This is a genomic window from Brevundimonas sp. (genome assembly GCF_036659295.1).
Lineage (GTDB): Bacteria > Pseudomonadota > Alphaproteobacteria > Caulobacterales > Caulobacteraceae > Brevundimonas.
On the sequence record NZ_JAVXCU010000009.1, the window covers coordinates 1 to 54951 of the forward strand.

The following is a 54951-nucleotide window of genomic DNA, read 5'->3' on the forward strand; positions in this document are numbered from 1 at the left end:
GGTCCTTTTGGCGCGTATCCGTGCCCACCTGCGCAGTCACGAACAGTCCGAGGACGCGGTCTTCCAGATCGGCCCGTATGAGTTCCGTCCGGCGTCCAAGATCATGGTCGATGCCACCGGCAAGAAGGTGCGGTTGACCGAGAAAGAAACCAACATCCTCAAATACCTCTATCGCGCGGGCTCCAAGCCGGTATCACGCGAAGAACTGTTGACCGAGGTGTGGGGCTATAATGCGGGTGTGACCACCCACACGCTGGAAACCCATATCTATCGTCTGCGCCAGAAGATCGAAGCCGAGCCGGGTCAGGCCCGCCTGTTGCTGACCGATGCAGGCGGCTATCGCCTCCAGCCCTGAGCGGCAGTCAGACTATAAAAAAGCCCGCTTCCTTATCGGAGGCGGGCTTTTTTGATACTTAGCCAATACGCGGCGTTTTCAGGCGGCGCTTATTGGCGTGGGTTTCTGGGGCAGTGCCCAGATCTTCAGGCACTTCGCCCTTGAAGTAATACCGCTGCCACGCCTCTTTGACGGCCTCGGGGTCGTGATTGGCCAGACGGTTGTTGAAGTCTGTGCGGGCACGGTTCCAGGCGTCGAACTGGTCCCGCATCACCGGATTGGATTCCAGCGTACGGATGACCGGCTGCATATTTTCCAGCTTGCGGTGCTCGATCGGCAGGATGAAGCAGAACGGCTCGCCCTTGGCGAACTTTACGCGGCCCGGACGGGTGAACATCCAGTTCATCGTGAAGGGGAAGGGCAGCCAGTCCGTCTCGACCACACCGACCAGAGGCTGGATGCCGTCCTTGATGAGGTTGGGGGCACCTTGGGCAATCAGACCCCAACCCGGCGGCGTGCGGAACAGGTATTGCGGGTGCATGGTGATGATCCCGCGCGAGAAGTGCGAGGTCACAAAATGCGCCAGATCCTGCACAGGATGGTCCGGCGTGATGGTGATGTCGGTTTGCGACGGACCACCGTTCCATTCGGCGGTAAAGCCGAACGGGCACAGGATTTCCCATCCGGTGGTGTTGGCCATGTTCAGAGGCAGGCAGCGATAGGGGTGACGGGCCGCAAAGGCATCCATCCAGTCGCGTGACTGGCGCCCGGGCACCAGATCGCACGGCCGCGCGTGCATCGGATAGCATTCCAGTTCCAAGTCTCGACTCCACAGGCTATCGGTTGGTTCTCGTATACTTTCCCTAACGTTGCAGCCCCCCGCTCGACAAGGCCCCCGACAAGGTCATGACTGACGTAACCGACGCTTTATCGCCCGACGCCGTGGCCCAGACCGTACCGGCCCATGACCGCACCAGCCTTCTGGACTATCTGGCGCAGCACGGCATCAAACAGACCACCCACGACCACCCTGCCGTTTTTCGCGTGGAAGAAGGGCTGGAACTCAAGGCCGATATGCCGGGGGTTCACACCAAGAACCTGTTCCTCAAGGACAAGAAAGGCCGCCTGTGGCTGATCTCTGCGGCACAGGACACGGTGATTGACTTAAAGCGCGCCCATAAGGTGCTGGGCTCGGACCGCCTGTCGTTCGGCAATGAGCAGCTGATGTGGCAATATCTGGGAGTGCGCCCCGGATCGGTAACGGCGCTGGGCCTGATAAACGATGCGGGCCACGACGTGACCTTTGTTCTGGACCGCGCCTTGTGGGAGGCGGACATCGTCAACTTCCACCCGCTGGTCAACACCGCCACAACGGCGCTGGAACAGTCCGATTTCCGGCGCTTTCTGGAAACGCTGGATCGGCCCGCTTTTGTGGTCGATTTTGCGCAGATGGAACGTATGGTTTGACGCACAGGGCTTGAGTCTGGCCCGCATCAGAACCATCTGATGAACTAATGTTTTTGTGTTTCGTGCTGGGAGCCGAAATTAATGAGCCTTTCCGACCCGTCCGCCACCCCGCCGTCCGATCTGATTGTTGACGGTACGGACGCCTCCTTCATGCGCGATGTGATCGAAGCCTCCAAGACCCAGCCTGTGATCGTCGACTTCTGGGCCACCTGGTGCGGCCCGTGCCGTACGCTGGGCCCACTGTTGGAAAAGAACGTCCGCGCGGCCGGTGGTGCGGTCAAGATGGTCAAGATCGACGTGGATGCGAACCCCGCCTATGCGGGCCAGCTGCGCGTACAGTCGATCCCGACCGTCTATGCTTTTGTGAACGGCCAGCCGGTTGACGGCTTCCAGGGCGCGGTTCCCGAAAGCCAGATCAAGGCCTTTATCGACCGCCTGACCGGCGGCAAGGGTGACAATCCTGATGTCGAGCAATTGCTGGCCTTGGGCGAGGAATCCCTGACGTTGGCAGATCTGGGCGGCGCCGCTCAGGCCTTTGCGCAGGCCCTGACGCTGGACCCGAAAAACGAGAAAGCCATTGCCGGTATGGCCAAGGTCTATCTGGCCGATGGTGATATCGAACAAGCGGCGCAAACCATCGACATGGCACCGGCGGATTCCAAGGAACCGTCGGTTCAGGCCGTGCGTGCCCAGTTGAGCCTCGCCTCCAAGGCGTCGGGGGCCAGTGCCGAACTTCAGGCCAGACTGTCAGCCAATCCGGCCGACCACCAGACCCGTTTCGAGCTGGCGCAGGATCTGGCGGCCAGCGGTAATTTCGCCGGTGCCGTCAACGAGCTTCTGGCCATTATCTCGGCAGATCGCGAATGGAACGATCAGGCCGCTCGCAAAGAGTTGCTGACCGTATTTGATGCGGCGGGCACCATGAGCGATGTCTCCAAGGACGGTCGCCGCCGTCTGTCTTCGCTTCTGTTCGGATAGGACGGTTCAGGATGGCTCAGGGTTATGTCAGATCGTCGGACCTGCCACAGGTCATTCCGGTCTTTCCCTTGCCCGGGGTCATCCTGCTTTCCAGAGGCCAGCTGCCGCTCAACATCTATGAGCCGCGCTATCTGAACATGGTCGATGATGCCATGGCGGGCGACCGGATCGTTGGCATGATCCAGAGCATTGGCCTGACAGGCGAGCGACCGCCGCTGATGCGGGTGGGCTGTGCGGGCCGCATCACCAGCTTTGCCGAAACATCGGACGGGCGCTATCTGATTACCCTGACGGGCATATCGCGTTTTCGCATTGCCACCGAAATCCAGGCCAAGAGCCCGTACCGTCAGATCAGGGCCGATTTTACCGAATACGAGCATGATCTGGACGGTCCGGACATGTTTGAAAACTTTGACCGCGAGCGTTTCCTCGGCGCGCTACAGCCCTATCTGGCTGTGCGCGGACTGGATATCGACTGGGATGCCGCCAAGGCCGCACCACCCGAAGCCTTGATCAATAGCCTGTCCATGGGACTGCCGTTCGAGCCTGCCGAGAAACAGGCCCTGATCGAGGCGCGTTATCTGCATGAACGCAACGAGGTGCTGACGGCGCTTTTGCGTATCGACGGGGCAGGGCTGCCCGACGAAGACCTGCCGCCCAGCGTGCAATAGGAATATCTTGGCTACGGACGATCAGAAGGCTAGAAACCGTCCATGAGCGATGATTTCAACACCCCCGTCACCGTGGACCCGCGCCTGCTGGAAGTCCTGATCTGTCCGGTTACGCGGGGGCGCCTGACCTATGACCGCGAACGCAACGAGATGATCTCTTTGGGCGCCAAACTGGCCTTCCCGATCCGCGAAGGCGTGCCGATCATGCTGGTCGAGGATGCTAGAAGTTTAGAAGACTAAACTTCTAGTTTTTTGCTTTCGCACAAAGGGCCGCCAGCTTTGCTGGCGGCCCTTTTGCGGTTGGCGCTTCGCGCCGCGCTATCGCTCACCCCGCGGGGGCTTGCTGCTTGAGCGCAAGAAACAAGAGGCAACCCCGAATGTAGTACTGACGCGCGGGCTTTCAGCCGCGCGATGCCAAGCGCACAGGCAAACTAGATGAGCACTCTAAACTTCCGCTCAAGCAGTGAGCGACCGCGTCGCGAACGTAGCGGCGAGCCGCCGTGCGGCTCGGAGGCTCTAAAGAGCCTCACCTCTAAGAAGCCGGGGGAGGTCGCCGGTGGCGCCGCCGGCTTCGTGCATGAAGGCGCGGCGCAGGGGACCGATGCGGTTGACGATGGCCATACCGGCGTCGCGAGCGAAGCGGACGGGGGCGATGTCGTTGGAGAACAGGCGCACAAAGCTGTCAAAACCGGCGGACAGCACCGCATTGTCAAAGCGGCGCCAGCGGGCATAGCGTTCCAGCACCAGTTCCGAGCCGATGTCTTCGCCCAGACGCAGGGCATCGGTCAGAACCTCGGCCAGTGCCGCCGCATCCTTCAGACCCATATTCAGTCCCTGACCGGCGACGGGGTGAACACCGTGGGCGGCGTCGCCCATAATGGCGATACGCGGTGCGGTCAGGTTTTCAGCCAGTTGCAGGCTGAGCGGATAGACAAAGCGCGGTCCAACCACCTCGACACTGTCGAGGAACTCGCCAAAGCGGCGGAACAGATGGGCCTGAAACGCCTCGTCGGAGCAAACCTTCAGGGCTTCGGCACGACGTGTGCTTTCGGTCCAGACCAGCGACACCCGCTGTTCGGTCAGCGGCAGGATGGCAAACGGACCATCCGGCAGGAAATATTCGTGGGCGACATTGCCGTGGTCCTTGCCCAGCTTGACCGTACAGACCACGCCCGACTGTTTATATGTCCAGCCTAGTGTCTGGATACCGGCCTCGCGGCGTACGGTCGAACCGCGTCCTTCGGCCCCCACGACCAGAGGCGCTTGGAGGATACGACCGTCATTCAGGGTCACGCGGGCCTGCCCGGGGCCCACATCGACTTTTTTGACCGAGGCGGGGGTAATCATCTCCACGCCCGCCTTGGGCAGGGCCTCGGCTAGAGCCTGACGGATGCGGCGGTTTTCCAGCATATAACCCAGAGGCTCGCCGCCGTTGCGGTCACCAATCTCTTCGGCATCGAAACGGATAAAGGCCGGCGAGGGCGGGCGGCTGGAGGCGCTGGGGCGCTGGCCGTCGGTGACCAGAATATGGTCCATCCGGCAGGCATGCGGCCTCAGGCTTTCGCCCAGACCCAGTGCGTCCAGCATACGGAAGGTCGAATAGGCAATGGCGGTAGAACGGCCGTCAAAACTGGCCGCCAGCTGGGTCTCGAAAGGCTGGGGGTCCACCACCACAACCTTGAGACCACCCTGTGCCGCAGCCAGAGCAAACGCGGCACCGGCAAGGCCAGCTCCCGCAATGATGATGTCGTAGTCAGAACCGCTCATGGGGTCTGTGTCGCCTCATTGCTGCGTCACGTCCAGTCCTGTGATCGACCCTATGGCGGCAAAGGTCAAACTTGGTCACGCGAGGCGCTGGTAAATAGGACATTAACCCTGATCGGTCACAAGACACTCTAGTCTTGCCGGAGGTCCGCCTTCATGTCTGCTGCTGCATTCGTCGAACAGTCTTTAAATACCGTCCGTATTGTATGGGCGGCACCCTTTGCCGTGCGTGTGCGCGGGATCATACAGGCCGTGCTGGCCTGTCTGGTTCTGGTGGCACTGGCCTCGTGGAATCCGGCGGATCCCAGCTGGAATACCGCATCGACCCAGACGGTCAGGAACTGGATGGGTGGCGGTGGTGCGGTGCTGTCGGACCTGCTGATGCAGTCTCTGGGCCTTGGCGCATGGCTGGCCGTGCTTCTGGTCGGCGCATTTGGCGTGGGCGTGGCACTGGGGGATTCCGTGCCGCACCGTCTGCATCCGACGCGGCTGAAAATCTTTGCGGCGGTTGCTGGCGTGCTGCTGGCTTCGGCAGGGTTTTCGGCCTTGGCTCAACCGGCGCACTGGCCGCTGGCGGCGGGTCTTGGCGGTATCTGGGGTGACGGCATTACCGGTCTGGCCGCCAAGGGTTTGAGCGCCATCCATGTTCCCTATGCGCGTATTATTCTGGGTGTTGTGTTTGGCCTGATCGCCTTGTGGTGTCTGGGTTATACGGTCGGTCTGCGTCTGGTGGACTTCAAGGATACGGCTGGATGGGCCGCCGAAAAAGGCGCCCATGTCCGCGTCCCTGCCAAGGCGGCCAAAACGGCCCGCGCCGACAAGAAACAGGCGGGCGCGGCCAAGGTACGCAAACCGCTGCACCGCCTTCCCGAAATGGACGACGAACCGCAAGACGGTCACGCCCCCATGGTCAGCAATGCGGCGGCCGAAGCTGCCGCGGCGGCGGGTCTGTCGCCGCGTCGGGCAGCAGTGCCCCAGCCGCAAAATGACATGGCTGACGATGCCGATGACCAGATGCCGCCGCCGTGGGAAGATCCCAAGCCGGTCGCTCCGCCTTCGGCCAAACCTTCGCGAAACGCCGAGCCCAAGGTCTCGGCGGTCAAGACCACCAAGCCCGCCATTGATGTCGACCAGCAGGCCTTCCGCTTCGAGAGCGAGAACGGGTTCGAGCTGCCGTCTCTGGGTATTCTGGCCAAGCCGGTCCAGCGCGGCGGGACGGTTGACGAGGACTCGCTGAAATCGAACGCCAAGATGCTGGAGGAAGTGCTTCAGGAGTTCGGCGTGCGTGGCAAGATCGACCAGATCCGTCCGGGTCCGGTGGTTACGCTTTATGAGCTGGTACCGGCCCCCGGCGTGAAGCACGGCCGCGTTGTGGCTCTGGCCGACGATATTGCCCGTTCCATGTCGTCGCAGGCCTGTCGTATCTCGGTGGTTCAGGGTCGCAATGCCATCGGTATCGAACTGCCCAATGCCAAGCGCCAGACCGTGTTCCTGCGCGATCTGCTGGCGTCCGGCGAATACGACAAGAAGACCCATCTTCTGCCACTGGCACTTGGGGAGACCATTGGCGGCGAGCCCTATGTGGCCGACCTTGCCCGCATGCCCCACCTGCTGATTGCCGGTACGACGGGTTCGGGTAAGTCGGTCGGCGTCAATGCGATGATCCTGTCGATCCTGTATCGCTACAGCCCCGCCGACTGCCGCTTCATCATGATCGATCCCAAGATGCTGGAACTGTCGGTCTATGACGGCATCCCGCACCTGCTGGCACCGGTGGTGACCGATCCGAAGAAGGCCGTTGTCGCGCTGAAATGGACGGTGCGCGAGATGGAGGACCGCTATCGCCGCATGTCCAAACTGGGTGTGCGTAACGTGGCGGGCTATAATGAACGCGCCCGCGAAGCCGCTGAAAAGGGCGAGCATTTCGAGCGCACCGTCCAGACCGGTTTCGACGAGCAGGGCCGTCCGGTCTATGAGAGCGAAAAAATCCGCCCCGAGAAAATGCCGTACCTCGTCGTTGTCATGGACGAGATGGCCGACCTGATGCTGGTCGCAGGCAAGGACGTCGAAGGCGCCGTACAGCGTCTGGCCCAGATGGCCCGTGCCGCCGGTATCCACCTGATCATGGCCACCCAGCGCCCGTCGGTGGATGTCATCACCGGCACCATCAAGGCCAACTTCCCGACCCGTATCTCCTTCCAGGTGACGTCCAAGATCGATAGCCGGACCATTCTGGGCGAGCAGGGCGGCGAGCAACTGCTGGGTCAGGGCGATATGCTCTATATGGCGGGTGGCGGTCGCATCACCCGTCTGCACGGCCCGTTTGTCGGCGACAACGAAGTCGAGGAAGTCTGCAAGCATCTGCGCGCGCAGGCCGAGCCGGACTACCTTGATCTTATAACCGACGAACCGGATGGCGATGGTGACAATGCCATGGGCGATGAAGGGGGCGGCGGCTCCGGTGATGATCTGTACGATCGCGCCGTGGCCGTGGTGACCCGTGATCGCAAGGCCTCGACCTCATACGTCCAGCGCCGCCTTCAGATCGGCTATAACCGCGCCGCGACCTTGATCGAGCGTATGGAGCAGGAAGGTGTCGTCACAGCCGCCAACCATGCCGGTAAACGCGAGGTTTTGGCCGGTCCGCCCCCGATCGTCTGAGGACAACAGGCTTTTCGAAAAGAACACTGTGTGCCAGAACGCTGACATGAAAACTTTGACGGTCCTCGCCGTGCTCGGCACCTGTGTTTTGGTTTCCGCTTGTACAGACAGCAAGCGCGCCAGCATGGAAACGAAGTTCAAAGACCAACCGGCGGAAATCACCTGCTGGAGCTTTGGCACCGAGATTTTCAACGGCAAGTCCACTGGCCGCGTGAACCGTGACGGGGGCGGCGCTGTGTTTGTGGATGCTGCCAATGGCAGACTGACCGCCGTCGATGGCGAATGCCGTATCGTCTATCTTCCCAAGGCAGATTGATCCGCCATCAGGTTGTGAGAGCGAGTAGCACGCGGGCATTTAAGTGGCCCGCGGTCGTCGGCCCCTTCGGGACCTCCCGACCCGACGTGGGCGTTTTAAGTGGCCCGAGGTCGCTGGCCTTCGGGACTTCCCGACCCGACGCGGGCCGCTTCTACCGGAACAGCAGTCCGGTTCGAGAGTTTTGAAGTCTTGCCTCAGGCCGCGAGCGACCGCGTCGCAAGCGACAGGGCAAAAAAACAACCCTGAACAAACCTTCATTCTGTCGCCGAAATATGGTCTGGCTTGCGTCATGAGGACGCCAAGCCGACGGGGCAGGGTGGAGGCCTCGATAATCCCGAACGGGAGACTATGACATGATGATTTCTCGACGCGTCCTGGGCTTTGGTGCCGCAGCCGTTATGGCCATGGCCGCTATGCCCGCCATCGCCCAGTCCAACCTGTCGGCAGACGACCGCGCTGTTCTGGAACAGGCCCAGACCTATCTGACCGGCCTGACGGCGGCACAGGGAACCTTCGTGGAAACCGGTCCGAACAACCAGCGCCGCGAAGGCCGTTTCTGGTTGTCGCGCCCGGGCAAGATGCGTTTTGAATATACGACGCCCGCCGGTCTTCTGGTCGTGGCCGACGGCAATAACGTCAACCGCTATGATCCGCGTCTGGACAGCTTCCGTCAGGTGCCTCTGGCCCAGACGCCGCTGTCCACCTTCCTCGCCCGCAATGTGCGTCTCGACCAAGGCGTCCAGATCGACCGCGTGACCCGTATGGATTCGGGGGCCTATGCCATCACGGCCCGCGATGCCCGCCGCCCGAACGAAGGCTCGGTCATCCTGTCCTTTGCCGGTGGCCGCCTTCAGGAATGGACCATCACCGACGCGCAAGGCGCCCGTACGCGGGTTCAACTGACGACCCTGCAACCAGCATCGGGCCTGTCGGCGAGCCTGTTCACCCTGCGTGATCCGACCCGTCGTCCGTCGCGCGACCGCTAGGGCACAAGCCAAACCTGTTCAAAGCGCCCGTTGGAGACATCGGGCGCTTTTTTTGTGTCTGTCTGCTAAGGCAGGCCCATGACCCTTCGCATCGTTACCTGGAATATCAACTCGGTCCGTCTGCGCATCGACCAAGTGGCGCGCTTTGTTGCCGAATACGCTCCCGACGTCCTGTGCCTGCAGGAAATCAAATGTCTGGAGGACCAGTTTCCCCGTCAGGCCTTTATCGATATGGGCCTGCCCTATCTGGTGATCGGTGGCCAGAAGGGCTGGCATGGCGTGGCGATTGCCAGCCGCTATCCGATTACCGAGGCCCCGATCCTCGATGTCTGCCGCGAAAAGCACGCGCGTAATGTGGCGGCCTTCGTCAAGGGCGTGGAAATCCAGAACTTCTACATTCCGGCCGGTGGCGACATTCCCGACCGTGTTCTGAATCCGAAATTCGATCACAAGATGGACTTTTACGAGCGCCTGACCGCCGAGGCCAAGCGCCGGGATCGTCAGGCCCCGCTGGTTCTGGCCGGTGATTTCAATATCGCACCGGGCGAATACGACGTCTGGAGCCATCGCCAGATGCTCAAGGTCGTCAGCCATACCCCGATCGAGATCGAGACCCTGTACCGTCTTCAGGATGCCGGTGGTTTTGCCGATGTCCTGCGCGACCAGCATCCCGAGCCGATGAAGCTGGCCAGTTGGTGGAGCTATCGCGCCAAGGATTTCCGTGTCTCGAACCGGGGCTTGCGTCTGGACCACCTGTGGACCTCGCCGGGCCTGTCCTCGGCTGTGGTCAAGGGCAGCGCCCGCGTGCTGGATACCGTGCGCGAGTGGCAGCAGCCCAGCGACCACGCGCCCGTGGTCATGGAACTGGACGTCTAAAAAGGCGACGCCCCGGCTGCTGGCAGCAACCGGGGCGCTCAGTCCTCCAGATCATGGAGGCCTTCGGGGAGAAGACTTATTTGGCCGTCGGGCGGGTTACGCGCGGCGACAGATTGGCAATGACTTCGCGAGCATTGAAGGCATTGGCATCATTGTTCGGCTTTTCGCCACGGCCCATCTTGATCTCGGCAGAGGCCTCGTAACGGTCTACCTGACGGTAATCGACCTCTTGGCCCCATGACGGACCCCACGGGCTCCAGTAGCCACGGTGGTGATAGCGCCAGCGCGGACCCCAGAAACCGCCATACGGCGAATAGAAGGGATCGGGTTGTGCGATCACGCGGCTGTCGCGATCGGTGGCACGGTCCACGGTCTGGAACCAGTCATAGCCGCTCTCGACCGTCAGTTCTGCCGCACGCAGCAGCAGTGACATTTCCACCTGCTCGCGCGAGGTGACCGAGTTACCGGCAAAGCTGACACGGAAACGGTCTTGTTCGAGACGCTGCTCGGAATAACCGCCGCGTTGACCATTCAGGCCCGCAGGCTGATAGGGCGTAGCCGTCGAAGCGCAGGCACCCAGTGCCAGCGCGCCCGCCACTGCCAGCAGGACCGGAGTTTTGCGAAGTATCTTCATAGAACTCTCTCCTTGAATTCACACCATGCACGTTTTCATCTGAACGGAGGGTGAACGATCCGGTTCCTAAAGCCTCGATGCCATCAGGATGGCGGCCGTCAGAAGCAGAACCCCTACACCGATACCGAACAGGCGCTGGAAGCGTGCCGAGGACATGTGCCGCGCGAATGCGGCTCCACCTAGGCCGTATGCGCTCATGGCGATGGTGTCCAGTCCAAGCGTGGCCACCGCGAACAGGGCCAACTGCGGAACCGCTGGCCGGTCGATGTCCAAAAAGGGCGGCAGGACAGCGGTAAAGAAGAGGATGGCCTTGGGATTGGCGATCTGGACCAGAAAACCGGACAGATAGGCATTGCGGCCCTTGTCCAGCACAGGTGTGTCGAGGGCTTCGTCCTTGGCCTTCAAGGCCTTGAGAATGGCCTGAACCCCGATCCAGACCACATAGATGATGCCGCCATACGAGATGATGCGGAACGCTTCGGGGAAGGCCTTGACCAAGGCCCCCAACCCCAGCGCAGCGGCGCAATACCAGACGAAGGTGGCCGTGTTCATCCCCGCCACCGCCATCAGGGCGGCAGCCTTGCCGCGCTGCATACCCGTCGCCACGGCAAACACATTGGCGGGACCGGGCGTAAAGGCCATGACCAGCATGGTGCCCAGATAGGCTAGATACAGGTGCGGATCGACGGGAAGAGCGTTCATGCTGCGGCGTTTGGGCCCAAGACCAGATACGGTCAAGCCCGCCTCTGTGGTCAGAAGCGGGCCTGATACAAATCGTGTTGAAAACCGCAGTTACTTCGGCGTGTTGGCGTATTCCAGTGTGGCGGTGCGGATTTGCGCGGGCAGGGTGCGCAGCATAGGCACGACCTGTTCGCGAACACCTTGGTATTCCTGTTTCTTCGCGTCGGTTTCGGCGCTGTCGATCATCGTGGCGAAATAGGTGTCCATCATATTGGCAAAGGCATCGAAGTCGCCTTTGTAGCGGGCGATGGTTTCATCGATGCTGGTGCTCAAAGCTTCGGGTTTACCGGCATTGGCCGCGACAACCGTTTCCAGTTCGGCCTTCAGGGCATCCATGCGCTCTTTGAAACGGGCGGAGGCCTCTTCCATGTCCAGTTCTTCGCTTTGCGGTGCTGCCGTTTGGGCTGCAGCAGGGGTAGCCAGTACGGCTTGCGCGGGAAGGGCAAGGCCGATCACGGCGGCGGCAGACAGGATTAAACGCAAGGACATGGCAGCTCCGGAAATTGACGCCAGCGGCGTGGTGTTCTGCATAATACAGAGCACAGTCAGCCGCATTAAACCGCTTTTTATTGCGGGTGGTTCCGGTCTGCATGCCGACATAGGATGAGCGCAAAGCGACAGGGGCAGTCAATGGTCAGGGTATCAAAGCAAGGCATGCGGGCTATGCGCGCGATCACACGCGGCGCGGCCTTGTCGGCTGTGGCACTGGTTCTGGCGGGGGCAGGTCCTTCGCGAAACTATGCGGTTGAGGGGACTTGCGGCGGTTTTCGGGCCACCTCAGTTGGTATGACCGACGGGGCCTGTATGGGGCTGGTATGGCAGGGCCAGGATCAGGGGAGTGACGGCCCGAAAATGCCGCGTGGTCTTCTGGCGTTAGAGGGCGGTGACTGGCTGGTCAGTGATCTGGGCGGCTGGGAAGCGGGCAAGGGCGGTCTTTGGCGGCTGTCTTTTGATCGTGACCGCACCCCGCAATGGCGCAAGCTGCTGTCGGGTCTGTCGATGCCCCATACCATCGCGCGCGGACCGGGCGGGCGTATCTATGTGTCAGAGATGAACCGTATCCTGACGCTGGATATCGGCGCAGCGGATCCTGCCCGTACCCTGCGCACCGTTATCGGGGATCTGCCCGACAACCGGCTGCACGATAACCGCCACCCGTTGTCCAGTTTTGTGTTCGATACCAATGGCGACCTGCTGGTCAATGTCGGCGCGCCCAGTGACCGCTGTCTGGACCGGCAGGGGCGGGGGCGCGCGGATGCGAGGGGGCGTTGTGTCGAGGAGGCGCAAACCGGCCAGGTGCGCCGCCATGCCTATCTGGGGGATGGTCGCTGGGCCGAGGACAGCACCGTCTTTGCCTCGGGTCTGCGAAACTCGATTGCACTGGTCCGCCATAGCTCCGGCACCATCCTGCAGGCCGAGAACTCGGTGGACCTGAACGATCCAGCCCATCCGTTCGAGGAGGTCAATGTTCTGCGCCAAGGCGGCCATTATGGCTGGCCCTATTGCGTGGACATGCAGACGCCCCTGCCGGGCTGGAGCGCAGCGCAAAGCCGTTGCAACCAGCGTGACAAGCCGGTGGCCCTGATGCCGCCGCATGCGGCCCCGCTGGACATGCTCTATTATTCGGGGGCGATGTTTCCTGAATGGCGCGGGCGGCTTTTGATGACGTGGCACGGCTATCGTCGCACCGGCGGGCGCATCATGGCCGTCGAGGTGGACGAGGCGGGCGTGCCGTTGAGCGACACCAACGGCTATTACGCCATCTACCCGCGCGGGGCGCTGCGCTATCCGGCCAATACGCCCAGCGTGCGCGGCAAGATTATCACCCCGCGCTGGGACAATGTCGCGGGACAGCATCCACGCGGCACGCCGGTGGTAATGGCGGTGGCGGCGGACGGCTCGATCTGGGTCACAGATGACAAAAGCCGGGCGATCCTGAGGATCGCCCGGCCCTGAAGGTCCGACACTGCGAGGCGTTGATTAGACTTCGCGGTTGTCGCGCTTGGCCAGTACGCGCAGGCGCAGAGCGTTCAGCTTGATGAAGCCTTCGGCATCCTTGTGATCATAGGCCTGGACACCTTCTTCGAAGGTCACCAGATCTTGGTCGTACAGGCTGTAGGGGCTTTCGCGACCGATGATGCTGACATTGCCCTTATAGAGTTTGACGCGGACGGTGCCCGCGACCTTCTCTTGCGACATGTCGATGGCGGCTTGCAGCATCTCGCGTTCCGGCGAGAACCAGAAACCGTTGTAAACCAGCGATGCATATTTCGGCATCAGCTCGTCCTTCAGGTGCATGGCACCACGGTCCAGCGTGATGGATTCCATGCCACGGTGGGCGGCCAGCATGATGGTGCCGCCCGGGGTCTCGTAAACGCCGCGCGACTTCATGCCGACGAAGCGGTTTTCCACGAGGTCCAGACGACCGATGCCGTTGTCGTGGCCCAGCTGGTTCAGCTTGGTCAGGATTTCGGCCGGCGACATGGCGACGCCGTCGATGGCAACCGGATCACCCTTTTCATAGGAAATGGTGATGACGGTTGCGACATCCGGTGCGTCTTCCGGTGCGATGGTGCGCTGGTGAACGAATTCAGGCGCTTCGACAGCCGGATCTTCCAGAACCTTGCCTTCCGACGAGGAGTGCAGAAGGTTGGCATCGACCGAGAACGGGCTCTCGCCGCGCTTGTCCTTGGAGATCGGGATCTGGTGCTTCTCGGCGAAGTCCAGCAGGGCTTCGCGGGACTTGAAGTCCCACTCGCGCCACGGTGCGATCACGCGGATGTCGGGCGACAGGCCATAATAGCCCAGCTCGAAACGAACCTGGTCATTACCCTTGCCGGTCGCGCCGTGGCAGACGGCATCGGCACCGACCATTTTGGCGATTTCGATCTGGCGCTTGGAGATCAGCGGGCGGGCAATCGAGGTGCCCAGCAGGTACTGGCCTTCATAGACGGTATTGGCGCGGAACATCGGGAAGACGAAGTCGCGCACGAACTCTTCGCGCAGGTCGTCGATGTAGATGTTTTCCGGCTTGATGCCCAGCTTCAGGGCTTTTTCCTTGGCCGGCGCCAGCTCTTCACCCTGACCGAGGTCAGCCGTGAAGGTGATGACTTCGGCACCGTATTCGGTCTGAAGCCATTTCAGGATGATCGAGGTGTCGAGACCGCCCGAATAGGCGAGGACGACTTTTTTCGGAGCAGGGAGGCTCATCGTCGGCAAATCCTTGAATATGGAAAGCCCCTACGGGCAGGTTTGCCGCGCTTAAAGGACCTAGCGCCCCCTGATGCAAGCGGATGTTTTCGCAAGGGGGATAAAAAAGGGGGCGCAGAGGCATAAACCTCCGCACCCCCTACGAATTTCGAAGAAATCCGACTTTAGGCGATCAGCGCTTTCAGCTTGTCGACCAGATCGGTTTTCTCCCACGAGAAGCCGCCATCGGCATCGGCATCGCGACCGAAGTGACCGTATTTGGCGGTGCGCTCGTAGATCGGCTTGTTAAGGCCCAGATGTTCGCGGATCGAACGCGGGGTCGCGCCACCGATGAGGCCCAGCAGTTCCTTTTCGAGGATAGCCGGATCGATCTTGCCGGTGCCGTGCAGGTCCACGTGGATCGACTGCGGCTTGGCCACACCGATGGCATACGATAGCTGGATGGTGCAGCGGTCGGCCAGGCCGGCAGCGACAACATTCTTGGCCAGATAGCGGGCTGCATAGGCGGCAGAGCGGTCAACCTTGGTCGGGTCCTTGCCCGAGAAGGCACCGCCGCCGTGCGGGGCCGCGCCACCATAGGTGTCGACGATGATCTTGCGGCCGGTCAGGCCGGTATCGCCGTCAGGGCCACCGATTTCGAAAATGCCGGTCGGGTTGATGTGCCAGACCGTCTCGTCGGTGATGAAACCGGCGGGCAGGACGCTTTCGACGACGGGGCGCACAACGGCGGCCACTTCGTCTTTTTTGCCCTTGGCGTGCTGGGTCGAAACGACGATCGAGGTCGCACGCACCGGCTTGGCGTTTTCATAGTGCAGGGTGACCTGCGCCTTGGCATCCGGCTCGAGGACCGAGCCGCCGGCATGGCGGATGTCCGAAAGTTTTTTGAGGATGTTGTGGCTGTAGGCGAGGGTGGCCGGCATCAGTTCCGGCGTCTCGTTCGAGGCATAGCCGAACATGATGCCCTGATCGCCCGCGCCCTCATCCTTGCTGTCGGTCGAGTCGACGCCGACAGCAATGTCGGCCGACTGGCCGTGCAGGTTGTTCTGGAGAACCAGCTTGCTCCAGTGGAAGCCGTCTTGCTCGTAGCCGATTTCCTTGACGACGCGGCGGACCGCATCCTCGATTTCCTGCTCGATATTGCCGACCCAGCCGTCGTTTTCCCAGATACCCTTGCCGCGGATTTCGCCCGCCAGCACCACCAGTTGGGTGGTGGTCAGGGTTTCACAGGCCACACGGGCCTCCGGGTCCTTGGAAAGGAACAGGTCGACGATGGCATCCGAAATCTGGTCTGCCACCTTGTCGGGGTGGCCTTCGGAAACGCTCTCGGACGTGAACTGGAAGGCAGTACGGGCCACGGGTTGGCTCCTGAGAATTAAGATGCGCCATACATATAAAGATATGCTTATATGTGCAAGGCATCACCGCCCCGTGACCCTTAAGCTATTCTGACTCCAGCCTTAGTTTTTCGTCGGCGGAGCTTCGCGGCGTCCATCTGGATAGCGGATGAAGCGGCCTTCATCGCCATGGGTGTGCGCCTGTGTGGGCCAAGGCCAGCGGCCAAAACCCTCGGACTGATAGCGCACGACGGTCTCGATCATCTGCTCGTCTGTATTGAGAACAAACGGTCCGCGCATGACAACCGGCGCTTCGATAGGTCGCGATTGCAGGATCAGGATGCGAACCTTTTCCGCACTTTCATTAGTGATGACGCTGGCGCGGGTGGCATCCAGATCAACCAGATGCTTGGCCGGTTGCGTATCGCCGTCAAAGGTCGCGACCCCTTCAAAGATATAGCCACGGCGCAGCGACTGGTCGGAGGCGACCGGCAGGGTAACAGAGCCACCCGTATCGATATCCACCAGCCAGATGGCCAACTCGTTATCTGGATTGGCCGCCCACGACGCCGAAGGCGGTGCCAAAGGTTTTGCATCTGCGAACGCACCGGCAATGACCGTCACCCTGGCCCCGTCTTTGTCGATGACGGGTATGTCCTCGGCCCAGAACATGCCGAAGTCCGGCTTGGCCGATTTGCCTTCAGGGGGCAGGTTCAACCAGATCTGGAACATCTCCATGGTGTTGGGGCCATCGGTATTGAGCAGAGGGAACATCTCGCCGTGCTCGACGCCGGCGCCGGTGGTCAGCCACTGCACATCGCCCTGACCATAGCGTGCGGCCCCGCCCAGACTGTCGGCGTGGTCTACATAGCCCTTCAGGACAATGGACACGGTTTCAAAACCGCGGTGCGGGTGGGCGGGAAAGCCCGGTACGTGCTGGCCGTGATACATATTCCAGCCCTGTCCCGCCTTGGCGCGGTCTTCGGGTTTGATGCCCAGACGGCCGTCTCCGGCAGGATAGTGGTCGACGTGGTGAACGGCGAACAGGAACGGGTCCAGCCCCTGCCAAGGAGAGGCAAGGGGTTTGCTGCGTACGACACTCTTGGTCATGGGAAACTCCTTAGGTTGCTCAATAAGTAATCATGACTGTTACCAATACAAGAGCCGCTTTAAGCCGGTCGGGCAGGCGATAGCATCTGCTTTTAAAAGCGCCCTTCGCACTTGCGAACGTGTCGGGATTGTGACAGCAGATTGCGCTCTTCCCCGATACCAGACCGATTTCGTGCGCTTTGCGAGGTTGGTTGCCTCGATAGTTGGAATAAAAATGTCTAACCCGGATATCTTGCAAGCGGCATTGACCCGCCTTGATGACGCCGCGCGCCATGTTCAGATCGACAGCGATGTACTGGAGAAACTGAAATATCCGCGTGAAACCATGAAGGTGCGCTTGCTGATCCGTATGGATGACGGGTCGCGCAAATCCTTCCTAGCCTGGCGTTGCCGCTATGACGATACGCGTGGTCCCACCAAGGGCGGTATTCGTTTCCATCCGGATTCAACGGCAGAAGAAGTCGAGACGCTGGCCTTCTGGATGACGGTCAAATGCGCGGTGACCAATCTGCCCTATGGCGGCGGCAAGGGCGCGGTTCAGGTGGATCCCAAGAGCCTGTCCAAGGCCGAGCTTGAGCGCCTGTCGCGCGCCTATGTGCAGGCCTTTGCCAGCATTATCGGCCCCGATCGCGATATTCCTGCCCCCGATGTCTATACCAATGCGATGATTATGGGCTGGATGTCCGACGAGTACTCGACCATCCGTGGCGAGCCGCATCCGGGCGTCATTACGGGCAAGCCGATTGCACTGGGTGGTTCGCTGGGGCGCGAAGATGCCACGGCACGCGGCGGGTTTTATCTGGTCAACCATCTGACCCAGCGTCTGGGCCTGCCGACCGAAGGCCTGCGGGTCGTCGTGCAGGGCTTTGGCAATGCGGGCCAGCACGCGGCGCGTCTGTTCCGCAGTACCGGAGCCAAGATTATCGGCGTGTCGGATTCACGCGGTGCCGTCTATGCGCCGGGTGGCCTCGATCTGGATGCTTTGTTGGCGGCTAAACATCAGGGCCGTTCGGTGCAGGATGTCGAGCATGGCGGGATAGCCATTTCGGCCGAAGAACTGCTCGCGCTGGAAACCGATGTGTTGGTGCCTTCGGCCATGGAAGACATGATCCATGACGGCAATGCCGACGCCATCAAGGCCAAGGTGGTTCTGGAACTGGCCAACGGCCCGATCACCCCGGCCGCCGACGAAATTCTGGCAAAAAAAGGCGTGATTGTCCTGCCGGACATTCTCGCCAATGCGGGCGGCGTCACCGTGTCCTATTTCGAATGGGTCCAGAACCGCCAAGGCTATTACTGGACGCTGGACGAGGTTCACTCGCGCCTGAAAACGATCATCGAACGCGAAGGCGATGTGGTCTGGAACATTTCCAGAGACAAGGACGTCACCCTGCGCACCGCGGCCTACATCCACGCCCTAAACCGCCTCGCCACCGCCATCGAAGCCCACGGCACCCAGCAGTTCTTCACCAGCTAACGAAAGCAGGCCCTGCCAACCAAACCGGCGGGGCCAATCGTCAACAGTACGCAAAATGTAATGAAGTGGTGCCGCTTACGTGACTCGAACACGTGACCCCCGCATTACGAATGCGGTGCTCTACCAGCTGAGCTAAAGCGGCTCTGGTTCCGTGTCGGCGAAGGCCTGACGGGCGGAGAGGCGGGTTTCTTATACGGGACTTGGCGAATTGCCAAGGGTTGTCAGCACACCTTCTTCATCTGGTGTGGGTGACGTGCGGATTTCGCCGTTGAAATGGCCTTTTAACGGGGCGCTGGCGGCCTCGGAAATCGTCACGACCAGTCCGGTGCGTATGTTGTGGGTGCATAACAGGCGCGCGGCACGTGGAGAGTGAATCAGTATGGCGGCGATATTGTCGGGGGCTTTGGTGCCGGTGTCGCAGGTTTCATAGACGGGCAGTCTTATGACCTGATGATCGGGCAACAGGGCGGGCAGATCACCGGCGGGCTCCCTCGCGCCCGGTGCAAAGACGGTTCCGTGCGCAATATCGCGGGCGATCAGGCGGGCAAGTGCATGGATGTCGCCCTTGGCCGATCGCACATCGCTCAGGCCCACAGAACGTGCGGCCTCGGCCGTCGTATCACCGACGGCAAATACGGGCAGGTGCTTATAGGCCAACAGATCAGAGCCGATGGCCTTGATCGTATTGGGGCTGGTCAGGGCTACAGCCGTCAGGTCTGCGGGCGAGGGGGCTGCGGACATGGCGCCGGTAATGCTGCGCACCTCCAGCAGGGGGGCGACAACAGGCTCCCAGCCCAGATCGCGCACATGGTGGGCCGTAATGTCGGCCCGTGGCTGTGTGCGGGTGATCCAGACGCGGGGCGAGGCGTTCACTGGGTCAGAACTCGACTTTCTGGTCGCCTGCCGCAGCCTTGACCGCTTCACCAAGCTGGCGGCCCAGAGCGGTGACGTCTGCTTCGGTGGAGGTGGCGGCGATGGTGCCGCGCTGCGTCCAGCGGCCCTTGCCGTCGGGTGACAGCATTTCGGTGCCGATATGCATGGTCTCGCTGTCGATATGGGCAAAGGCCCCGACAGCGGTGCGGCACGAGCCTTCCAGCGCCAGCATGGCACCGCGCTCGGCGGCCACGCACAGGGCGGTTGGTGCATGGTTCAGGGCCTTGGCCCAGATGCTGTCGGTGTCGCCTGCGCGGGTTTGCAGGGCCAGCGCGCCCTGACCCGGTGCGGGCAGGAAGGCGGTCAGGTCGAGACGCTCGGTAATCACTTCGCCCAGACCCAGACGGTTCAGGCCCGAGCAGGCCAGAAGGATGGCGTCGAAATCGCCGTCTTTCAAACGGCGCAGGCGCGTATCGACATTGCCGCGCAGCATTTCGATCTGCAGGTCCGGTCGGATCGACAGCAACTGGGCCTGACGGCGCAGCGAGGCGGTGCCGATCTTGGCCCCGTGCGGAAGATCGGCCAGTGACGACCAGTTTTCCGAAATAAAGGCATCGCGCGGGTCTTCGCGTTCGGGGATGGCGGCAATGGCCAGACCGTCCGGCTGTTCGGCGGGCACATCCTTCATGGAGTGAACCGCGACATCGACGCGGCCTTCAAGGAGGGCTTCTTCGATTTCTTTGGTGAACAACGACTTGCCGCCTACTTCCAGCAGGCGGCGATCCTGAATGCGGTCGCCGGTGGTGACGATCTCGACCAGCGGCACGGCGTGGATAATCTCGTCTTCGGGGACCCCCAGAGCGCGGCCAATGGCGCGCTGCATCATGCCAGACTGGGCCAGTGCCAGTTTGGAGCGACGGGTACCGATGCGAAGAAGGGGTGCCATAAAACGTCCCAGCCGTTGCGAAAAAGGGTCCGGATCGCTACCTCGACCCGATGGATAAGGCCGCGAACTATAGCAGCGAACCCGAAGGCGCAAATATGCGGCCTGTAAACCGTCAAAATGACGGGGATCAGGTGCTGACTGTCCTGGGTCTGGAAACCAGTTGCGACGAGACGGCGGCTTCGGTCGTGCGCCTTGGGCCGGACGGGGCCACGGTGCTGTCCAGTGTGATCTATAGCCAGATCGACGAGCATGCGGCCTATGGCGGCGTGGTGCCCGAAATCGCGGCCCGCAGCCATGTGGAGATGATCGACACCGTCACCCGTCAGGCCATGGAGCAATCCGGCCTCGACTGGAGCGAACTGTCGGGCGTGGCGGCAACCGCTGGCCCCGGTCTGGTCGGTGGTGTGATGGTGGGTCTGTCCTATGGCAAGGCGGTGGCCTTGGCGCGTGACCTGCCGCTGGTGGCAATCAACCACCTTGAGGGCCATGCCGTTTCGGCGCGTCTGGGTGCAGAGACGGCCTATCCGTTCCTGTTGCTTTTGGTGTCGGGTGGTCACTGCCAGTTGCTGGAAGTGCGCGGCATTGGCGATATGAGCCGCCTTGGCACCACGATCGACGATGCGGCGGGCGAAGCTTTCGACAAGATCGCCAAGGCTATGGGCTTGGGCTATCCGGGAGGCCCTGCGCTGGAGAAGCTGGCGGCGTCCGGTGATGGCTCGCGCTATGAGCTTCCGCGTGCGCTGCTGGGGCGTAAGGATTGTGATTTCTCGTTCTCGGGCCTGAAGACGGCCGCCTCGCGTCTGGCGCAGACCTGCGAGACCGAGCAGGACAGGGCGGACCTTGCCGATGCCGTACAAAAGGCGATTGCCCGTCAGTTGATGGAACGCACCGAGCGGGCGATGAAGGCCTATCTGGAAAGCCATCCGGAACTGGTGGCGTATGACGCCGCAGCCGGAGCCGCCAAGAGCGGTCAGCGCCTGTTTGTGGTTGCAGGGGGGGTAGCGGCCAACAAGACGGTTCGCGCGACTCTGCAAAAACTGGCGACAAAATACGGCTTTGGTTTCTTTGCGCCGCCGATGGCTTATTGCACCGATAATGCCGCAATGATTGCCTTGGCGGGGGCCGAAAGGCTGGAAAAAGGCTGGGTGTCGGACCTTGATGCGGTGGCGCGACCCAGATGGCCTCTGGACGAAGCGCGCGCGACAGGTGATCCTGTGCACAAGAAACAAGGGCGCAAAGGCGCCAAGGCGTGAGACCTGCGGGGAAACTCACCGCCTGCGGAGTGACTATGAATTTTAAAACGGCAGGTGTTATCGGCGCCGGTGCATGGGGAACTGCACTGGCCCAGAGCGCAGCAGCAGCGGGCCTTCAGGTCACGCTGCAGGCCCGTGAGGCCGAGGTGGCCGACAGTATCCGCACCACGCGGATCAACGAAGCCTTCCTGCCGGGGGTCGAACTGGATGCTTCGATCGCCGTCACCTCCGATCTGGCTGATCTGGCGAACTGCGATCTGATTCTGGCTGTACCGCCGGCCCAGCATATGCGGGCAACACTGGCGGCGTTTGCGCCCCATGCGCGCGCGGGTCTGCCGATTGTGCTGTGCTCCAAGGGTATCGAGCGCGGCTCGCTGAAGCTGATGGCTGATGTTCTGGCCGAAACCATTCCGCATGCGGTGACAGCGGTGCTGTCGGGCCCCAGCTTTGCCGCCGAGGTGGCGCGAGGCCTGCCCAGCGCGGTGACGCTGGCCTGTGCCGATCTTGATATGGCCGAGAAGCTGGCGGGTGCGTTGTCCGGTCCGGTGTTCCGTCCCTATTATGCCGACGACATTATCGGTGCCGAGACGGGCGGGGCGCTGAAGAACGTTTTGGCCATTGCCTGCGGTATCGTTGAAGGCCGCCAGATGGGTCGCAGCGCCCACGCGGCGGTTATCACGCGCGGCTTTGCCGAGATTGTGCGCGTTACCGAGGCTCTGGGCGGCAATCCGCAAACGGTGACGGGCCTGTGCGGTCTGGGCGATCTGGTGCTGACCTGCTCCAGCCCGCAATCACGCAATATGAGCTTGGGTCTGGCCCTGGGGCAGGGCATGAGCGTCGAGCAGGCCTTGGCGGGCAAGCGTTCGGTTGCCGAGGGCTATGAAAGCGCACCGGCCGTGCGCGAACTGTCCAAAAAGCTGAATGTCGAAACCCCGATCATCGAGGCTGTGGCCGCGGTTCTGGCCGGTGAAACCACGGTGGATGCGGCGATCGAGAACCTGATGAAGCGCCCGATCAAGCCGGAACGCGAATGAGCGAGGCGGACACCGCGCCTGTAGCCGAAGAGCGCGAGCGCGTCTGGAAAACCCCTGCCAATGTCGCCCTGTGCGCGTTTGACGATCTGGCGGACCCGTCATCGCGCGGGTTTGTGCTGCAGATCGGCGAGGCTTTTTTTCACGGTTTTGTGGTGAAGAAGGATGGCGAGGTTGCGGGCTGGGTGGATCGTTGCCCGCATGCCGGTTTCCCGATTGCCATGGAGCTGGACCGTTATCTGTCCAATGACGGCTCGGTCATCCTGTGTGGATGGCACGGTGCGGTGTTCGAGCCGCTGACAGGGGCCTGTGTCGGTGGTCCGTGTGCGGGTGGCAAGCTGACGCCTTGGCCGGTTCAGGTGGTGAACGGGATCGTTCGCACCGCCTGACACAAGCTCTCCTGAACTAGTCTTTCAGGCGCTTGGCGTTTTCGGTTACACGCGCATGCAGCGGGGCCATGATCTTGGCCTGTGCCACCAATCCTTGTGACCACAGGTTCATGCCATCGACCATGGCCTGACCCCAGAACTGGGCGACCTGCTCGGTTTGCAAGGCCAGACGTTTGGCCTCGTCGGCTTCACGCGACAAAGCATCCAGATTGGCCTGCAACTGTTGCGCATTGCGGCGGGCCATGTCGGTACAGGCCTCGCCCATTTCAAACGCCGCATGACCGGCGGCACCGGCCGAGGCTGTAAAAGCCTCGACCTTTTCCGAACCCATCCGGCCGATTTCCGCATGGTCGGCCCTGACGGGATCGACAGCGGCCTCGGCCAGTTTCTCCAGACGTTTCTGAACGACGAAGGCGCTCGCCTCGGCCATTTCCTGACCGGTGCGAAGATTGGCTTCGGCATTTCGCAAAATGTCGGAGACGGGTTTTTTCATATGGGTGTCCGAACTCAGGCTACGGGCAGAACTTCATTGGCAAACGCATTCACGTCGGCAATCAGGGCCGGCACGGCAAAGTCGATGATCTGCTGGCCTTTTTCCGGCGTGGCTTGAGCCGGGTCAGAACCGATACGGCCGTCGGGGAAGCGGGCGCGATAGTCGTTGGCATCGCGGATCGGGCCGGTCGGCGCGATCTTCGGCTCGTAGCTGGCGGTCTTTACGCGATCCGGATAGGCGGCATAGGTGACGGCGATTTCCGACGGCGTGGCGTGCGAGCCGTGACCGACTGGGAAGATGTCTTCACACAGCTTTTGTACGCCGGGCAGGTCCCACCAGTTGCGCAGTTTCAGCACGAAGGGCGGACGCTCGGCCCAAGGCTCCGGGGTGAACGACCACTCGGCATAGATTTCGGCAAAGGCGGCTTCGATGGTGGCGACATTACCGCCATGACCATTGAGGAAATAGATGCGCTCGAAACCGTGACGGGCCAGCGACGACACCCAGTCTGCAATCGCACCCATAAAGGTGGACGGACGCAGCGTAATGGTGCCGGGGAAGGCCAGATGGTGCTGGGCCATGCCGATATTGAAGGTCGGTGCCACCAGAATGTTCTCGTCGGCTTTTTCAGCCGCATGGGCGATGATTTCCGGGCAGAGCCAGTCGGTGCCCAGAAGGCCGGTCGGGCCATGCTGCTCGTTCGAGCCGATGGGGACGATGACCGTCTTGGCCAGCACATGGCCGGACTTCAGATAGGCATCGATTTCAGGCCAGGACGAAAGGTGGATCAGCATATTGAGGCTCCGCAAGGCCGCATTGGCAGCCATTCGAAAAAACAGGTCTCCTGTTTAGGCTGATCCGTGCGCGATGGCTATTGCGGCTATGGGCGTAACGGGTGTTCAGACCGCATAGGCGCGCACAAAACGACGTGCGGTCTCGTTGGCATGATTGACCGCGTCCATATCCAGAGCCTCCAGCCCTAGAACCATGCGCAGATGGGCATGGCCCAGCACCATGCCGACAAACATCTCGGCCGCCTGATCGGGGTTCTGGATAGCCAGCTGGCCCTGTTCGTTGCGCTCTTTGAGCCATTGCGACAGACGGCGCAGGCTGCGGGCGGGACCAGCATCGAACACGGCGGCGGCCAGTTCGTGATCTTCGCGCGAGACAAAGGCCAGTGCCCGAAGATGCTCCGAGCTGTTGGCCTGCACGACCCGTGTTAACAGGGCCATGGCCATGCCGCTGAGCGCCTGTTGCGGGCTGCCGGTATTTTCCAGCGGCGAGGTGATGGACAAGGAACGCTGGGTCAGTAGCGCCCGAGCCAGCTCGGCCTTGGAGGGATAACGATTGTAGAGGGTCTGTTTGGAAACACCGGCAATGCGCGCGATCTCGGCCATGGATGCTTTGCCCCCCTTGCGGGCGAACAGGTCGATGGCGGCGGCCATGATGGCCTCGCTTTTCTGTTCGTCGATCTGGCCGGGGGCTCTGGGCATCTAGTGTATCTCGGCAGAGGGGGCGGGCCGGTCCGTTTTGGCCGGACTGGCAAACAGGGTGACAACGGCGGCAAACGCACACGCAACCGCCAGTAGGGCAAAGGCATCACCGAAAGCCTGCGTGGTCGCCTGCTTCTGGAACATGCCGTAAACCGCTTTCAGGGCCGAGGCGTGCGGGTCGATCGAGGATGCAAACCTTGCGGTCAGGGTCTCGATCATTTGCCGCATCTGCACATGGGTTTGATCGACCTTCGAGGTCAATTCGGCCATATGTCGCGCCGTGTTCTGGGTGATGCTGGTATTGAGGATGGCCAGCCCGAAGGCCCCGCCCACATTGCGCGACAGGTTCACCAGACCCGAGGCATTCTTGACCATATGCGGGGGCAGGGTGGCCATGGTCACCTGTTGCGAGGCGATCATGGCGATCATCACACCGGCACCGCGCATGGCCTGCACACCGGCAAACTCCCAAAAGCCCCACTGCTCGGTGACCAGACGTGCATCCCACATGCCCCATGAGGCCATGATAAAGCCGACAAACATCAGGATGCGGGCATCGACCATCCGGACCAGACGCCCCGCAAAAGGACCCATGGCAAACATGGACAGGCCCGAGACAACCATGGTGGTGCCGACCTCGGCTGCTGAATAGTCGCGCACCCGTCCCAAGAATAAGGGGATCAGGAACGAGCCACCGAACAGGGCAGCCCCGAGGGTAAAGGTCATAATGACCCCGACCAGAAAATTACGGTTGCCGAAGGCCCGCAACTCCACAATCGGGTTCTTGGATGACAGAGACCGCCAGATAAAGGCGGGGCCACAAATGGCGGCCACAACCGTCAGCAGCAGGATGTGGTCATTGGCGAACCAGTCCTCCTTGGAGCCTTCTTCCAGCACGAATTGCAGGCTCATCAGGAAGGCGGCCATCAGCAACAGCCCCTGCCAGTCAAAGCCCTTGGCCAGAGACGGATCGCCCTTGTCGAAATCGGCATAGCGGCCGACTAGAAACAGCACGACCATGCCGGGGAAGATGTTGATGAAGAACAGCCAGCGCCAGCTGAGCCACTCGGTCAGATGCCCGCCCAGTGTCGGTCCGACGGTGGGGGCCAAGGTCACGATCAACCCCATAATGACGCTGGCCGTCACCCGCTTTTCTGGCGGGAAGGCGGTAAAGGCCACAGCAAAGACGGTGGGGATCATGGCCCCACCGACAAAGCCCTGAATGGCGCGGAAAAAGATCATCATCTCGATGGATGACGACAGCCCGACCAGAACGCTGGTGATCAAAAATCCGGTGCAGGAGGCCAGAAACACCTTCTGGGTGCCCCACAGGCGCGACAGAAAACCCGACAGCGGGATCATCACCACTTCGGGGATCAGATAGGCGGTCTGGATCCAGCTGATTTCATCGGCCGATGCCCCGATGCCGGCCTGAATCTGGGGCAGGGAGGAGGCGACGATCTGGATATCCAGAATGGCCATGAACTGGCCCAGAACCATGCCGGCAAAGCCGAGCAGCAGCATGGTCCAGTTGATGGGAGCCTCGCCCTCGGCCGTATGGGCATGCGCGGTGGTTGCGGCGGCGCTCATCAGCGGGCATCAGGCTGGGCTTGGGCGGCGCTCTTGAGGTCCACCGTGACATGCACCGACAGGCCGGGACGCAGGCCCAGACGGGCGGCGTCCTCAACGGCGATCCGTACCGGCACACGCTGGGTGATCTTGGTGAAATTGCCGGTCGCATTCTCGACGGGGATCAGGGCAAATTCCGAGCCGGTCGCCGGCGCAAAGCTGTCGATCACACCCTTGATCTTGCGGTCGGGGAAGGCGTCGGCCTTGATGGAAACCTGCTGGCCCAACTGCATGCGGTTCAGCTGGGTTTCCTTGAAATTGGCCACCACATAGATGTCGCCCAGAGGCACGACCGACATCAGCGGGCTACCGGCCTGAACCACCTGACCGACGCGCACACCGCGCGCGCCAACGGCGCCCTTGATGGGCGCGCGGATTATGGTGCGCTCCAGCGTGAGACGGGCCTGCTCGACGGCGGCCTCGGCTTTTTGCACGGCGGCCGTGGACTGGTTGCGCGACGAGGACAGTACACCAAGGGTGCGCTGTTCGGCGGTCAGGGCGGCTTGTGCCTGCGCGACGCTGGCGCGGGCGGTGTCGGCTTGAGCGCGCTGGGTGTCCATGCGCTGGGTCGAGACCCAGCCCTGACGGGCCAGCTGGCCGTAGCGGTCCACCTCCTTGCGGGCCAGATCGGCCTGTGTACGGGTCTGGTCCACAGCGGCGGCGCGGGCGGCGATGGCGGCCTGTTGTTGTTCCAGTTGGGCATCGACATTACCGACGGCGGCTCTTAGCGCAGCCAGATTGGCCTCGGCCTCGGCCAGTTCTGCCTTGGCATCGGCATCGTCCAGTCGCACCAGCACCTGTCCGGCCTCGACATTCTGGTTATCCTTGACCAGCACTTCGACCACCTGCCCGCCGATGCGCGGGGCGATCATGACCATGTCGGCCTCGACAAAGGCGTTGTCGGTCTTTTCCCACCTTTGCTTGCTGATCCACCAATAGCCGCCACCCACAATAAGGGCGATAGCCACAGCGACAGCGATGAACAGGGGCAGGCGTTTGCGCGGGGAGGCGGCCATGGTGAACAACTGAGTTGGGGAGGAGTTGAAATTTGGCGCGAAAAATGGACCCATTGGTCCAAAAATCAATAGGCGAGTTTTGCCAAAGCCTGTTTTAATGCGCGGGCCGGACTATGGGCGGCCTCAAAGGCTTGCTTCCAAAGGCTTTCGCGGCCATGCCAATAGGGTCATGACCGATGCCAAACGCCCCGTTTCAAAGTCTGTTCGCGCCGCGCTGACCCCGTCTTCGGGTGTGCGCAAATCACGTCAGCCGAAAAAGGCACCTGTCGGGGTGATCGTGCGCTGGCCGCCCAGCAAGACCAAGGTCGAGACGGTGTTTGCGCGTTTGTCGGCCATCATGCCCGAGCCCAAGACCGAGCTGGACTTTGTGAACCCCTATACGCTGGTGGTGGCGGTGGCCTTGTCGGCACAGGCGACCGATGTGGGGGTCAACAAGGCGACCAAGGCCCTGTTTGCCGTGGCCGATACGCCCGAGAAAATGCTGGCGTTGGGGGAGGAGGGGTTGATCCCCTATATCGCCTCCATCGGGCTTTATCGCACCAAGGCCAAGAATGTGATCGCCGCCGCCCGTATGCTGGTCAATCAGCACGGCGGTCAGGTGCCGCTCAACCGCAAGGACCTACAGGCCCTGCCGGGGGTCGGGCGCAAGACCGCCAGCGTGGTGCTGAACGAACTGGATATCGAACCGGCCATTGCCGTCGACACCCATGTGTTCCGTGTTTCGCACCGTCTGGGACTGGCCAATGGTTCGACGCCGGACAAGGTCGAGGACCAGTTGCATCAGGTGGTGCCCAAGAAATGGCTGGCCAAGGCGCACCACTGGCTGATCCTGCATGGCCGCTATACCTGTCTGGCACAGCGGCCTAAATGCGGGGGCTGTGTGCTGGCTGATATCTGCCCGTCGCGGGCCAGTTTTGCCGACTAGAGACGGGCTTTGACGGCTTGTGCAAAGCGGGCACCGGCCTGTGGCGCAGAGGCCAGATAGAAGTCAGGCTCGATCAGCTCGGCCTCCATCAGCACCCATTGACCGACCTCGTCGCGGGTCAGGTCGATACGGGCATAAAGCAGGTCATCGCCAAACGAGTCGAGCACCGCTTGGGCTAGGTCTAGCGCCTCGGGCGGGGCGCTCTCGAGCGCCTGATACTGGCCACCGAACTGCACCTGAATGCGGAACTCGCCCGTGACGGGGCGCTTGTTGACGACATGGGACAACTGACCACCAAAGAAAAAAAGCGAGGTTTCGCCCTCGGTTTCGATGGTGGGCAGATAGGACTGGATCATCGCCGCCCCTTGCGGAGCCTTGGCCAGTTTTGCGGCCCAGTCCGTATTTCGGTCCAGACGCAGCGTCCGGTATGCCCCTGCGGAAATGGTCGGTTTGACGATCAGCACATCGCTGGCCAGATCATCAAAGGCCATGTCGATATCGCGCGCGGTAACACGCTCGACAAAACGGGTGGCGGCCATCGGGATGCCGTGATCGATCAGCCCTTGCAGATAGGCCTTGTCGGAGTTCCACATCAGGGTCTCGGCACTGTTGGCCAAAGGCAGGCCCTCATCCTTCCACAGCGCGCAGGCCTTGAGCCATTTTGCGTGGTCACGGTGATAGCCCCAGACAATCACCGGCAGGATCAGGTCATAGGCTTTCAGGCCCGAAGCATCCTCGGCATGCATCGTCCACGGTTCGGCATGGACCTGCAGACCCGCCTCGACCAGCGCGGCTTTCAGAACCTCCAGCACCTGTGGCCACTGTCCGGCATAGGAGGGGTCGGCAGGGTCGGGGGTCAGGATGGCAATCTTGGACATGGTCACTCTAACGCTTTGCAAAACCGTAGAACGCGATATTTCACGTGAAACAGTGGCGCGAAACCCCTCGCGCGACTAAGGAAGCCCTATGACCCAAAACACCACTGATGTCCGTTTCGATGTGCTGGCTGTCGGCAATGCCATCGTTGACGTTCTGGCCCCGTGCGAGGCCGCCTTCCTTGAACAGCGCGGCCTTGTCCCCGGTTCGATGCAATTGGTCGACGAAGACCAGAGCGCACAACTGTATGAAGGCATGACACCGGGCGTAGAGGCTTCGGGCGGTTCAGCTGGCAATACCGTGGCGGGCGTGGCTTCCTATGGTGGTCGTGCGGCCTATATCGGCAAGATCGCCAAGGACCAGCTGGGCGAGGTGTTTGCCCACGATATCCGTGCGGGCGGCGTACATTTCGATACACCGGTTCTGGAGGGCGGTGCCGGTACCGGCCGCTGCCTGATCAACGTCACCGGTGACGGCCAGCGCACCATGTGCACCTTCCTCGGCGCTGCCAACCAGCTGACCGTGGCCGATATTGACGAGGCGCTGATCGGTTCCAGCGCCATTGTCTATCTGGAAGGCTATCTGTTTGATCCGGCTCCGGCGCGTGCAGCGTTCGAAGCCGCAGCGGCTGCGGCCCACAAGGCCGGTCGCAAGGTCGCCATCACCCTGTCGGACTCGTTCGTGGTTCACCGCTGGCGCGCCGAACTGCTGGACTTCATCAAGACCTCGGCAGACATCGTTCTGGCCAACGAAGCCGAGCTGGCCGCCCTGTTCGAGACCGAAGATTTTGACGCCGCTGCCGACCAACTGGCCGCTATTGTCGAGATTGCGGCGGTCACACGCGGCGAGCATGGCTCGGTCATCATCTGCGGCGAACAGCGCGTTGCCGTCGCCGCCTTTGCCGTGGACAAGGTTCTGGATACGACCGGTGCCGGTGACCAGTATGCAGCCGGCTTCCTCGTGGGTCTGGCGCGCGGTCTGTCCCTGACCGATGCAGGCAAGCTGGGTTCGCTGGCCGCTTCGGAAGTCATCGCCCACTGGGGCCCGCGTCCGCAGGTCAAGCTGGCGGAACTGGCGGCTGAGCACGGCCTGACCCTATAATAAAACAGGGCAGCTAAAAAACAGGGCAGCAGGTGCGTCATGCGCCTGCTGCCCTTTTTCTTTTGGCCGTGCGGTTACGTCTGCTTGCTGTCCTGCGCGGGGACGGGTAATCGGCAAACTATGTTTGGTCTCGCCAATCCCGATCGTTTCATGCGTTTCACCGGCCCTCTGGTTCCGGTGCTCTGGGCTGTTGCTATCGGCCTCTTGCTTTGGGGGACGGTGCTGAGTTTCTCGGTGCCGGAAGATTACCAGCAGGGTGATACCGTCCGCATCATGTTCATCCATGTGCCGGCGGCGATTGTCGGTCTCGGGGCATATCTGGCTCTGGGCGTTTCCAGCTTTTTTGCCCTCGTATTCCGTCATCCTCTGGCCGATGCCGCTGCGCGTGCCGCCGCCCTACCGGGCGCAGCCCTGACGGCCCTTGCCCTGTTTACCGGATCGCTGTGGGGCAAGCCCATGTGGGGCACATGGTGGGTGTGGGATGCCCGCCTGACCTCGGTGCTGGTGCTGTTTCTCTTCTATATCGGCTACATGGCCCTGCGCTCGTCGATTGACGATGAACAGCGCGCCTCCAAGGCTGCGGCTGTGCTGGGCATGGTGGGGCTTATCAACCTGCCGATCGTGAAATTCTCGGTGGACTGGTGGAACACCCTGCACCAGCCCGCATCGCTGATCCGCTCGGGCGGCACCAGTGTCGATCCGGCCTATCTTCCCGCGCTGCTGGCGATGATTTTCGGTTACGGACTTTTCTTTGGCGCGATCTGGTTGACCTCAATTCGCAGTGAGGTAGGCCGCCGCCGCGTATTGTCTCTTAAGGCCCGTGCGGCCCAAAACGCCTGAGAGAGGTCCAGATGTTCGATTTCGATATGGGAAAACATGCGGCCTATGTCTGGCCTGCATGGGGCGCGACGATCGTGGTCTTTGTGGCTCTGGCCGCGCGTGCAGCCACTCAGTCCTTACGCATAAAGCGTGAGCTGGCCCGTCTGGAAGCTGACAGGAAGTCCCGATGAACCGCTGGATCGCCGCCATACCGGTTGCGGCCCTTGCGGCGCTCGGACTGTTTCTGGCCTTCCAGATGCAGCAGATGTCCAAGAATGGTGCCGACAGCCGTTATGCGCCCGCCGCTCTGGTCGGACAGCCTGTTCCCGAAACCGTTCTGCCCCTGCTGGAAGGTGATGTCGCGTCCAACCGGATGCTGGACATCAAGACCGCTGCTGTCGGCAAGCCGATGGTGCTGAACGTATTTGCCAGCTGGTGTGCGCCATGCCGCCTCGAGCACCCGCAACTGATGGCGCTCAAGGCGCAGGGCATCAAGGTTGTCGGCATCGCCTACAAGGATGATCCGGTCAAAACCCGTGCCTTCCTCGATGAACTGGGTGATCCGTTCGATGTCATTCTGGTCGATCAGGAAGGCCGCGCCGGATTGGATCTGGGTATTTCCGGTGTGCCGGAAACCTTCGTCGTCGATGCCTATGGTGAAGTGACCTACAAGGCCTCGGGACCGATCCTGACCGATGCAGACCGACAGGCGCTGGAACAGGCTTACAAGGCCCGCTGACCGGCGGTTTAAACAGGGTGAGCGCGGCGTTAACTATAACTTAGGGCCGGTCGGGCAAAGCTTGTCCTATGTCGGCCATTGCTCCAGATCGTCCGTTCTTTCCCCCCAACCCGACAGGGCAGGGCGGAGCCTCCGCGTTCAATGCCACGCGGGCGCTAAAGGACGCACAGGCGGCCTTCTTCAGACCGGTGGCAGCCAGCGTCACACCAGCGGTGGCCCAACCGACCAAGTCTGAAACCGTAGACCTGCCCGCGCTGGATACCCAGCCGGCGTTCAAACGGCCGGGTTCCTATCTGGATATCCGCGTCTAGGATTCTGCAGGCTATTGCGGCTCTGCGGTAACCGGCTGGGCCTTGGCTTTTTTGGATTTCTTGACCGGCTCGCCATCATCGGACTTGGCGGCCTTCTTGGCCAGTTTGGCGATCTTGCGGGCTTCTTTGTCAGCCTTTTTGGCGGCTTTCTTGGCGATCTTGATCTCTTCGGGGGCCTTGTCTGCGACCTCGGCCAACTGGGCAAGAGTTTCAAGGAAGGTCTGGCGACGGCCTTTGGACAACATGGCCAAAATACGCTTGTCGGCTGCGGCCACACAGGGCCGTGCGGCCTCCAGGGCGGCAAGGCCTTCTTCTGAGACACGCACCGCCTTGGCGCGGGCATCCAGCGCCGACTTCTCGCGCAGCAACAGCCCCTTGGTGGTCATGCGGCTGACCAGATCGGCCAGTGTGGAACGGTCGATGCCGGTGGCCTTGACCAGTTCGGTCTGGGTCAGGCCCTGACGCTGGGCGGCCACTTCCAGAACCGCATACTGGCGCTGGGTGATGCCGCTCTGGGCCGATTCCTCGGCATAGATATCGAGGCACAGTTGCAAGGCGCGGTGCATCAGATGGCTGGGCGACTGAGCCAGTTCATTGATCGGGGTCTTGTGTTTGGCAGCTTTGATCATCGGCTCTCTCGACATGGGGCGTCTATGTGTTGGCTAACAATCGGGGTTAAAGCTTTGACGACGGTTCAAAGGCGGTGTGCTGACATTTTCAGCGAAGGCGGAAAACAATAAGGCCCGCCGTCTGAATAACGGCGGGCCTTGGGAATGGTTCAGCTTTGAAGATCAGGCGCTTTGTTCGGGCTCTTCTTCCTTGATCAGGTGCTTCATGATGAAGAAGACCTGCCAGATACCGAAGGCCGCAGAAGCCACCCACAGCCCCCCGCGGAAGGCGACCCAGAAGTCATCGGACTGGGTCCGCCAGATGGTTTCATTGACGATGGCTACACACAGGAAGAACAGGCCGTAGCGCAAGGTCAGTCCACGCCAGCCCGCATCGGTCAGGTTAAAGGCGCTGCCCAGAAGATATTTGAACGCCGCCTTGTTGAAGACCAGTGAGCCCAGAAGAATGGCCGACAGGGCCAGATTTTGAACCGTGATCTTGATCTTCAGCAGGTTGGGGTCGTGGAAGAAGATGGTCAGGGTGCCGAACACCAGCGCAAACAGACCACTGAACAGCGGCATGGGCGCAAGGCGTTTCTCCAGCAACCATCCGGCGACAAGGGCAATCGCCGAGGCACCGACCAAGACCCATGTGGCCTGGATAATGGCTTCGCTACTGTCCATTTTCTGGAAGAAACGCAGGAAGACATAACTGCCCATAAAGGCAATCAGCGCACCGAAATCGATGGCCTGGCGCAGGTTTGAATTTTGTTTGCCTTCGGCCAAGTATCAGTCCTCCAGACCGACGAGAGAGCGGGCAAAGGCGGTGGCGTCGAAGTCTTGCAAGTCTTCGATCCCCTCGCCGACGCCGATCAGTTTAATGGGGGCGTCCGACGCCTGTGCCACCGGCACCAGAACGCCACCGCGGGCGGTGCCGTCCAACTTGGTCATCACCACGCCCGATACATAGGCCGTGCGGCCAAATACTTTTTCCTGCTCCAGCGCATTGCGCCCCACCGTGGCGTCCAGCACCAGCAGGGTTTCGTGCGGGGCATTGGCATCGACCTTTTTCAGCACGCGCACGATCTTCAGCAGTTCGTCCATCAGGGTGGACTTGTTCTGCAGGCGACCGGCCGTGTCGATCAGGACAACGTCAAAGCCTTCAGCCTTGGCCTTGGTATAGGCATCAAAGGCAAGGCCCGCCGCATCGGCACCGTCGCGGCGGCTCTCGAAATGCGCGCCCGAGCGGTCCGCCCAGACTTTCAGCTGTTCGCGGGCGGCGGCGCGGAAGGTATCACCCGCCACGATCATCACCTTGGCCCCCTTGGCCGTAAGATCGGCGGCGATCTTGCCCAGAGTGGTGGTCTTGCCCGATCCGTTGACGCCGACAAACAGCACCACATAGGGCTTGTCGCCGCTTAACGGGTCGAATTTGGCCTGACGCGGCGCAAGCTCGGCGGCGACCGCCTCGGCCAGCGCTTCTTTGACCTCGCGCTCGTCCGAGGTCTTGCCGAACCGCAGGGCGCGGAAGCGCTCGACGATGCGGGCCGACGCCGCCGGACCCAGATCGCTCTCGATCAGATGTTCCTCGAGTTGTTCGAGGTGCTCTTCGGACAGGGGTTCCTTGGCGAAAGTCGAGACGACCTGATCGGTCATCTGCTTCGAAGAGCGGGACAAACCCTCGCTCAGTCGCTGGAACCAGCCTTTTTTCGGCGTATCGCTCATAGAAACTGCTCTAGCCGACGATGGTTCTCAGGTCACGCGCGAACCTATAAGGATAGGTGTCCTGTTTCGCTTTCCGGAAAGTTGCCATGGTCCAGTCGAGACATCCCTTCTTTGAAGCCCGTACCCACGGTTTTGTGCGCACCGCGGCGGCGACGCCTGTGGTGCATGTGGCCGATCCGGTCACCAACGGGGACGAGCACGAGGCGCTGATCCGCAAGGCCGCCGAAGAAGGTGTTGATCTTCTGGTGTTTCCGGAGCTGTCGCTCAGTGCCTATGCGATCGACGACCTGCATATGCAGTCTGCGCTTCTGGAGGCGGTCGAGGACCAGATTGCCCGCCTGTGCGCCCTGACCGAACAGTTTGATCTGGTGGCGGTGGTCGGGGCTCCGCTGCGACATGGTGACAGCCTGTTCAACTGCGCCGTGGTGCTGGGGGGCGGTGAGGTTCTGGGCGTGGTGCCCAAGACCTATCTGCCGAACTACCGCGAATATTATGAAAAGCGCTGGTTCGCCCCTGCGGCCTCGCGCACCGAGGACGCCATCAGCCTGAACGGAGAGCGCGTCGATTTCGCGCCGGGTCTGGTGTTCGAGGCGGTCAACCGTCCGGGCTTTATTTTTGCCGTCGAAATCTGCGAGGACTTCTGGGCCCCGCAACCGCCGTCCACCCGTGCGGCCATGGCGGGCGCGCGTATCCTGTGCAACCTGTCGGCGTCCAACATCGTCATCGGCAAGTCAGACGAGCGCGCCCTGATGTGTGCCTCGCAATCGGCCCGCACCTTGTCGGCCTATGTGTTTGCCGCCTCCGGCTGGGGTGAGAGCACGACCGATCTGGCATGGGACGGTCAGGCCATGATCCACGAACTGGGGGTCAAGCTGGTCGAGGGCGAGCGGTTCTCGCTGGAAAGCCATCTGACCATTGCCGATGTGGATGTGGACCGGATCGGTCTGGACCGTCTGCGTAACGGCACCTTTGCCGACTGCGCCCGTATGGAGGGCGAAACGGCCGTGATCGTGCCGTTCGAAGCGGGCGAGGGTCCACAGGAAGGCCCGATGGGCGATGTGATACGCCCGCTGGACCGTTTCCCGTTCGTGCCCGACGATGCCGCGCGCCTCGATCAGGACTGCTACGAGGCCTTCAATATTCAGGTTCAGGGCCTGATGCGTCGCATGACGGCGACAGGCGCAAAGACGCTGGTGATCGGGGTTTCGGGTGGGCTGGATTCCACTCAGGCCCTGCTAGTGGCGTGCCGCGCCTTTGATCGGCTTGAAATCCCGCGCTCTGGCATTCTGGCCTATACCATGCCCGGCTTTGCGACCTCGGACGGCACCAAGTCGAACGCCTGGGCGCTGATGAAGGCGCTGAAGGTTTCGGGCCACGAGATCGATATCCGCCCCGCCGCCAGCGCCATGCTGGAAGGCATCGGCCATCCCTATGCCAAGGGCGAGCCGGTCTATGACATCACGTTCGAGAATGTTCAGGCGGGCCTTCGCACCGACTATCTGTTCCGTCTGGCCAACCACAATAACGGCTTCGTTCTGGGTACGGGCGATCTGTCGGAACTGGCGCTGGGCTGGTGCACCTATGGCGTCGGCGACCATATGAGCCATTACAACGTCAATGGCGGCGTGGCCAAAACCCTGATCCGCCATCTGATCCGCTGGGTGGCCGACAAGGCGGTGGTGGGGGCGGGGGCCAGCCCGACGCTGCACGCCATTCTGGCCACCGAGATTTCGCCCGAACTGGTGCCCGCAGGGGCGGACGGAAAAATCCAGTCCACCGAGGGCACGGTCGGCCCCTATGCGCTGAACGACTTCTTCCTGTTTTATATCAGTCGCTACGGCATGAATCCGTCCAAGGTGGCCTATCTGGCGCATCAGGCTTGGTCGGATGCCACACGCGGGCTGTGGCCTGCCGGTATGCCGGACGAAGAACAGGTCGCCTATGATCTGGAGGTCATCCGGTACTGGCTGCGGAAATTCCTGATCCGTTTCTTCCAGACCAGCCAGTTCAAACGCTCGGCTGTACCTAACGGACCCAAGGTGGTGACGGGTGGATCCCTGTCGCCGCGCGGCGACTGGCGGGCCCCGTCCGACAGTTCGGCGCGGGTCTGGCTGGAGGAGTTGGACGGCAATCTGCCGCCGGTCACCCTCAGCCGCGTACAATAAACCCTGCATACAACATGGTTTTTCTTCGCGCAGTCAGCTACAGGGCCCTTTATGACTGATGAAATCACCCGCGACAGCAATGGCGCTGAGCTGAAAGACGGCGACAGCGTAACCCTCATCAAGGACCTCAAGGTCAAGGGCTCGGGGGGCGTGACCCTCAAGCGCGGCACCAAGGTCCTCAAGATCCGCCTGACCGGCGATCCGGAAGAGATCGAGGCCAATGTCGACAAGGTGCGCGGCCTCGTGCTGCGGACCGAGTTCGTCAAAAAGGCCTGACCTTTAGGGTCGGATGAAAGCAAAAGGGGCGCTGTTACCAGCGCCCCTTTTTTCAGGTCTGTTTTGACAGGAAATCGAGAATGGCCTCGCTGGCCTCCGGCTCGTCCAGCATCGGGGCGTGGCCGATATCGGGCACCTCGACCAGAGACGCTTCTACGCCTTCGTCCAGCATGCGGGCCGCAATCGACGGGCTGAGCAGGTCCGAACTGCCGCCGCGCACGATCAGGGTCGGGCGCTCGGCCAGTGTACGGAACAGCGGCCACAGGTCCGGCACCAGAGCCGCTGCGCCACCGGCACGGATAGGGGCCGAGATATCGGGATCATAGGCCAGCACCGGAACGCCTTCGGTATTCTCTGTGAAAATACGCTCGGCAAAAGCCGTCCAGTCACTATCGTCATAGTGCGGGAAGGCCGCCTCGTTGATAACGCGGGCATAGTCGGCAGCCTCGGCCCAGTTGGTGATGCTGACCGGCTTGCCGGTATAGGCAGCGATACGGGCCAGACCTTCGGGGGCCACTTCGGGACCGACATCATTGAGGATGGCCGCGGCAATGGCCTGCGGGCGCAGCGCAGCCACGCACATGGTGATCAGGCCGCCCATGGAGGTGCCAAGGAAGATGGCCCGTTCAATGTTTTTGTGATCAAGCAGGGCGGTGATGTCGCCCGCATAGACGGGCGGTACATAGGTCATGGGATCGCCAGCGCGTTGCGACTTGCCGCGCCCGCGCACATCGACGGCCAGCACACGATAGCCTTCGTGGCAGAGCAGGCTGGCAATGCTGTCAAAATCGGCGCTGTTGCGGGTCAGGCCATGAATGGCCAGAACGGGCAGGGGGCGTGCAATGCCCTCGGGCTGATAGTCTCGGCCATAGAGTTTCAGACCATCAGAACTCGTCCAGTAAAACTCCGAAAACACGACACTAGACATCCCGAACCCATCCCTCAGTTAATGCGATAGGGACAGGTTATTCACCAAATGTAGAAATGTCGATCAGCCGCCGACTATGGTCGATACGAGGTCGTTCAGGTTGCCGCCGGTGAAGTGAAAGCCCCGTACACCGGCCTTTTGGGCCGCCTGCATGTCCGACAGATTGTCCCCGATCATGATCGAACTTTGGTCGAGGCTCAGGTCCAGATCGGCCGCCGCCCGCAGCAACATGCCGGGGTTGGGTTTGCGATCGGGATGGTCGGGATGTTCGTAACGATGCTCGACCGCCACCTTGTGGAAGGGGCAGAAATAGATGGCATCGATTGTCGCGCCGCCCTTGGCCAGTTCGGCCAGCAACAGTTTGTGGAAGGCGTGCATGGTGTCTTCGGAAAAATATCCGCGCGCAATGCCCGACTGGTTGGTGACGATGACAGTCACATAGCCCGCATCGTTCAGCCGTTTCACAGCCTCGGCCGCACCGGGCATCATCTGAAGCTGATCGGGGCGGTGCGGATAGCCGCAATCGTGGATCAGAACACCGTCGCGGTCGAGAAAGGCAGCAGGGCGGCTCATGAAATCTATCACCATCGTTATAAGGCTATGGCTGCCCCATACCCCGCTGGCACGGGTTTGACCACGTCGCTATGTGACGACTTCGTTGCATCCGGCAACGCGAAGTGACCTTTCGGCGTTTTACTGCATGGCAGTGGGTTTGCTAGGAAAGCGTCAATTCGTATGTGACGCGCCTGATTTGCGCCGCCCCCGACCGTGTGGAGAGCGAAACCATGATCCCCTTTATTGACCTGCAAGCCCAACGTGTACGCCTGAATGGCAAGATCGAAGCCGCTGTGGCCGAAGCCGTCGTCGGCGGCGCATGGGTGATGGGCCCGCAAGTGCGCCAGTTCGAGGCCGACCTTGCCGCCTTCGGAAAGGCCAAACACGCGCTGGGCTGTGCCAATGGCACCGACGCGCTGGCCCTGCCGCTGATGGCGTGGGACATCAAGGCGGGCGATGCCGTCTTTGTGCCCAGCTTCACCTTTGCCGCTACCGCCGAGGTGGTGCCGTGGTTCGGTGCCGAGCCGGTGTTCGTGGATGTTGATCCGGTCACCTACAATATCGACCCGGCTAAGCTGGCGGCCGCCATCGAGGCCATCAAGGTTGAGGGACGTCTGACCCCGCGTGCGGTTATCGCCGTGGACCTGTTTGGTCAGCCTGCGGACTATCCGGCCATCAAGGCCGTGTGCGACCAGCACAGCCTGAAACTGATTTCGGACTCGGCCCAAGGCTTCGGCTGCACCATTAACGGCCAGCACCCGCTGACATGGGCCGATGTCACCACCACCAGCTTCTTCCCCGCCAAGCCGCTCGGCTGCTATGGCGACGGAGGTGCGGTTCTGACCAATGACGACAAGCTGGCCCAGCTGATGGATTCCATCCGCGTACACGGCAAGGCCGTCGGCGTGGATCTGGAGGGCCGCACCTTTGATCATGATCCCAAATATCTGAACATGCGGATCGGCCTGAACAGCCGTCTGGACACCATTCAGGCCGCGGTTCTGATCGAGAAGCTGAACGTCTTCGGTCAAGAGATCGAATGGCGTAACCGCATTGCCAAGCGTTATAACGACGCCCTGCGCGCGCACGTTGCCAAGGTGCCGGACGTACCGGCGGGCAATATCTCGAACTGGGCGCAGTACACCATCGAGCATCCGGACCGCGATGCTCTGGCCGCGCACCTGAAAGAGCAGGGCGTACCGACTGCCGTCTATTATCCGATCCCGCTGCACATGCAGCCCGCCTATGAGATGTTCCCGCGCGTGGCCGGTGGCCTGCCGGAAACCGAGCGCCTGATGGATGTGGTCATCAGCCTGCCGATGCACTCGGATCTGGACGAGGCCACGCAAGACAAGATCATCGCCGCCGTTCTCTCGTTTAAGGCTTAAGACTATGACCGCACTGAAACTGGGTGTCGCCGGTGCCGGCGTCATGGGCCGCAACCATGCCCGCGTCGCCAATGACATGCGCGAGTTCGACCTGTCGGCTGTGTTTGATCCCGATGGTGTGACCGCCGACGGCGTGGCCGCAGCCTACGAGGCCAGCGCCTATACCGATCTGGATGCCTTTGCGGCTTCGGGCATTGATGCAGCGGTGGTGGCTACGCCGAACCGCTTCCACGCCGAGACGGCTGTGGCGCTGCTGGAGCGTGGCATCCACGTTCTGGTCGAAAAGCCGATTGCCCCGACGGTTGAAGAATCCCAGCGCATCATCGACGCCGCCCGCGCCAATAACCGCGTGCTGATGGTCGGCCATGTCGAACGCTTCAACCCTGCGGTCGAGACGGTCAAACGCGCCATTGCCGATGACGAGATCATCTCCATCCAGATCACCCGCGTTGGCCCGTTCCCGCCGCGCATGGGCGAGGTCGGCGTGGTCATCGATCTGGCGGTGCATGACATTGACATCATCCGCCACCTGACCGGCTCGGAAATGGCCGAGGTGCAGTCGCTGCTGGGACATACCCATGCCTCGCGCGAAGACTCGGCCCTGCTGCAGTTCCGCATGGACAACGGCACCATTGCCCACATCACCACCAACTGGGTCACGCCCTACAAGACCCGCACCCTGCAGGTCGCGACCAAGTCCCGCTTTGTGGTGGCTGACCTGATCACCCGTCAGGTCACCGAATATTTCGGCCAGCAGCCGGATGGTTCCTATTCCACCCGCATGCTCAACTCGTGGCCGAACGAGCCGCTCAAAAAAGAGCTGGAAGCCTTCGCCACAGCCATCGCCACCGGCGACACCCCTGCCGTCACCGGCGAAGATGGCCTTCGCAACCTCGAAGTGGCCCTGCGCTGCCTGGCTGAATAGTCGAAACCTCGACCTGGAAAACCAGAAGCGGCGGCATAAAAGCCGCCGCTTTTCTTTTGCGCTGCTTAAAATAAGCTGTTTTCAGCCACTTGGTTTCACGTGGAACATTAAGTGTGGTTTTGCATGCGACGCGTTTAGCTGTCCTCACGCACCATCTGCATCGACAGCCAGTCGGCGATCAGGGCGGGTTTGTCCTCGCCTTCGATCTCGACCGTCAACTCGTGGGTCAGCAGCCACCGCGTGGTGGCACCGTCCGAGCCTTTGTTCTGGGCGTCCTTCAGCACAAAGCGTCCGCGCACACGCTTGCCGGCCTTGACGGGGGACAGGAAGCGCAGCCGGTCAAAGCCGTAGTTCACACCCATCACCACGCCTTCCAGCGTCGCCACCGCATCATAGCTCATGGCCGAGGCGAGGCTGAGGGTCAGGAAGCCGTGGGCAATCGTGCCGCCAAACGGGGTGTGTCTGGCCATGTCTGGATCGACATGGATGAACTGCTCATCCTCGGTAATTTTGGCAAAGGCGTCGATGCGGGCCTGATCGATTTCGAACCAGCGGCTAATGCCGACCTCGGTGCCAACCAAAGACGGCAGATTGTGTGCGGATGTCATCAGGCAACCCTCCCTTTGCTTGAAAGAACAAGGTTGCGTTGTCTGCAGGCAAAATCAAGCGGCGGGGTCAGCCGTTGAAACGGCCGGTGATGATGTCGGCAAACTGCTGCGGATCGACATTGCCGCCCGAGACGATGATGGCGGTGGTCTGGTCTCGTGCATCGATCTTGCCGCTCAGCAGAGCCGCCAGCGACACTGCGCCACCCGGTTCGATCACCAGTTTCAGATGACGGAAGGCAAAGCGCATGGCTTCGCACACCTCGGCGTCTGATACCGTCAAAGCCCCGGACAGGCGCTGGTTGATCGGGAAGGTGATCTGGCCCGGCACAGGAGCCATCAGGGCATCACAGATGGACGGCGCACCCTTGGGGTGCGGGGTAGGGGTGCCTGCCTCAAGCGAGCGACGGGTATCATCAAAGTCTTGCGGCTCGACCACATAAACTGCCGTGTCCGGACTGCGCTCGGCCATGACCAGATTGATACCGGCGATCAGGCCACCACCCGAGGCCCCGCACAAAAGCTGGTCAATCGGGCCATCGGCATCGTCCAGCAGTTCAAGCGCACAGGTGCCCTGACCCTCGATGATGAACGGGTCATCAAAGGGCGGCACGACAATACTGCCGCGCTCGGTCGCGATTTCGGCTCCGATGGCCTCGCGGCTCTCGCTCCAGCGGTCATAGAAGCGCACTTCGCCGCCCAAGCTTTTGACGCCCTCGACTTTGATTTTCGGGCTGTCGGACGGCATGATGATGACGGCGCGCGTGCCCATAAACTGGGCTGCCGCCGCTGCCGCCTGTGCGTGGTTGCCGGACGAATAGGCAACGATACCGCGTGACAGTTCGTCGGGACTCAAGCGGCTGATGCGGTTATAGGCCCCGCGATATTTGAAGGCACCGGCCACCTGCAGGCTCTCGGCCTTCATCAGAACACGGCCCCCGATGGCCGCGTTCAGGGCCGGATGTTCCAGCAGCGGCGTGCGAACAATGGCAGAAGCGATCTGGCGGGCGGCGTCGAGAACACCGGCATAGGAAGGTGTGTGCATAACAAGCCTCTTAACGTGAGCCGGTGTCATCTGCATAACTGGATGTATGAAAAACACGCTCATCCTGTCGATCGACCAAGGCACCACCTCCACCCGCGCCGTCGCCTTCGAGGTGTCCGACAAGGGCGTGTTCTCGGTTCTGGCCGTCAGCCAGATTGAACTGGCCCAGCATTTCCCGCATTCGGGTTGGGTCGAGCATGATGCCGCCGAAATCTGGCGCGCCGTGCTGCAAACCTGCCGCGAAGTGGTGCGCAAGGCGGGCGGGATCGAGCGGTTTGCTGCGGTCGGTATTACCAACCAGCGCGAAACCTCGGTGATCTGGGATGTGCAGACGGCCGAGCCGCTGCATCGCGCCATTGTCTGGCAGGACCGGCGCACCGCCCCTGAAATGGATCGACTGGTCGCGCAGGGGCACGAGGCGGCTGTGACGGCCCAGACCGGCCTGATCCTTGATCCTTATTTTTCGGCCTCGAAATATGCATGGCTGCTGGACAAGGTTGAAAATGGCCGCGCGCGGGCGCGGGCAGGAGAGATCAAGCTTGGCACGATCGACAGCTGGCTGATGTGGAAGCTGACGGGCGGACAAAGCCACGTCACCGATGTGACCAATGCCGCCCGCACCAATCTGATGGCGCTGCAAACCCTCAACTGGTCGGCCGCGCTGTGCGACCTGTTCGATGTGCCGCCCGAAGCCTTGCCGCAGATACGCCCCAGTGACAGCCATTTTGGCGATTGCGAGCCCAGCCTGCTGGGCAAGGCCCTGCCGATCCACGGTGTCGCGGGCGACCAGCAATCGGCCCTCGTCGGTCATGGTGCCCTAGAGGCGGGCGATGCCAAGATCACCTATGGCACAGGGGCATTTCTGGTCGCCAATACGGGCGAGGCGGTGGTTTGCTCCAAGGCGCGGCTTTTGGCGACTATGGGGTGGGCGGCGGACGGGAAGGTCCGCTATGCGCTGGAAGGCTCGATCTTCTCGGCAGGCTCGGCGGTGCAATGGCTGCGCGATGGCCTGAAGGCGATTTCGGATTCGCGCCAATCTGAGGCTATCGCCCAAACCCTGCCCGATAATGGTGGCGTCTATCTGGTGCCGGGCTTTACGGGTCTTGGCGCGCCGTGGTGGGAGCCGGATGCCCGTGGCACGGTGATTGGCCTGACCCGCGACAGTGGCCCCGCCCATCTGGTGCGGGCCGCACTGGAAAGCCTCGCCTACCAGACGTTTGACCTGCTGGAAGCTCTGGAGAAAGACGGCGCGCCACCCCTGAAGCGGTTGAAGGTCGATGGCGGCGTGACGGCCAATGCCTTTGTCATGCAGTTCATTGCCGATATCTGCGACATCGAGGTGGAGCGTCCGGCATTTCAGGAAATGACCGCACTGGGGGCGGCGCGTCTGGCGGCCTTTGGCGCAGGTGTGACCGATGCCGTATGGAGCCCGCCGCAAACCGAACCGGCTATCTGGAAACCGGCCATGGCATCCGATCAGAGAACGGCGCTCCTCAAGGGCTGGCGCAGGGCCGTAAAAGCCGCCATCGTCGCGGCACAGGACGAATAGAAGACGAGGGGCGAGGGATGGACGTTCAGGCGACTTTTTCCGGCACGCGCGAAGTTGATCCGCGTCACGCACTGGATATGGCGGCTCTGGAAAACTGGCTGGCGGCCCATGTGGACGGCTATGCCGGTCCACTGGAGGTGCGCCAGTTCAAGGGCGGACAGTCCAACCCCACCTATGAACTGATCACGCCGACGCACCGCTATGTGCTACGTCGCAAGCCGCCGGGGACGCTATTGGCCAGCGCCCATGCGGTTGATCGCGAATTTGCGGTCATTTCAGCCCTGCACGCCCAAGGTTTTCCGGTCGCCAGGCCCTATGCGCTGTGTACGGACGATAATGTCCTCGGCTCGATGTTCTACGTTATGGACAAGGTCGAGGGGCGTATCTTCTGGGATTTGAAACTGCCTGACAGTACCCCGGCCGAGCGCCGCACCATCTGGTTCGAGCAGGTCGATACACTGGCCGCGCTACACCGTCTGGAACCGCATGCCATCGGGCTTGGCGACTATGGCAAGCCGGGCAATTATTTCGGCCGTCAGGTCGGGCGCTGGACCAAACAATATCGTGCTTCCGAGATTGATCCGGTGCCCGCCATGGATCGTCTGATCGACTATCTGCCGCAAACCCTGCCACCCGAAGGACCGGTTCGCATTGTTCACGGCGATTTTCGTCTCGACAATATGATCCTCGATGCCGGACAGCCCAAGGTCAGGGCGGTGCTGGACTGGGAGTTGTCGACGCTGGGCGACCCGATGGCGGATTTCTCATACCTGCTGATCGCCTATGCCATTCCGGCCAGTTTACGAAACGGCCTGCTGGGGGCGGATCTTACAGCCTTGGGTATCCCGTCGATAGAGGAACTGGCCGACCGTTACGGGGCGCAGACAGGGTTCGGGGCCCCGCAGAATCTTGACTGGCTCCTGGCCTATAACCTGTTCCGTTTGGCGGCGATTTGTCAGGGCATAGGCGGGCGGGTGCGCGATGGCACCGCCGCCAGCGATCAGGCAAGGGCTATGGCGGCACAGGTCGGGCCGCTGGCGGATGCGGCATGGTCCTATTCGCGCAAAGCGGGTGCCTGACAGGGTTTAGACTAAATATGAAACAGTCATTGATGCGGATTGGTTGTTAAAACGGTCCAAAACGCCTACCTTAAGGGCTGGAGCCCTATGCATCATGTCTGACAGCCAAAAATTTCCGGTCGCCGCCCATGCCCTGGCCTATCTGGCCCACAAGGGGGCCTATGAAGCCAAGGACGCTGTTGCCAGCGCCATTCTGGCCTCGTCGGTGCCGACCAATCCGGTGGTGATCCGCCGCGTCACCGCCCTTCTGGCCAAGGGTGGCCTTATCGCGACCCGACCGGGGGCCAGTGGCGGCTCTTGGCTGCTGCGTCGCCCTGAAACCATTCCGCTCGACGAAGTGCTGCGGGCCGTCAATGGCTGCGCGCATCTGGGTTCGACCCCGCTGGGGGCCGAAGGCTGTCCGGTGGGGCAACACATCCCCCGTCAGGTCGCCAAGGCCCTGACCGCGGCGGATAATGCGGCGGCACTGGCTTTGTCGAAAATCACCATTGCCGACTTGCTTGAAGAAGATCCGGCCAGCCTCAAGGGCCTGATGCCACACGCCTCCTGTCCGCAGGCGGCTTAAAATCAACCACAGCGGGGGGCTGATGGGCGAAGCAAGAACGATTGCCATTACCGGCGCATCGGCAGGGATCGGGGCGGAAATCGCCCGTGTCTGTGCCGCGCGGGGCTATAACCTGATCCTGATCGCCCGCCGCGAAGCGCCCCTCAAGGCGCTGGCGGCGGAACTGGAAGCGGGCCACAATATCCGCGCCCATGTGGTGCTGGCCGATCTGGGGGCACCGGATGCGGCCCGCATATTGGCCGATGAAGTTGCCGCCCGCGGCCTTCAGGTCGACGGTCTGGTGAACAATGCAGGCTTTTCCAAAACGACAGGCTTTACGACAACGGACCCTGCGGCCCAGCAGGAGATGATCCGTGTCATGCTGTCGGTGCCGGTGGAACTGGCGCGTTTGTGGCTGCCGGCCATGAAGGCGCGCGGCTGGGGCCGGATTGTGAATGTGGCCTCGATGGCGGGCTTTCTTCAGGCGACGGGGGGCGACACCCTCTATGGCCCGATCAAAAGCTTTATGATCAAGTTTTCCCAAGGCCTGTGGGTCGAGAGCCAAGGCTCCGGCGTGCATGTCTCGGTGGTTTGCCCCGGCTATACCTATACCGAGTTCCACGATGTGAACGGCTCGCGCGATGCGGTGTCGGCGGCCTATCCGAAATGGATGTGGCTACAGGCCGACCGCGTGGCCCGCGAGGCATGGGATGCCGTCGAGGCCGACAAGCCGCGCTGTATTCCGGGCAAACGCTATCAGTTTCTGTCGGTGGTCTCCAAACTGCTGCCTGACAGTGTGGGGCTCAAAACAGCGGCCAGCCACGCCCGCAAGCTTAAGCGGGTTTGAAATAAAAAAAGGCGGCTCCGATGAGCCGCCTTTTTCGTATTCGTTACGGACATCAGCCGCCGGTGGGGTAGGGGGTGGTGACCCCCGTCGAGATCATCCCCGGCAGGGCCTCGCCCAGACCCATCAGCATGAACTGGATGGCCAGTGCGCACAGGATCAGGCCCAGTACGCGCACGATGATGGCCATACCGACTTCGCCGAGAATGCGGCTGAGCCAGCCGGTCATGGCAAAACAGATCATCGAGACCACGCAGGCGGCACCGATGGCACCGACAGACCACGCGGTACCGACGGGTCCCAACTTGGCGGCTTCACCGGCGTTGATGATGACGGCCGAGATGGCACCCGGGCCGATCATCAGCGGGATGGCGAAGGGCACGACCAGACGCTGGAAGCGGCGACGGGCATAGCCGCGCACATCGTTCTTGTCGTGGGCGGCGTCGGGGTCGGCGAACATGCTGAGGAAGTCGCCGCGTGCCATGTCCAGACCGAGGAACAGCAGCAGGATACCGCCCGCAATGCGGAAGGCGGCCAGCGAGATGCCGAAAAACTGCAACAGGCCAAGGCCTGTGAACACGAAGAACAGCAGGAAGAGGAAGGCAAAGCTGCAGATGAAGAACGACACCGAGGCGCGTTGGCGCAAGGTGGCTCCGACAGTTGCTGCGGCAAAGATCGGCAGGTTGCCGATCGGATCCAGCAAGGCAAACAGTGTGACGAAGAGGTTGACACCCAATTCGCTCGCGTTCATCGCATCCCTCACCGAAATCGTGGATTAGAAATCGCGCCGACCGCGATCTTGTCATCCCCCTATCGGGCGATCCGCGCCCGCCCGCAACCCGCAGAGTGAACGCAAAATGTCCGCAATTGCCACCCCCGACATTCCGAACCGTCCGTTTGATGCCCGTGTTATTTGTGCGCTGGACGTTCCGACCACGGACGAGGCACGGGCTCTGGTCGAGCGGATCGGCGATGCGGTGGGCTTCTACAAGGTCGGTCTGCAGCTGTTTGCGTCCGACGGCATGTCGCTGGCGCGTGAACTGAAAGCGTCCGGCGCGCAGGTCTTTCTCGACTGGAAACTACACGATATTGGCGCAACCGTTGAAAAGGCCACTGCCGTTCTGGCCCATGCCGGATGCGATCTTCTGACCGTCCATGCCCGTCCTCAGGTCATGGCCGCTGCCGCTCGCGCGGCCGAAGGTTCGGACCTCAAGGTGCTGGGTGTGACGGTTCTGACCAGCCTGACCGAAGATGATCTGAAAGCCGACGACCACAGCCTGTCCGCTGCCGAACTGGTCGAGCATCGCGTCCGTCAGGCGCTGGAGGCCGGTATCCACGGTGTCGTGTCCAGCCCGCACGAAGCGGCGCTGGTCCGTAAGATCGCTACCGATGCCGGTCGCGATGATTTCCTGATCGTGACGCCGGGTGTGCGCCCGACGGGTGCGGCTCTGGACGACCAGTCGCGTGTCGCCACCCCGGCCAGCGCCCTTGAAGCGGGCGCAACCCATCTGGTGATCGGACGCCCGATCACGGCGGTCAGCGATCCACGCGCTGCCGCTCAGGCCATCACCGCCGAGATCGCCCTGATCTAACAGCGATTGTTCCATGTGAAACAAAAACGGCGGCCCGTCACAGGCCGCCGTTTTTCATATCGGGTGGAGTAGGGGCGGTCAGAAATCGACCGCGATGCCCTTCTTCTCCCAGTCGCCAAAGCGTGTCGGCTCTGGACCGCGCGGGCCGCCATGTTCGGTGGCGCGTTCTTCGGAAGAGAAATCGATGGCGCGACGTTCTGCCGCTTCCATCAGGGCGCGGCGGGCGACGTCGTTCAAAGGACGCTCGCGCGTGGCGTGCGGCACATCTTCATTAAAGGCTGGCGCATCAACCACATCGTGGTGGTGGTCATGTCTATGGTCATGGCCGTCGTGGCTACAGCCGCAGGAAGGGGTGGGATGTTCGGTCACAGGCTTACCGTCTTGAGAGCGAAAGGTTTGCAGCCCAAATAGGAGGTGACGGCACACTATGCCACCTCTCAAACGTCGCAAGTCACATGAACCACCTCAAGACCTTCATTCTACTGGCCGCAATGACGGCCCTGTTCATGGGCATCGGCCTTATGTTCGGTGGCGTTAACGGCATGGCCATCGCCTTTGTGGTGGCGGTCGGAATGAACCTGTTCAGCTACTGGAACGCCGACAAGATCGTTCTGAAAATGTACAAGGCCGAGGTGGTGGACGAGAGCCACCCCAATGCGGTCGTGCGGGCCTATGTGGCGGATGTGAAACAGATGGCAACCGATGCCGGTATGCCGCTGCCCAAGATCACTATCATCCCGAACAATCAGCCGAACGCCTTTGCCACGGGCCGCAACCCTGAAAATGCCGCTGTGGCAGCCACGACCGGTTTGCTGGACATGCTGAACCGCGCCGAGATCCGCGGCGTGATGGCGCACGAACTGGCCCATGTTAAAAATCGCGACACCCTGACCATGACGATCACGGCGACCATCGCCGGTGCCATCTCGATGCTGGCCAACTTTGCCATGTTCTTTGGCGGCAATGACCGCGAGCGCCCCGGCGGCATGATCGGCACCATTGCCCTGATGATCCTTGCGCCCATGGCCGCAGGTCTGGTGCAGATGGCCATCAGCCGCTCGCGCGAATACGAGGCCGACCGCGTGGGGGCCGAAATCGCCAATGACCCCGATGCCCTCGCCAGCGCCCTGCAAAAAATCGAAGCCTATGCCCGCGGCAATATGAACCCGCAGGCCGAGCGCAATCCGGCCACGGCGCACATGTTCATCATCAACCCGTTGAACGGCAAGGGCGCGGACAACCTGTTCTCGACCCACCCTGCGACCCATAACCGCGTGCGTGCGCTGCTGGAACTGGGGGCCAAGATGGGCATGGGCGGTGGTCGCGCTGCGCCCGCGTTTGCGGCAGCGCCCGTTCCTCAAACTGCCGTCCCCCAGACCGCCGTGCCGCAAACCGATAACAGCCCGTCCACCAGTGTGCCGACCACGCCGCAGGACGCTACGAAAGGGCCTTGGGGCTAGGCCTCATCCATTTCTACACTTTGCGTGTGCGCGCTTAATCGGCTAGGGCGCGCACATGACCGATACGCCTGACACCCCAGAACACATCGAAGACACCGGCGCCGACCGCCCTGACTGGGCCAAGCCCAATGGTCCGCTGCGCTCGTTCGGGCGTATCAAGTCGCGCCCGATCAAGAGCCGTCAGGCCGCGCTGTTCGATACCCTGATGCCGCAGATCGCTGTGCCGGACCCCAAGAAAGGCCCGATTGATCCCAAGGCCCTGATGCCGGACGCCAAGGGCGCATGGCTGGAAATCGGTTTTGGCGGTGGCGAGCATCTGGCCCATCAGGCCGGACAAAACCCCGACATGCTGATGATCGGCTGCGAGCCTTTCCTGAACGGCGTGGCGTCTGCCCTGCGCCATATCGAGGAAGGCGAGCTGAAAAATGTACGCCTGCATGCCGATGATGCCCGCGCGGTCATGGCCGCCCTGCCGGATGCCTCGCTGGATCGCGTCATGATCCTGTTCCCCGATCCGTGGCACAAGGCGCGTCACAACAAGCGCCGCTTCCTGCAAGATGAAACCGCACAGGAAATCGCCCGCCTGCTCAAGCCGGGCGGCATGGTGCGTTTTGTCACCGACTGGTTCGACTATGCCGAATGGTCGCTGGAGCGTCTGGCGCGCACCGAGGGTCTGGAGCGCATCGAAACGCAGGGTGAAGACTGGTTTGTCGCGCCTGCCGACCATTTCGTGACCCGCTACGAGGAAAAGAAGCTGGGCGATACCGACCCGATCTTTATCCAGTTCCGTCGCGTCTGATCTCTTTGATTTAAGCCCTGTTCTTGTCGTTTGCCGTTTGAGGGGCTGACAAGGGCAGGGCTTTGTCCTATATGAGCTTCTACATCGTTAGACCGGCGTCCAACGGCGTCGTTTCAACGGCGGCCCTGACGGACCGTCGTTTTTGTTTTTCTGGAGGTACCGCGTGCGGGCCAAAACCGTAGAAGACCGTGCTCTTCTCGAAATGATTGATCCGCTGGCTGAAAGCCTGGGTCTGGCCGTCGTGCGTGTGCGTCTGATGGGCGGCACCTTGCGTCGCCGTCTGCAAATCATGGCCGAGCGTAAAACGGACAATGATATTTCGGTTGAGGAGTGCGCGCGTCTGTCGCGTGCCGTCTCCGAGATTTTCGATACGTCCGACCCGATCGCCGGTGAATATCTGCTGGAAGTTTCCTCGCCGGGCATCGATCGTCCGCTGACCCGTCTGATGGATTTCGACCTGTTCCAGGGTTATGAAGCCCGTCTGGAAACCGACCGCATGGTCGAGGGCCGCAAGCGCTTCAAGGGCATCCTGGCCGGAACCGAGGGCGATAATGTCGCTATCGATCTGGACGGCGAAGAAGACACCGCCCTGATCCCGTTTGAATGGCTGGCCGATGCCAAGCTGGTTCTGACCGACGAATTGCTCAAACGAGGCGCCGCGCTGCGTGCTGCCCGTGGCGAGCCTGAAGATGACGGCCTGCCGGAAGGCGCGCCTGACAACCACAACCCTGACCTGTCCAAGGACGACGCCTGATGGCCGTGACCGGAATTTCCGCAAACCGTCTGGAGCTGCTCTCGATCGCCGACGCTGTCGCGCGTGAAAAGAACATCGACCGCGAGATCGTGATCGACGCGATCGAGGAAGCGATCCAGAAAGGCGCCAAGTCGCGCTATGGCGCGCACCACGACATTCGCGCCAAGATCGACCACAAGACGGGCGAGCTGTCGCTGACCCGTCACACCACCATCGTGGGCGACGACTGGGAACCGGAAGACGAGCTGGAAGAGTTCAACGACAGCGCCATGGTGCGTCTGACGGATGCCTCCAAGCGCGATCCGGAAGCCGAAATCGGCAAGGAATACATCGAGGTCCTGCCGCCGTTCGAGTTCGGCCGCGTGCAGACCCAGATGGCCCGTCAGGTCGTGACCGGTAAGGTCCGCGAAGCTGAGCGTGCCAACCAGTACGAAGAATTCAAAGACCGCGTTGGCGAGATCGTCAACGGCACGGTCAAGCGTGTCGAATACGGCAACACCATCGTGGATCTGGGCCGTGGCGAAGGCATTATGCGCCGCGACCAGTCGATCCCGCGTGAAGTGTTCAACGTCGGCGACCGCGTCCGCACCTACATCTATGACGTCCGCCCCGAAGCCAAGGGTCCGCAGGTCATGCTGTCGCGCGCCCACCCGGGCTTCATGGCCAAGCTGTTCTCGCAGGAAGTGCCGGAAGTCTATGACGGCGTAATCGAAATCCGTGCCGCTGCACGTGATGCCGGTTCGCGCGCCAAGATGGCCGTGCTGTCGAACGACAGCTCGATCGATCCGGTCGGTGCTTGCGTTGGTATGCGTGGTTCGCGTGTTCAGGCTGTTGTGGCCGAACTGCAAGGCGAGAAGATCGACATCATCCCGTGGGTTGATGACGAGCCGACCTTCATCGTGAACGCTCTGGCTCCGGCCGAAGTGTCCAAGGTGGTTCTGGACGAAGACGCTGACCGCGTTGAAGTCGTGGTGCCGGATGACCAGCTGTCGCTGGCCATTGGCCGTCGCGGCCAGAACGTGCGTCTGGCTTCGCAGCTAACCGGCTGGCAGATCGACATCATCACCGAGACCCAGGATTCTGAGCGTCGCCAGCGTGAATTCGCTGAACGCACCGGCCTGTTCCAGGAAGCTCTGGACGTTGATGAGACCATCGCCCAGCTGCTGGTGACCGAAGGCTTCGCCACCGTAGAGGACCTTGCATTCGTTGATGCCGAAGAAGTGGCAAGCATCGAAGGCTTCGACGAAGACACCGCCGAAGAACTGCAAACCCGCGCCCGTGAATTCCTCGAGCGTCAGGCGACCGAACTGGACAACAAGCGCAAGACGCTGGGTGTCGAGGACGGCGTTCTGGAGATCGAGGGCGTGACCCCGCAGATGGCTGTGGCCCTCGGCGAAGGTGGCGTGAAGACGGTCGAGGATCTGGCTGATCTGGCGACAGACGAAATCCGTGGCGGTCACGAAATGCGTGGCGGCGAACGTGTGAAGCTGGCCGGCGTGCTGGAAAGCTTCAACCTGTCGCAGGAAGTTGCCGAACTGCTGATCCTGCGTGCCCGCGTTGCCGCTGGCTGGATCGATGCTTCGGAACTGCCGCAGGCAGAGCCGGAATTCGAAGAAGTAGAAGAAACCGAAGAAGGCATAGAAGCCTTTGAAGGTGACTATGACGACGCCGAAGGCGAAGTCGAAGCGGTAGAGCCGGATGGTGATACCGACGAACCCCAAGACGCGTGATGAGGCCTGCTGCTGTCCATGACTATCTCCGAGGTGCTGATCGATAGAGAGCGTCAGGATCTGGTGTCCCGCCAGGTTCTCGATGAATCTCGCCTGATCCGCTTCGTCGCTGGTCCGGACGGCGCAGTTTATCCCGATCTGGCGCGCAAGCTGCCCGGTCGCGGCCTTTGGGTCGCGGCCGATCGCGCCAGCATCGATGCGGCAGTGAAAAAGAATATGTTCGCGCGGGCCGCCAAGGCCCCGCTGAAACCGGCGAGCGATTTGTCGGATATGGTCGAAAAGCTGCTGGTAAAGCGCTGTTTGGACCAATTGGGCCTTGCCCGGCGCGAAGGCGTGCTTATCTCTGGCTTTGAAAAATCGGCTGCTGCGATCCGTAGTGGCAAGGCGGCCTGGATGCTCGAAGCGTCCGACGGGTCAGCAGATGGCCGTAATAAGCTGATAGCCATGGCCAGACATGTGTCTCCGGCGCCGAAAATTTGCGGCGCGTTCACTGTTGACGATTTGAGTTTGGCCCTTGGGCTGGAAAATGCGATACATGCTGTCTTGCTGAAAAGCGGGCGGGCTGTGCGTTGGACCCATGAGGTCGAACGCTTGGCAGGATTTAGGGCTCTAAGCCCGCAAGACTGGCGCCGGGTCGAACCGGAAGACAGCGATGCGGGCGGTCGGGGAATATCTCCGACAGACGAGGGCTGAGGGTTTTGGCGGGTGCGGGCCAGTTTCCGGTTACGGAGACGGGGCCGCATTCGTGTATGGGTATGAAGGACGAGGCGGGATTCTCCGCCCCAAGTAAAGCGACCGGATGAGCGACGAAAACGACAAAACCAACGACGGCAAGACCCCTGGCAATGCACCTTCGCAAGGAGGCGCACGCGCGCCGCTGACGCTTAAGCCGCGCGCAGCAGGCTCGGTCTCGACCGGAACGGTGAAGCAAAGCTTCAGCCACGGCCGATCGAAGACGGTTGTTGTCGAAACCAAGCGCCGCCCGGGTGCGGGTGGTGGCCACCAGCGCCCGCAAGGCTTTGATGTGGCTCGTCCGCGTCAGGACGGCAACGCCCCGCGCAACAATGCGCCGCGTGGCAATGCCCCGCGTGGCCAGGCCAATGCCGGTGGCCTCTCCGCCGAGGAGATGGAAGCCCGCCGTCGCGCCATCGCAGCTGCGACTGTGGCCGCTGCCGATCGCGAACGCCAAAAGGCGGCTGCCGAAAAGGCCGCGCAGGAACAGGCTGTGGCTTCGGCTGCCGCCGCTGCTGCTGCCAAGGCTGCCGAAGCTGCTGCTGCCGCTGCCAAGCCGGTAGAAGCGCCCAAGCCGGTTGTCGAAGCACCGAAGCCTGCTCCGGTCGTCGAGGCACCCAAGCCGGTAGAAGCCGCCAAGCCGGTAGAAGCGCCCAAGGCTGCCGAGGCTCCCAAGCCCGCGCCGAAGCCGCGTCCGCAAGTTAATTTCGGCCAGCGTACACCCAAGGCTCCGACGGCCCGTGCACCGGCCCAGACGTCCCTCGGTGGCCGTTCGGCCCGCGAGCAGGCTCAAGGTGGCGGCGAGCGTCCGCAAACCGAGCGCCCGCAAGCCGAGCGTCCGCAGGGCAACCGCCCGCAAGGCGCACGTCCGCAAGGCCAGAACCGTGGTGCTGAAGGTCGTGGCGAGGGCGCAGAGCGTCCGAACCGTCCGGCCCAGACCGTCCGTTATTCGGCGCTGAACCCGCGTCCGGCTCCGGGTGCTGCCAAGGGCCCGCGTACCGGTCCTGGTGGTCGTCCGACCCCGAACCAGCCGCCGGCAACGCCTGAAGTTGCCCGTCCGGTTCGTACGGCAGGCGCAGGTTTCACCCGTCCTGATCGTGATGGCGACAGCCGCGAGAAGCGCTTCGGCGAAAACGCACCGGGCAAGGCTGTCAGCCGTACCCGTGGCGAGCCCAAGCGCCGCGAAGGCCGCCTG

The 54951-nt window shown here is 61.8% G+C and carries 60 protein-coding genes and 1 tRNA gene (1 of these 61 only partly in view); 35 read left to right on the top strand and 26 right to left on the bottom strand.

From position 1 onward, the window contains the following. On the top strand, positions 1 to 355 hold a 355-nt coding region (locus RSB01_RS03235; RefSeq protein WP_332625071.1), incomplete at its 5' end, for a response regulator transcription factor. Positions 356 to 413: 58 nt separating this feature from the next. Here the strand turns inward: RSB01_RS03235 and RSB01_RS03240 are convergent. Continuing rightward, a complete protein-coding gene (locus tag RSB01_RS03240) occupies positions 414 to 1154 on the bottom strand; it encodes a DUF6065 family protein (RefSeq protein WP_332619333.1) in 741 nt (246 codons plus the stop codon). 86 nt (positions 1155 to 1240) lie between these two features. Between RSB01_RS03240 and RSB01_RS03245 the strand changes: the two genes are divergently transcribed. The 4 genes from RSB01_RS03245 (at position 1241) to RSB01_RS03260 (ending at position 3690) form a co-directional block, all read left to right on the top strand. Then, positions 1241 to 1801: a prolyl-tRNA synthetase associated domain-containing protein gene (locus RSB01_RS03245; protein ID WP_332589878.1), complete on the top strand. Its 561-nt coding sequence runs from the start codon at positions 1241 to 1243 to the stop codon at positions 1799 to 1801. A gap of 81 nt (positions 1802 to 1882) precedes the next feature. Further along, positions 1883 to 2779 (top strand): co-chaperone YbbN, encoded by an 897-nt coding sequence (locus RSB01_RS03250; RefSeq protein ID WP_332589877.1) that lies wholly within the window; start codon positions 1883 to 1885, stop codon positions 2777 to 2779. A gap of 11 nt (positions 2780 to 2790) precedes the next feature. Then, entirely contained in the window at positions 2791 to 3450 is a 660-nt protein-coding gene (locus RSB01_RS03255; protein WP_332589876.1) for an LON peptidase substrate-binding domain-containing protein, read from the top strand. Between the two features lie 42 nt (positions 3451 to 3492). Then, on the top strand, positions 3493 to 3690 hold the full coding sequence (locus RSB01_RS03260) for a Trm112 family protein (RefSeq protein WP_332589875.1): 198 nt from the start codon (positions 3493 to 3495) through the stop codon (positions 3688 to 3690). 276 nt (positions 3691 to 3966) lie between these two features. On the opposite strand, the gene RSB01_RS03265 is transcribed toward RSB01_RS03260, so the two are convergent. Continuing rightward, complete coding sequence (locus RSB01_RS03265) at positions 3967 to 5217, bottom strand: UbiH/UbiF/VisC/COQ6 family ubiquinone biosynthesis hydroxylase (RefSeq protein ID WP_332589874.1); 1251 nt, start codon at positions 5215 to 5217, stop codon at positions 3967 to 3969. A gap of 153 nt (positions 5218 to 5370) precedes the next feature. Between RSB01_RS03265 and RSB01_RS03270 the strand changes: the two genes are divergently transcribed. The 4 genes from RSB01_RS03270 (at position 5371) to xth (ending at position 10053) form a co-directional block, all read left to right on the top strand. Beyond that, the gene (locus tag RSB01_RS03270) at positions 5371 to 7875 is read left to right on the top strand and encodes a DNA translocase FtsK (RefSeq protein WP_332589873.1); all 2505 of its coding nucleotides are present in this window, start codon (positions 5371 to 5373) and stop codon (positions 7873 to 7875) included. 124 nt (positions 7876 to 7999) lie between these two features. Beyond that, entirely contained in the window at positions 8000 to 8191 is a 192-nt protein-coding gene (locus tag RSB01_RS03275) for a hypothetical protein (RefSeq protein ID WP_332589872.1), read from the top strand. A gap of 353 nt (positions 8192 to 8544) precedes the next feature. After that, entirely contained in the window at positions 8545 to 9177 is a 633-nt protein-coding gene (locus tag RSB01_RS03280) for an outer-membrane lipoprotein carrier protein LolA (protein ID WP_332589871.1), read from the top strand. 78 nt (positions 9178 to 9255) lie between these two features. After that, positions 9256 to 10053, top strand: a complete 798-nt coding sequence (gene xth / locus RSB01_RS03285; RefSeq protein WP_332589870.1) for an exodeoxyribonuclease III — start codon at positions 9256 to 9258, stop codon at positions 10051 to 10053. A 76-nt stretch (positions 10054 to 10129) separates the two neighbouring features. On the opposite strand, the gene RSB01_RS03290 is transcribed toward xth, so the two are convergent. The 3 genes from RSB01_RS03290 to RSB01_RS03300 all read right to left on the bottom strand — a co-directional run bounded on the left by RSB01_RS03290 (position 10130) and on the right by RSB01_RS03300 (position 11917). After that, entirely contained in the window at positions 10130 to 10687 is a 558-nt protein-coding gene (locus RSB01_RS03290; RefSeq protein ID WP_332589869.1) for a hypothetical protein, read from the bottom strand. A gap of 66 nt (positions 10688 to 10753) precedes the next feature. Then, positions 10754 to 11389, bottom strand: coding sequence for a LysE family translocator (locus RSB01_RS03295; RefSeq protein WP_332589868.1), 636 nt, complete (start codon positions 11387 to 11389; stop codon positions 10754 to 10756). Positions 11390 to 11479: 90 nt separating this feature from the next. After that, a complete protein-coding gene (locus RSB01_RS03300) occupies positions 11480 to 11917 on the bottom strand; it encodes a hypothetical protein (RefSeq protein WP_332589867.1) in 438 nt (145 codons plus the stop codon). Between the two features lie 174 nt (positions 11918 to 12091). On the opposite strand from RSB01_RS03300, the gene RSB01_RS03305 reads away from it, so the two are divergent. Then, positions 12092 to 13384 carry a PQQ-dependent sugar dehydrogenase gene (locus RSB01_RS03305; RefSeq protein ID WP_332589866.1) on the top strand — a complete coding sequence of 431 codons (1293 nt, stop codon included), beginning with the start codon at positions 12092 to 12094 and terminating at the stop codon, positions 13382 to 13384. A 24-nt stretch (positions 13385 to 13408) separates the two neighbouring features. On the opposite strand, the gene RSB01_RS03310 is transcribed toward RSB01_RS03305, so the two are convergent. From RSB01_RS03310 to RSB01_RS03320, 3 genes are all read right to left on the bottom strand, one after another. Beyond that, positions 13409 to 14638 (bottom strand): argininosuccinate synthase, encoded by a 1230-nt coding sequence (locus RSB01_RS03310; RefSeq protein ID WP_332589865.1) that lies wholly within the window; start codon positions 14636 to 14638, stop codon positions 13409 to 13411. A 164-nt stretch (positions 14639 to 14802) separates the two neighbouring features. Beyond that, a complete protein-coding gene (gene metK, locus RSB01_RS03315; RefSeq protein ID WP_332589864.1) occupies positions 14803 to 15993 on the bottom strand; it encodes a methionine adenosyltransferase in 1191 nt (396 codons plus the stop codon). Between the two features lie 102 nt (positions 15994 to 16095). Then, positions 16096 to 17082 carry a pirin family protein gene (locus tag RSB01_RS03320; RefSeq protein ID WP_332589863.1) on the bottom strand — a complete coding sequence of 329 codons (987 nt, stop codon included), beginning with the start codon at positions 17080 to 17082 and terminating at the stop codon, positions 16096 to 16098. Between the two features lie 214 nt (positions 17083 to 17296). On the opposite strand from RSB01_RS03320, the gene RSB01_RS03325 reads away from it, so the two are divergent. Next, positions 17297 to 18559 carry a Glu/Leu/Phe/Val dehydrogenase gene (locus RSB01_RS03325; protein WP_332589862.1) on the top strand — a complete coding sequence of 421 codons (1263 nt, stop codon included), beginning with the start codon at positions 17297 to 17299 and terminating at the stop codon, positions 18557 to 18559. A 66-nt stretch (positions 18560 to 18625) separates the two neighbouring features. On the opposite strand, the gene RSB01_RS03330 is transcribed toward RSB01_RS03325, so the two are convergent. From RSB01_RS03330 to hemC, 3 genes are all read right to left on the bottom strand, one after another. Continuing rightward, a tRNA-Thr gene (locus RSB01_RS03330) sits at positions 18626 to 18701 on the bottom strand. A gap of 47 nt (positions 18702 to 18748) precedes the next feature. After that, entirely contained in the window at positions 18749 to 19432 is a 684-nt protein-coding gene (locus RSB01_RS03335) for a uroporphyrinogen-III synthase (RefSeq protein ID WP_332589861.1), read from the bottom strand. Positions 19433 to 19436: 4 nt separating this feature from the next. Next, positions 19437 to 20378, bottom strand: a complete 942-nt coding sequence (hemC, locus tag RSB01_RS03340) for a hydroxymethylbilane synthase (protein WP_332589860.1) — start codon at positions 20376 to 20378, stop codon at positions 19437 to 19439. Between the two features lie 95 nt (positions 20379 to 20473). On the opposite strand from hemC, the gene tsaD reads away from it, so the two are divergent. Genes tsaD through RSB01_RS03355 form a run of 3 tightly spaced genes read left to right on the top strand, consistent with a single transcriptional unit; the run spans position 20474 to position 23051 of the window. Then, positions 20474 to 21631 carry a tRNA (adenosine(37)-N6)-threonylcarbamoyltransferase complex transferase subunit TsaD gene (gene tsaD / locus RSB01_RS03345; RefSeq protein ID WP_332619325.1) on the top strand — a complete coding sequence of 386 codons (1158 nt, stop codon included), beginning with the start codon at positions 20474 to 20476 and terminating at the stop codon, positions 21629 to 21631. Positions 21632 to 21666: 35 nt separating this feature from the next. Beyond that, entirely contained in the window at positions 21667 to 22665 is a 999-nt protein-coding gene (locus RSB01_RS03350; protein ID WP_332590216.1) for an NAD(P)H-dependent glycerol-3-phosphate dehydrogenase, read from the top strand. Next, complete coding sequence (locus RSB01_RS03355; protein WP_332619326.1) at positions 22662 to 23051, top strand: Rieske (2Fe-2S) protein; 390 nt, start codon at positions 22662 to 22664, stop codon at positions 23049 to 23051. The genes RSB01_RS03350 and RSB01_RS03355 overlap by 4 nt, the downstream gene beginning before the upstream one ends. Positions 23052 to 23067: 16 nt before the next feature. Here RSB01_RS03355 and RSB01_RS03360 read toward each other — a convergent pair whose 3' ends face one another. The 5 genes from RSB01_RS03360 to RSB01_RS03380 all read right to left on the bottom strand — a co-directional run bounded on the left by RSB01_RS03360 (position 23068) and on the right by RSB01_RS03380 (position 27682). Further along, positions 23068 to 23544, bottom strand: a complete 477-nt coding sequence (locus RSB01_RS03360) for a hypothetical protein (RefSeq protein ID WP_332590214.1) — start codon at positions 23542 to 23544, stop codon at positions 23068 to 23070. A 14-nt stretch (positions 23545 to 23558) separates the two neighbouring features. After that, on the bottom strand, positions 23559 to 24338 hold the full coding sequence (locus tag RSB01_RS03365; RefSeq protein ID WP_332590213.1) for a creatininase family protein: 780 nt from the start codon (positions 24336 to 24338) through the stop codon (positions 23559 to 23561). A gap of 105 nt (positions 24339 to 24443) precedes the next feature. Next, positions 24444 to 25037, bottom strand: a complete 594-nt coding sequence (locus RSB01_RS03370) for a TetR/AcrR family transcriptional regulator (RefSeq protein WP_332590212.1) — start codon at positions 25035 to 25037, stop codon at positions 24444 to 24446. Further along, positions 25038 to 26627 carry a DHA2 family efflux MFS transporter permease subunit gene (locus tag RSB01_RS03375; protein WP_332619327.1) on the bottom strand — a complete coding sequence of 530 codons (1590 nt, stop codon included), beginning with the start codon at positions 26625 to 26627 and terminating at the stop codon, positions 25038 to 25040. Continuing rightward, the gene (locus tag RSB01_RS03380) at positions 26627 to 27682 is read right to left on the bottom strand and encodes an HlyD family secretion protein (RefSeq protein WP_332590210.1); all 1056 of its coding nucleotides are present in this window, start codon (positions 27680 to 27682) and stop codon (positions 26627 to 26629) included. Before RSB01_RS03380 ends, RSB01_RS03375 begins: the two co-directional genes overlap by 1 nt. A gap of 169 nt (positions 27683 to 27851) precedes the next feature. Between RSB01_RS03380 and nth the strand changes: the two genes are divergently transcribed. Beyond that, positions 27852 to 28607 carry an endonuclease III gene (nth, locus tag RSB01_RS03385; protein WP_332590209.1) on the top strand — a complete coding sequence of 252 codons (756 nt, stop codon included), beginning with the start codon at positions 27852 to 27854 and terminating at the stop codon, positions 28605 to 28607. Here the strand turns inward: nth and RSB01_RS03390 are convergent. Next, positions 28604 to 29485: a transporter gene (locus RSB01_RS03390; RefSeq protein WP_332590208.1), complete on the bottom strand. Its 882-nt coding sequence runs from the start codon at positions 29483 to 29485 to the stop codon at positions 28604 to 28606. The two genes, nth and RSB01_RS03390, sit on opposite strands and share 4 nt — an antisense overlap. Before the next feature lie 88 nt (positions 29486 to 29573). Here RSB01_RS03390 and RSB01_RS03395 point away from each other — a divergent pair, with 88 nt between their 5' ends. The 5 genes from RSB01_RS03395 (at position 29574) to RSB01_RS03415 (ending at position 32453) form a co-directional block, all read left to right on the top strand. Continuing rightward, entirely contained in the window at positions 29574 to 30584 is a 1011-nt protein-coding gene (locus RSB01_RS03395) for an adenosine kinase (RefSeq protein ID WP_332590207.1), read from the top strand. A gap of 120 nt (positions 30585 to 30704) precedes the next feature. Beyond that, positions 30705 to 31424 (top strand): heme ABC transporter permease CcmC, encoded by a 720-nt coding sequence (gene ccmC / locus RSB01_RS03400; protein WP_332590206.1) that lies wholly within the window; start codon positions 30705 to 30707, stop codon positions 31422 to 31424. An 11-nt stretch (positions 31425 to 31435) separates the two neighbouring features. Beyond that, positions 31436 to 31594, top strand: a complete 159-nt coding sequence (gene ccmD / locus RSB01_RS03405; RefSeq protein ID WP_332590205.1) for a heme exporter protein CcmD — start codon at positions 31436 to 31438, stop codon at positions 31592 to 31594. Next, positions 31591 to 32142 (top strand): DsbE family thiol:disulfide interchange protein, encoded by a 552-nt coding sequence (locus RSB01_RS03410; RefSeq protein WP_332590204.1) that lies wholly within the window; start codon positions 31591 to 31593, stop codon positions 32140 to 32142. The genes ccmD and RSB01_RS03410 overlap by 4 nt, the downstream gene beginning before the upstream one ends. Before the next feature lie 68 nt (positions 32143 to 32210). Further along, complete coding sequence (locus RSB01_RS03415) at positions 32211 to 32453, top strand: hypothetical protein (protein WP_332590203.1); 243 nt, start codon at positions 32211 to 32213, stop codon at positions 32451 to 32453. An 11-nt stretch (positions 32454 to 32464) separates the two neighbouring features. Here the strand turns inward: RSB01_RS03415 and RSB01_RS03420 are convergent, their stop codons facing one another. The 3 genes from RSB01_RS03420 to ftsY all read right to left on the bottom strand — a co-directional run bounded on the left by RSB01_RS03420 (position 32465) and on the right by ftsY (position 34786). Continuing rightward, positions 32465 to 33082: a MarR family winged helix-turn-helix transcriptional regulator gene (locus RSB01_RS03420; protein ID WP_332590202.1), complete on the bottom strand. Its 618-nt coding sequence runs from the start codon at positions 33080 to 33082 to the stop codon at positions 32465 to 32467. 162 nt (positions 33083 to 33244) lie between these two features. Then, positions 33245 to 33847: a septation protein IspZ gene (locus RSB01_RS03425; RefSeq protein WP_332590201.1), complete on the bottom strand. Its 603-nt coding sequence runs from the start codon at positions 33845 to 33847 to the stop codon at positions 33245 to 33247. A 3-nt stretch (positions 33848 to 33850) separates the two neighbouring features. Further along, entirely contained in the window at positions 33851 to 34786 is a 936-nt protein-coding gene (ftsY, locus tag RSB01_RS03430) for a signal recognition particle-docking protein FtsY (protein ID WP_332590200.1), read from the bottom strand. Positions 34787 to 34872: 86 nt separating this feature from the next. Here ftsY and RSB01_RS03435 point away from each other — a divergent pair, with 86 nt between their 5' ends. Both RSB01_RS03435 and RSB01_RS03440 read left to right on the top strand, forming a co-directional pair. Next, positions 34873 to 36951 carry an NAD(+) synthase gene (locus RSB01_RS03435; protein WP_332590199.1) on the top strand — a complete coding sequence of 693 codons (2079 nt, stop codon included), beginning with the start codon at positions 34873 to 34875 and terminating at the stop codon, positions 36949 to 36951. 51 nt (positions 36952 to 37002) lie between these two features. Further along, positions 37003 to 37227 (top strand): alkylphosphonate utilization protein, encoded by a 225-nt coding sequence (locus tag RSB01_RS03440; protein ID WP_332590198.1) that lies wholly within the window; start codon positions 37003 to 37005, stop codon positions 37225 to 37227. A 52-nt stretch (positions 37228 to 37279) separates the two neighbouring features. On the opposite strand, the gene RSB01_RS03445 is transcribed toward RSB01_RS03440, so the two are convergent. Beyond that, positions 37280 to 38155, bottom strand: a complete 876-nt coding sequence (locus tag RSB01_RS03445) for an alpha/beta hydrolase (protein ID WP_332590197.1) — start codon at positions 38153 to 38155, stop codon at positions 37280 to 37282. 63 nt (positions 38156 to 38218) lie between these two features. After that, positions 38219 to 38728, bottom strand: coding sequence for an HAD family hydrolase (locus RSB01_RS03450; RefSeq protein WP_332590196.1), 510 nt, complete (start codon positions 38726 to 38728; stop codon positions 38219 to 38221). Between the two features lie 212 nt (positions 38729 to 38940). Between RSB01_RS03450 and RSB01_RS03455 the strand changes: the two genes are divergently transcribed. After that, a complete protein-coding gene (locus RSB01_RS03455) occupies positions 38941 to 40098 on the top strand; it encodes a DegT/DnrJ/EryC1/StrS aminotransferase family protein (RefSeq protein WP_332619330.1) in 1158 nt (385 codons plus the stop codon). Positions 40099 to 40102: 4 nt separating this feature from the next. After that, entirely contained in the window at positions 40103 to 41023 is a 921-nt protein-coding gene (locus RSB01_RS03460; protein ID WP_332589834.1) for a Gfo/Idh/MocA family oxidoreductase, read from the top strand. A gap of 134 nt (positions 41024 to 41157) precedes the next feature. On the opposite strand, the gene RSB01_RS03465 is transcribed toward RSB01_RS03460, so the two are convergent. Together RSB01_RS03465 and RSB01_RS03470 are read right to left on the bottom strand one after the other, a co-directional pair. Then, entirely contained in the window at positions 41158 to 41631 is a 474-nt protein-coding gene (locus RSB01_RS03465) for a MaoC family dehydratase (protein ID WP_332589833.1), read from the bottom strand. 67 nt (positions 41632 to 41698) lie between these two features. Next, positions 41699 to 42673, bottom strand: coding sequence for a threonine/serine dehydratase (locus tag RSB01_RS03470; RefSeq protein ID WP_332589832.1), 975 nt, complete (start codon positions 42671 to 42673; stop codon positions 41699 to 41701). A 46-nt stretch (positions 42674 to 42719) separates the two neighbouring features. On the opposite strand from RSB01_RS03470, the gene glpK reads away from it, so the two are divergent. The 4 genes from glpK to RSB01_RS03490 all read left to right on the top strand — a co-directional run bounded on the left by glpK (position 42720) and on the right by RSB01_RS03490 (position 46692). Next, on the top strand, positions 42720 to 44222 hold the full coding sequence (gene glpK, locus RSB01_RS03475; RefSeq protein WP_332589831.1) for a glycerol kinase GlpK: 1503 nt from the start codon (positions 42720 to 42722) through the stop codon (positions 44220 to 44222). Between the two features lie 17 nt (positions 44223 to 44239). Then, the gene (locus RSB01_RS03480; RefSeq protein ID WP_332589830.1) at positions 44240 to 45301 is read left to right on the top strand and encodes a phosphotransferase family protein; all 1062 of its coding nucleotides are present in this window, start codon (positions 44240 to 44242) and stop codon (positions 45299 to 45301) included. A gap of 94 nt (positions 45302 to 45395) precedes the next feature. Then, entirely contained in the window at positions 45396 to 45866 is a 471-nt protein-coding gene (locus RSB01_RS03485) for an Rrf2 family transcriptional regulator (RefSeq protein ID WP_332589829.1), read from the top strand. A gap of 22 nt (positions 45867 to 45888) precedes the next feature. Continuing rightward, a complete protein-coding gene (locus RSB01_RS03490; RefSeq protein WP_332589828.1) occupies positions 45889 to 46692 on the top strand; it encodes an SDR family oxidoreductase in 804 nt (267 codons plus the stop codon). A 52-nt stretch (positions 46693 to 46744) separates the two neighbouring features. Here RSB01_RS03490 and RSB01_RS03495 read toward each other — a convergent pair whose 3' ends face one another. Continuing rightward, positions 46745 to 47440, bottom strand: a complete 696-nt coding sequence (locus RSB01_RS03495) for a MarC family protein (protein WP_332589827.1) — start codon at positions 47438 to 47440, stop codon at positions 46745 to 46747. A 106-nt stretch (positions 47441 to 47546) separates the two neighbouring features. On the opposite strand from RSB01_RS03495, the gene pyrF reads away from it, so the two are divergent. Then, a complete protein-coding gene (gene pyrF, locus RSB01_RS03500; protein WP_332589826.1) occupies positions 47547 to 48281 on the top strand; it encodes an orotidine-5'-phosphate decarboxylase in 735 nt (244 codons plus the stop codon). 78 nt (positions 48282 to 48359) lie between these two features. On the opposite strand, the gene RSB01_RS03505 is transcribed toward pyrF, so the two are convergent. Continuing rightward, complete coding sequence (locus tag RSB01_RS03505) at positions 48360 to 48650, bottom strand: DUF1674 domain-containing protein (protein WP_332589825.1); 291 nt, start codon at positions 48648 to 48650, stop codon at positions 48360 to 48362. Between the two features lie 86 nt (positions 48651 to 48736). Between RSB01_RS03505 and htpX the strand changes: the two genes are divergently transcribed. The 6 genes from htpX to infB all read left to right on the top strand — a co-directional run. Then, entirely contained in the window at positions 48737 to 49741 is a 1005-nt protein-coding gene (gene htpX / locus RSB01_RS03510) for a zinc metalloprotease HtpX (protein ID WP_332589824.1), read from the top strand. 55 nt (positions 49742 to 49796) lie between these two features. Beyond that, the gene (gene trmB, locus RSB01_RS03515) at positions 49797 to 50540 is read left to right on the top strand and encodes a tRNA (guanosine(46)-N7)-methyltransferase TrmB (protein ID WP_332589823.1); all 744 of its coding nucleotides are present in this window, start codon (positions 49797 to 49799) and stop codon (positions 50538 to 50540) included. A gap of 163 nt (positions 50541 to 50703) precedes the next feature. Next, entirely contained in the window at positions 50704 to 51294 is a 591-nt protein-coding gene (rimP, locus tag RSB01_RS03520; RefSeq protein ID WP_332589822.1) for a ribosome maturation factor RimP, read from the top strand. Beyond that, on the top strand, positions 51294 to 53024 hold the full coding sequence (gene nusA, locus RSB01_RS03525) for a transcription termination factor NusA (RefSeq protein ID WP_332625074.1): 1731 nt from the start codon (positions 51294 to 51296) through the stop codon (positions 53022 to 53024). Before rimP ends, nusA begins: the two co-directional genes overlap by 1 nt. 18 nt (positions 53025 to 53042) lie before the next feature. Next, positions 53043 to 53717: an RNA-binding protein gene (locus RSB01_RS03530; RefSeq protein WP_332589820.1), complete on the top strand. Its 675-nt coding sequence runs from the start codon at positions 53043 to 53045 to the stop codon at positions 53715 to 53717. A gap of 106 nt (positions 53718 to 53823) precedes the next feature. Next, positions 53824 to 54951: part of a translation initiation factor IF-2 coding region (gene infB, locus RSB01_RS03535; protein WP_332625076.1), annotated on the top strand (this coding region is incomplete at its 3' end). 1707 nt of the annotated region lie beyond the right edge of the window; the window shows 1128 of its 2835 annotated nt.

Bases quoted from the DNA above. Each gene is read 5' to 3' on its own strand.
- RSB01_RS03250 (WP_332589877.1), top strand. From the start codon at position 1,883: ATGAGCCTTTCCGACCCGTCCGCCACCCCGCCGTCCGATCTGATTGTT.
- RSB01_RS03260 (WP_332589875.1), top strand. From the start codon at position 3,493: ATGAGCGATGATTTCAACACCCCCGTCACCGTGGACCCGCGCCTGCTG.
- RSB01_RS03310 (WP_332589865.1), bottom strand. From the start codon at position 14,638: ATGAGCCTCCCTGCTCCGAAAAAAGTCGTCCTCGCCTATTCGGGCGGT.
- RSB01_RS03275 (WP_332589872.1), top strand. From the start codon at position 8,000: ATGGAAACGAAGTTCAAAGACCAACCGGCGGAAATCACCTGCTGGAGC.
- trmB (WP_332589823.1), top strand. From the start codon at position 49,797: ATGACCGATACGCCTGACACCCCAGAACACATCGAAGACACCGGCGCC.
- RSB01_RS03485 (WP_332589829.1), top strand. From the start codon at position 45,396: ATGTCTGACAGCCAAAAATTTCCGGTCGCCGCCCATGCCCTGGCCTAT.
- RSB01_RS03290 (WP_332589869.1), bottom strand. From the start codon at position 10,687: ATGAAGATACTTCGCAAAACTCCGGTCCTGCTGGCAGTGGCGGGCGCG.
- RSB01_RS03395 (WP_332590207.1), top strand. From the start codon at position 29,574: ATGACCCAAAACACCACTGATGTCCGTTTCGATGTGCTGGCTGTCGGC.
- RSB01_RS03265 (WP_332589874.1), bottom strand. From the start codon at position 5,217: ATGAGCGGTTCTGACTACGACATCATCATTGCGGGAGCTGGCCTTGCC.
- RSB01_RS03480 (WP_332589830.1), top strand. From the start codon at position 44,240: ATGGACGTTCAGGCGACTTTTTCCGGCACGCGCGAAGTTGATCCGCGT.
- RSB01_RS03440 (WP_332590198.1), top strand. From the start codon at position 37,003: ATGACTGATGAAATCACCCGCGACAGCAATGGCGCTGAGCTGAAAGAC.
- RSB01_RS03280 (WP_332589871.1), top strand. From the start codon at position 8,545: ATGATGATTTCTCGACGCGTCCTGGGCTTTGGTGCCGCAGCCGTTATG.
- RSB01_RS03300 (WP_332589867.1), bottom strand. From the start codon at position 11,917: ATGTCCTTGCGTTTAATCCTGTCTGCCGCCGCCGTGATCGGCCTTGCC.
- RSB01_RS03380 (WP_332590210.1), bottom strand. From the start codon at position 27,682: ATGGCCGCCTCCCCGCGCAAACGCCTGCCCCTGTTCATCGCTGTCGCT.
- RSB01_RS03495 (WP_332589827.1), bottom strand. From the start codon at position 47,440: ATGAACGCGAGCGAATTGGGTGTCAACCTCTTCGTCACACTGTTTGCC.
- RSB01_RS03530 (WP_332589820.1), top strand. From the start codon at position 53,043: ATGACTATCTCCGAGGTGCTGATCGATAGAGAGCGTCAGGATCTGGTG.
- ccmC (WP_332590206.1), top strand. From the start codon at position 30,705: ATGTTTGGTCTCGCCAATCCCGATCGTTTCATGCGTTTCACCGGCCCT.
- RSB01_RS03460 (WP_332589834.1), top strand. From the start codon at position 40,103: ATGACCGCACTGAAACTGGGTGTCGCCGGTGCCGGCGTCATGGGCCGC.
- RSB01_RS03355 (WP_332619326.1), top strand. From the start codon at position 22,662: ATGAGCGAGGCGGACACCGCGCCTGTAGCCGAAGAGCGCGAGCGCGTC.
- htpX (WP_332589824.1), top strand. From the start codon at position 48,737: ATGAACCACCTCAAGACCTTCATTCTACTGGCCGCAATGACGGCCCTG.
- hemC (WP_332589860.1), bottom strand. From the start codon at position 20,378: ATGGCACCCCTTCTTCGCATCGGTACCCGTCGCTCCAAACTGGCACTG.
- RSB01_RS03365 (WP_332590213.1), bottom strand. From the start codon at position 24,338: ATGCTGATCCACCTTTCGTCCTGGCCTGAAATCGATGCCTATCTGAAG.
- RSB01_RS03435 (WP_332590199.1), top strand. From the start codon at position 34,873: ATGGTCCAGTCGAGACATCCCTTCTTTGAAGCCCGTACCCACGGTTTT.
- RSB01_RS03370 (WP_332590212.1), bottom strand. From the start codon at position 25,037: ATGCCCAGAGCCCCCGGCCAGATCGACGAACAGAAAAGCGAGGCCATC.
- RSB01_RS03490 (WP_332589828.1), top strand. From the start codon at position 45,889: ATGGGCGAAGCAAGAACGATTGCCATTACCGGCGCATCGGCAGGGATC.
- RSB01_RS03360 (WP_332590214.1), bottom strand. From the start codon at position 23,544: ATGAAAAAACCCGTCTCCGACATTTTGCGAAATGCCGAAGCCAATCTT.
- RSB01_RS03375 (WP_332619327.1), bottom strand. From the start codon at position 26,627: ATGAGCGCCGCCGCAACCACCGCGCATGCCCATACGGCCGAGGGCGAG.
- RSB01_RS03465 (WP_332589833.1), bottom strand. From the start codon at position 41,631: ATGACATCCGCACACAATCTGCCGTCTTTGGTTGGCACCGAGGTCGGC.
- xth (WP_332589870.1), top strand. From the start codon at position 9,256: ATGACCCTTCGCATCGTTACCTGGAATATCAACTCGGTCCGTCTGCGC.
- ftsY (WP_332590200.1), bottom strand. From the start codon at position 34,786: ATGAGCGATACGCCGAAAAAAGGCTGGTTCCAGCGACTGAGCGAGGGT.
- ccmD (WP_332590205.1), top strand. From the start codon at position 31,436: ATGTTCGATTTCGATATGGGAAAACATGCGGCCTATGTCTGGCCTGCA.
- RSB01_RS03245 (WP_332589878.1), top strand. From the start codon at position 1,241: ATGACTGACGTAACCGACGCTTTATCGCCCGACGCCGTGGCCCAGACC.
- RSB01_RS03455 (WP_332619330.1), top strand. From the start codon at position 38,941: ATGATCCCCTTTATTGACCTGCAAGCCCAACGTGTACGCCTGAATGGC.
- RSB01_RS03270 (WP_332589873.1), top strand. From the start codon at position 5,371: ATGTCTGCTGCTGCATTCGTCGAACAGTCTTTAAATACCGTCCGTATT.
- RSB01_RS03325 (WP_332589862.1), top strand. From the start codon at position 17,297: ATGTCTAACCCGGATATCTTGCAAGCGGCATTGACCCGCCTTGATGAC.
- nth (WP_332590209.1), top strand. From the start codon at position 27,852: ATGACCGATGCCAAACGCCCCGTTTCAAAGTCTGTTCGCGCCGCGCTG.
- RSB01_RS03255 (WP_332589876.1), top strand. From the start codon at position 2,791: ATGGCTCAGGGTTATGTCAGATCGTCGGACCTGCCACAGGTCATTCCG.
- RSB01_RS03470 (WP_332589832.1), bottom strand. From the start codon at position 42,673: ATGCACACACCTTCCTATGCCGGTGTTCTCGACGCCGCCCGCCAGATC.
- tsaD (WP_332619325.1), top strand. From the start codon at position 20,474: ATGCGGCCTGTAAACCGTCAAAATGACGGGGATCAGGTGCTGACTGTC.
- glpK (WP_332589831.1), top strand. From the start codon at position 42,720: ATGAAAAACACGCTCATCCTGTCGATCGACCAAGGCACCACCTCCACC.
- RSB01_RS03305 (WP_332589866.1), top strand. From the start codon at position 12,092: ATGCGCGCGATCACACGCGGCGCGGCCTTGTCGGCTGTGGCACTGGTT.
- nusA (WP_332625074.1), top strand. From the start codon at position 51,294: ATGGCCGTGACCGGAATTTCCGCAAACCGTCTGGAGCTGCTCTCGATC.
- RSB01_RS03350 (WP_332590216.1), top strand. From the start codon at position 21,667: ATGAATTTTAAAACGGCAGGTGTTATCGGCGCCGGTGCATGGGGAACT.
- RSB01_RS03415 (WP_332590203.1), top strand. From the start codon at position 32,211: ATGTCGGCCATTGCTCCAGATCGTCCGTTCTTTCCCCCCAACCCGACA.
- RSB01_RS03420 (WP_332590202.1), bottom strand. From the start codon at position 33,082: ATGATCAAAGCTGCCAAACACAAGACCCCGATCAATGAACTGGCTCAG.
- RSB01_RS03295 (WP_332589868.1), bottom strand. From the start codon at position 11,389: ATGAACGCTCTTCCCGTCGATCCGCACCTGTATCTAGCCTATCTGGGC.
- RSB01_RS03390 (WP_332590208.1), bottom strand. From the start codon at position 29,485: ATGTCCAAGATTGCCATCCTGACCCCCGACCCTGCCGACCCCTCCTAT.
- RSB01_RS03450 (WP_332590196.1), bottom strand. From the start codon at position 38,728: ATGAGCCGCCCTGCTGCCTTTCTCGACCGCGACGGTGTTCTGATCCAC.
- RSB01_RS03445 (WP_332590197.1), bottom strand. From the start codon at position 38,155: ATGTCTAGTGTCGTGTTTTCGGAGTTTTACTGGACGAGTTCTGATGGT.
- RSB01_RS03410 (WP_332590204.1), top strand. From the start codon at position 31,591: ATGAACCGCTGGATCGCCGCCATACCGGTTGCGGCCCTTGCGGCGCTC.
- RSB01_RS03320 (WP_332589863.1), bottom strand. From the start codon at position 17,082: ATGACCAAGAGTGTCGTACGCAGCAAACCCCTTGCCTCTCCTTGGCAG.
- pyrF (WP_332589826.1), top strand. From the start codon at position 47,547: ATGTCCGCAATTGCCACCCCCGACATTCCGAACCGTCCGTTTGATGCC.